48 protein-coding genes are annotated in these 54,520 nt (G+C 64.8%); 36 read left to right on the top strand and 12 right to left on the bottom strand.

Annotation, left to right across the window (positions count from 1 at the left end):
- Positions 1-235: 235 nt before the first annotated feature.
- Positions 236-1,663, bottom strand: coding sequence for a serine hydrolase domain-containing protein (locus UNPF46_RS00515; protein WP_142248670.1), 1,428 nt, complete (start codon positions 1,661-1,663; stop codon positions 236-238).
- Positions 1,664-1,808: 145 nt separating this feature from the next.
- Positions 1,809-2,870, bottom strand: coding sequence for an AraC family transcriptional regulator (locus UNPF46_RS00510; protein WP_142248669.1), 1,062 nt, complete (start codon positions 2,868-2,870; stop codon positions 1,809-1,811).
- Between the two features lie 187 nt (positions 2,871-3,057).
- Here UNPF46_RS00510 and UNPF46_RS00505 point away from each other — a divergent pair, with 187 nt between their 5' ends.
- From UNPF46_RS00505 to UNPF46_RS00495, 3 genes are all read left to right on the top strand, one after another.
- Entirely contained in the window at positions 3,058-3,975 is a 918-nt protein-coding gene (locus UNPF46_RS00505; protein WP_100178571.1) for a pirin family protein, read from the top strand.
- 72 nt (positions 3,976-4,047) lie between these two features.
- Positions 4,048-4,962, top strand: a complete 915-nt coding sequence (locus tag UNPF46_RS00500; RefSeq protein ID WP_100178572.1) for a phosphoribosylaminoimidazolesuccinocarboxamide synthase — start codon at positions 4,048-4,050, stop codon at positions 4,960-4,962.
- A gap of 252 nt (positions 4,963-5,214) precedes the next feature.
- Entirely contained in the window at positions 5,215-7,431 is a 2,217-nt protein-coding gene (locus tag UNPF46_RS00495) for an SLC26A/SulP transporter family protein (RefSeq protein WP_142248668.1), read from the top strand.
- 60 nt (positions 7,432-7,491) lie between these two features.
- Here the strand turns inward: UNPF46_RS00495 and UNPF46_RS00490 are convergent, their stop codons facing one another.
- From UNPF46_RS00490 to UNPF46_RS00480, 3 genes are all read right to left on the bottom strand, one after another.
- Positions 7,492-8,577, bottom strand: coding sequence for an SbmA/BacA-like family transporter (locus UNPF46_RS00490; protein WP_100178574.1), 1,086 nt, complete (start codon positions 8,575-8,577; stop codon positions 7,492-7,494).
- A 105-nt stretch (positions 8,578-8,682) separates the two neighbouring features.
- Positions 8,683-10,176, bottom strand: a complete 1,494-nt coding sequence (locus UNPF46_RS00485; RefSeq protein WP_142248667.1) for an NAD-dependent succinate-semialdehyde dehydrogenase — start codon at positions 10,174-10,176, stop codon at positions 8,683-8,685.
- Between the two features lie 108 nt (positions 10,177-10,284).
- Positions 10,285-10,605, bottom strand: a complete 321-nt coding sequence (locus tag UNPF46_RS00480) for a hypothetical protein (protein ID WP_100178576.1) — start codon at positions 10,603-10,605, stop codon at positions 10,285-10,287.
- A 344-nt stretch (positions 10,606-10,949) separates the two neighbouring features.
- Here UNPF46_RS00480 and UNPF46_RS00475 point away from each other — a divergent pair, with 344 nt between their 5' ends.
- Both UNPF46_RS00475 and UNPF46_RS00470 read left to right on the top strand, forming a co-directional pair.
- Positions 10,950-12,143 (top strand): serine hydrolase domain-containing protein, encoded by a 1,194-nt coding sequence (locus UNPF46_RS00475; protein WP_142248666.1) that lies wholly within the window; start codon positions 10,950-10,952, stop codon positions 12,141-12,143.
- A gap of 150 nt (positions 12,144-12,293) precedes the next feature.
- Positions 12,294-13,988 (top strand): AMP-binding protein, encoded by a 1,695-nt coding sequence (locus tag UNPF46_RS00470; protein ID WP_142248665.1) that lies wholly within the window; start codon positions 12,294-12,296, stop codon positions 13,986-13,988.
- A gap of 112 nt (positions 13,989-14,100) precedes the next feature.
- Here the strand turns inward: UNPF46_RS00470 and UNPF46_RS00465 are convergent, their stop codons facing one another.
- A complete protein-coding gene (locus UNPF46_RS00465) occupies positions 14,101-15,102 on the bottom strand; it encodes an adenosine kinase (protein WP_142248664.1) in 1,002 nt (333 codons plus the stop codon).
- Positions 15,103-15,228: 126 nt separating this feature from the next.
- Between UNPF46_RS00465 and murJ the strand changes: the two genes are divergently transcribed.
- The 18 genes from murJ (at position 15,229) to trmB (ending at position 31,172) form a co-directional block, all read left to right on the top strand.
- On the top strand, positions 15,229-16,761 hold the full coding sequence (gene murJ, locus UNPF46_RS00460; protein ID WP_142248663.1) for a murein biosynthesis integral membrane protein MurJ: 1,533 nt from the start codon (positions 15,229-15,231) through the stop codon (positions 16,759-16,761).
- 68 nt (positions 16,762-16,829) lie between these two features.
- Entirely contained in the window at positions 16,830-17,882 is a 1,053-nt protein-coding gene (gene trpS / locus UNPF46_RS00455) for a tryptophan--tRNA ligase (RefSeq protein ID WP_100181311.1), read from the top strand.
- A 17-nt stretch (positions 17,883-17,899) separates the two neighbouring features.
- Positions 17,900-18,295 (top strand): DUF2314 domain-containing protein, encoded by a 396-nt coding sequence (locus tag UNPF46_RS00450; protein WP_142248662.1) that lies wholly within the window; start codon positions 17,900-17,902, stop codon positions 18,293-18,295.
- Between the two features lie 77 nt (positions 18,296-18,372).
- Positions 18,373-18,867 (top strand): universal stress protein, encoded by a 495-nt coding sequence (locus tag UNPF46_RS00445; protein ID WP_142248661.1) that lies wholly within the window; start codon positions 18,373-18,375, stop codon positions 18,865-18,867.
- A gap of 300 nt (positions 18,868-19,167) precedes the next feature.
- Entirely contained in the window at positions 19,168-19,737 is a 570-nt protein-coding gene (locus UNPF46_RS00440; protein ID WP_142248660.1) for a NifU family protein, read from the top strand.
- 157 nt (positions 19,738-19,894) lie between these two features.
- Positions 19,895-20,590, top strand: a complete 696-nt coding sequence (tsaB, locus tag UNPF46_RS00435; protein WP_100178583.1) for a tRNA (adenosine(37)-N6)-threonylcarbamoyltransferase complex dimerization subunit type 1 TsaB — start codon at positions 19,895-19,897, stop codon at positions 20,588-20,590.
- Positions 20,587-21,072: a ribosomal protein S18-alanine N-acetyltransferase gene (gene rimI / locus UNPF46_RS00430; RefSeq protein ID WP_142248659.1), complete on the top strand. Its 486-nt coding sequence runs from the start codon at positions 20,587-20,589 to the stop codon at positions 21,070-21,072. Before tsaB ends, rimI begins: the two co-directional genes overlap by 4 nt.
- Positions 21,073-21,110: 38 nt before the next feature.
- Positions 21,111-21,566 (top strand): Fur family transcriptional regulator, encoded by a 456-nt coding sequence (locus UNPF46_RS00425; RefSeq protein ID WP_100178585.1) that lies wholly within the window; start codon positions 21,111-21,113, stop codon positions 21,564-21,566.
- A complete protein-coding gene (locus tag UNPF46_RS00420; protein WP_142248658.1) occupies positions 21,567-22,250 on the top strand; it encodes an HAD family hydrolase in 684 nt (227 codons plus the stop codon).
- 16 nt (positions 22,251-22,266) lie between these two features.
- Complete coding sequence (locus UNPF46_RS00415) at positions 22,267-22,671, top strand: hypothetical protein (RefSeq protein ID WP_142248657.1); 405 nt, start codon at positions 22,267-22,269, stop codon at positions 22,669-22,671.
- Between the two features lie 165 nt (positions 22,672-22,836).
- Positions 22,837-24,222, top strand: coding sequence for a tRNA (N6-isopentenyl adenosine(37)-C2)-methylthiotransferase MiaB (gene miaB / locus UNPF46_RS00410; protein ID WP_142248656.1), 1,386 nt, complete (start codon positions 22,837-22,839; stop codon positions 24,220-24,222).
- A 64-nt stretch (positions 24,223-24,286) separates the two neighbouring features.
- On the top strand, positions 24,287-25,282 hold the full coding sequence (locus UNPF46_RS00405) for a PhoH family protein (RefSeq protein WP_100178589.1): 996 nt from the start codon (positions 24,287-24,289) through the stop codon (positions 25,280-25,282).
- 81 nt (positions 25,283-25,363) lie between these two features.
- Entirely contained in the window at positions 25,364-25,852 is a 489-nt protein-coding gene (gene ybeY / locus UNPF46_RS00400; RefSeq protein ID WP_246668570.1) for an rRNA maturation RNase YbeY, read from the top strand.
- 1 nt (position 25,853) lies between these two features.
- Complete coding sequence (locus UNPF46_RS00395; RefSeq protein ID WP_245448404.1) at positions 25,854-26,972, top strand: hemolysin family protein; 1,119 nt, start codon at positions 25,854-25,856, stop codon at positions 26,970-26,972.
- The gene (gene lnt, locus UNPF46_RS00390; protein WP_100178592.1) at positions 26,969-28,582 is read left to right on the top strand and encodes an apolipoprotein N-acyltransferase; all 1,614 of its coding nucleotides are present in this window, start codon (positions 26,969-26,971) and stop codon (positions 28,580-28,582) included. Before UNPF46_RS00395 ends, lnt begins: the two co-directional genes overlap by 4 nt.
- A gap of 222 nt (positions 28,583-28,804) precedes the next feature.
- Positions 28,805-29,218, top strand: a complete 414-nt coding sequence (locus tag UNPF46_RS00385) for a helix-turn-helix domain-containing protein (protein ID WP_018319423.1) — start codon at positions 28,805-28,807, stop codon at positions 29,216-29,218.
- 86 nt (positions 29,219-29,304) lie between these two features.
- Complete coding sequence (locus UNPF46_RS00380; protein ID WP_142248654.1) at positions 29,305-30,462, top strand: M20 family metallopeptidase; 1,158 nt, start codon at positions 29,305-29,307, stop codon at positions 30,460-30,462.
- On the top strand, positions 30,459-31,172 hold the full coding sequence (gene trmB / locus UNPF46_RS00375) for a tRNA (guanosine(46)-N7)-methyltransferase TrmB (protein WP_142248653.1): 714 nt from the start codon (positions 30,459-30,461) through the stop codon (positions 31,170-31,172). The genes UNPF46_RS00380 and trmB overlap by 4 nt, the downstream gene beginning before the upstream one ends.
- Before the next feature lie 158 nt (positions 31,173-31,330).
- On the opposite strand, the gene UNPF46_RS00370 is transcribed toward trmB, so the two are convergent.
- The gene (locus UNPF46_RS00370) at positions 31,331-32,413 is read right to left on the bottom strand and encodes a DUF2336 domain-containing protein (protein ID WP_142248652.1); all 1,083 of its coding nucleotides are present in this window, start codon (positions 32,411-32,413) and stop codon (positions 31,331-31,333) included.
- 373 nt (positions 32,414-32,786) lie between these two features.
- Here UNPF46_RS00370 and rimP point away from each other — a divergent pair, with 373 nt between their 5' ends.
- The 8 genes from rimP to pnp all read left to right on the top strand — a co-directional run bounded on the left by rimP (position 32,787) and on the right by pnp (position 43,178).
- Complete coding sequence (rimP, locus tag UNPF46_RS00365; protein ID WP_100178596.1) at positions 32,787-33,545, top strand: ribosome maturation factor RimP; 759 nt, start codon at positions 32,787-32,789, stop codon at positions 33,543-33,545.
- Between the two features lie 2 nt (positions 33,546-33,547).
- Positions 33,548-35,158, top strand: a complete 1,611-nt coding sequence (nusA, locus tag UNPF46_RS00360; protein ID WP_100178597.1) for a transcription termination factor NusA — start codon at positions 33,548-33,550, stop codon at positions 35,156-35,158.
- Between the two features lie 22 nt (positions 35,159-35,180).
- Positions 35,181-35,864: an RNA-binding protein gene (locus UNPF46_RS00355; RefSeq protein WP_100178598.1), complete on the top strand. Its 684-nt coding sequence runs from the start codon at positions 35,181-35,183 to the stop codon at positions 35,862-35,864.
- Between the two features lie 70 nt (positions 35,865-35,934).
- Positions 35,935-38,640 (top strand): translation initiation factor IF-2, encoded by a 2,706-nt coding sequence (gene infB / locus UNPF46_RS00350; protein WP_100178599.1) that lies wholly within the window; start codon positions 35,935-35,937, stop codon positions 38,638-38,640.
- A gap of 155 nt (positions 38,641-38,795) precedes the next feature.
- Complete coding sequence (gene rbfA, locus UNPF46_RS00345) at positions 38,796-39,254, top strand: 30S ribosome-binding factor RbfA (RefSeq protein ID WP_100178600.1); 459 nt, start codon at positions 38,796-38,798, stop codon at positions 39,252-39,254.
- Positions 39,251-40,372: a tRNA pseudouridine(55) synthase TruB gene (truB, locus tag UNPF46_RS00340; protein WP_181769711.1), complete on the top strand. Its 1,122-nt coding sequence runs from the start codon at positions 39,251-39,253 to the stop codon at positions 40,370-40,372. The genes rbfA and truB overlap by 4 nt, the downstream gene beginning before the upstream one ends.
- Before the next feature lie 2 nt (positions 40,373-40,374).
- On the top strand, positions 40,375-40,644 hold the full coding sequence (gene rpsO / locus UNPF46_RS00335; protein WP_018644188.1) for a 30S ribosomal protein S15: 270 nt from the start codon (positions 40,375-40,377) through the stop codon (positions 40,642-40,644).
- 377 nt (positions 40,645-41,021) lie between these two features.
- Positions 41,022-43,178 (top strand): polyribonucleotide nucleotidyltransferase, encoded by a 2,157-nt coding sequence (pnp, locus tag UNPF46_RS00330; protein ID WP_100178601.1) that lies wholly within the window; start codon positions 41,022-41,024, stop codon positions 43,176-43,178.
- Between the two features lie 121 nt (positions 43,179-43,299).
- Here pnp and katG read toward each other — a convergent pair whose 3' ends face one another.
- Positions 43,300-45,474, bottom strand: coding sequence for a catalase/peroxidase HPI (katG, locus tag UNPF46_RS00325; RefSeq protein WP_100178602.1), 2,175 nt, complete (start codon positions 45,472-45,474; stop codon positions 43,300-43,302).
- 115 nt (positions 45,475-45,589) lie between these two features.
- Between katG and UNPF46_RS00320 the strand changes: the two genes are divergently transcribed.
- The 5 genes from UNPF46_RS00320 (at position 45,590) to UNPF46_RS00300 (ending at position 49,574) form a co-directional block, all read left to right on the top strand.
- Positions 45,590-46,516 (top strand): hydrogen peroxide-inducible genes activator, encoded by a 927-nt coding sequence (locus tag UNPF46_RS00320; RefSeq protein WP_100178603.1) that lies wholly within the window; start codon positions 45,590-45,592, stop codon positions 46,514-46,516.
- 7 nt (positions 46,517-46,523) lie between these two features.
- Positions 46,524-46,985 (top strand): GNAT family N-acetyltransferase, encoded by a 462-nt coding sequence (locus tag UNPF46_RS00315; protein WP_142248651.1) that lies wholly within the window; start codon positions 46,524-46,526, stop codon positions 46,983-46,985.
- Positions 46,986-47,076: 91 nt separating this feature from the next.
- Positions 47,077-47,910 (top strand): hypothetical protein, encoded by an 834-nt coding sequence (locus tag UNPF46_RS00310; protein WP_142248650.1) that lies wholly within the window; start codon positions 47,077-47,079, stop codon positions 47,908-47,910.
- A 36-nt stretch (positions 47,911-47,946) separates the two neighbouring features.
- Positions 47,947-48,861, top strand: coding sequence for a hypothetical protein (locus UNPF46_RS00305; RefSeq protein ID WP_246668569.1), 915 nt, complete (start codon positions 47,947-47,949; stop codon positions 48,859-48,861).
- Between the two features lie 116 nt (positions 48,862-48,977).
- Positions 48,978-49,574 (top strand): glutathione S-transferase family protein, encoded by a 597-nt coding sequence (locus tag UNPF46_RS00300; RefSeq protein ID WP_100178606.1) that lies wholly within the window; start codon positions 48,978-48,980, stop codon positions 49,572-49,574.
- Positions 49,575-49,585: 11 nt separating this feature from the next.
- Here the strand turns inward: UNPF46_RS00300 and UNPF46_RS00295 are convergent, their stop codons facing one another.
- The 4 genes from UNPF46_RS00295 to fabA all read right to left on the bottom strand — a co-directional run bounded on the left by UNPF46_RS00295 (position 49,586) and on the right by fabA (position 54,452).
- The gene (locus tag UNPF46_RS00295; RefSeq protein ID WP_142248672.1) at positions 49,586-51,565 is read right to left on the bottom strand and encodes an autotransporter outer membrane beta-barrel domain-containing protein; all 1,980 of its coding nucleotides are present in this window, start codon (positions 51,563-51,565) and stop codon (positions 49,586-49,588) included.
- A 133-nt stretch (positions 51,566-51,698) separates the two neighbouring features.
- The gene (fabI, locus tag UNPF46_RS00290) at positions 51,699-52,496 is read right to left on the bottom strand and encodes an enoyl-ACP reductase FabI (RefSeq protein ID WP_100178607.1); all 798 of its coding nucleotides are present in this window, start codon (positions 52,494-52,496) and stop codon (positions 51,699-51,701) included.
- Between the two features lie 156 nt (positions 52,497-52,652).
- Positions 52,653-53,876 (bottom strand): beta-ketoacyl-ACP synthase I, encoded by a 1,224-nt coding sequence (gene fabB / locus UNPF46_RS00285; protein ID WP_100178608.1) that lies wholly within the window; start codon positions 53,874-53,876, stop codon positions 52,653-52,655.
- Positions 53,877-53,930: 54 nt separating this feature from the next.
- Positions 53,931-54,452: a bifunctional 3-hydroxydecanoyl-ACP dehydratase/trans-2-decenoyl-ACP isomerase gene (fabA, locus tag UNPF46_RS00280; protein WP_092289360.1), complete on the bottom strand. Its 522-nt coding sequence runs from the start codon at positions 54,450-54,452 to the stop codon at positions 53,931-53,933.
- Positions 54,453-54,520: the final 68 nt, after the last annotated feature.

Raw genomic sequence — 54,520 nt, 5'->3', positions numbered from 1 at the left:
AGAAGGTCAAACGAGCAGGCTGGGAAGATGAATTCCTTCTCAGCCTTATCGGTCACATGCGATAGCCCTGCCTGGAGGGGGAGGGTCGGCTCGCGATCGAGCAAAGCGAGATTGCGAGACGGGGTGGGGTGACGGTCTCGCCGCAACGAACAGTGCGCGCGTGGAGAGATCACCCCACCCCGCTCGCGCTACGCGCGATCGACCCTCCCCCTCCAGGGGAGGGTAAGAAAAGACCTCAATTCACTCCCGCCAGCTTCCCCTTCTCGCGCGTCGCGGCCACCACATCCCGCACGAGGTCGAACACGCCATCCGCCTGCGGCGGTGCGTTCGGGGAGCGGCCGAGGCGCACGATCACGAGCTTCTCCGACGGGATCACGATGGTGTACTGCCCGATCGTGCCCTTGGCGAAGAAGGCATCGCGCGGCCAGCCGTGCTCGACGCGAAACTTCGCGCCAAAACTGTCGCCCTGGTTGGTCCAGAAGCCGGCACCGATGCCGACCCACGCATTCGGCGTGGCCGTCGCCGAATAGTTCACCCAGCCTTCCGGCAGGATGCGTTTGCCGCCGACAACGCCGTCATTGAGATAGAGCTGGCCGAAGCGCGCCCAGTCGCGCGCGGATGCGAGCATCTCGCTGGAACCTTCGATCGTACCCGAGCCATCGAGCTGTAGCGTGACATGGCGCATGCCGAGCGGCGCGAACAATTCGCGGCGCGCGAAGCGCAGCGCGCCTTCCGGGGTGCCGCCGGCCGCATCGCGGATCAAATGCGAGAGGATGAGAATGTTGCCGTCGTGATAATTCCACGCGGTGCCGGGCGCGGTCTCGAGCGGAATCGTCTCGGCATAGGCCGCCATGTCGGGCTCGACGAACTTCATCCGGTTGACCGGCTCGAAGGCGGAGCCGAGCGAGGCTTCCAGGGAGCTGCCGAGCGCAAGGCCGGCGGTGTGGCGCAGAAGCTGATCGACGGTGATCGCATGGCGCGGATCGTCGGGATCTCTCCAGGCGGCAACCGGCGCTGGTCCGTCGAGCTTGAGCTTGCCCTGGCGCACGAGGATTCCGGTGAGAGCCGAGATCACCGATTTCGTCATGGAGAAGCCGAGCAGTGGTGTCTCGGGTCCGATGCCGTCGGCGTAGCGCTCGGCGATGATGCGGCCGGCCTTCATCACGACAATCGCGCGGGTACGGCGGTAAGGCGGTTGCGCCGGCTCGGTGAAGGCGCGATCGAGCGCGGCGGCCAGTTCGGGGCTTTGCGGCGGCACGAGTGAGGAGCCGGCGATCTCGGGCAGCGACGCCGGCTGTTTTTCGTCAGGCGGCACCGTCACGTCGGCGATCCCCGCTTCATGCTCGAGCGTGCAGCCAAGGCCCTCACGATAAACGGCATGGCTACGGCCGATGCCGAACAGCGTCACCGTGACATCCTTGCGCGTGCGATCGACCCGGGTGTCCATCGCCCAGGTGATCAGGCCGGTGCCGGGCATGGCGTCGGTGGTCTCGGTGAAGTTGCGCCTTGGATCGAGGCCGGAGACGAACGTCTCCGAGCACAGGATGTCGGCGACGAAGCCGGTGGCGACCTTAGGCATGTCGCGGGCTCTGGCCGCGCCGAGCACGAGGCCTGCAGCGGCGATGGTGGTGGTGAGGAGGACGATCTTGCGGCGGCGGGTCACGGGCTTTCTCCGGCACAGGGGGCGTGTGCCACGAGGAAGCCGGAGCAGGCTGAGGAGCGCTCGCCGGATTTGGAAAATGGCCTGGTGGAAGTCGGAGGACGCTGGTCGATTCTGGAATATTGCAGCGATTACAGCGACTTAAATTCTAGGCTGCGTTCACCTTCAGCCGTCGATATTCCGTCGGCGTCACACCGGTCACTGCCTTGAAGGCGCGGTTGAACGGGCCGAGAGACTGGAAGCCTGCATCCATGGCGATGGTGATGACGGGGACTTCGGCCTGGGCGGGATCGGCGAGCGCGGCCTTGGCTTCCTCGATGCGATGGTTGTTCAGGAACACATTGAAGTTGCGGTAGCCCAGGCGCTGATTGATCAGCCGGCGCAGCCGGTACTCGGGAATTTTCAGGCGCCCGGCGAGCGCGCCGATGGTGATGTTCTCCTGGCGATAGATCCGCTCGTCCGCCATCAGCCGCATCAGCGCGTCGATGAGCTTCTGATCGGCGGCGTCATCGGCCGCGGGCTGACTGAAAAGGTCAGGCGGTGCGGGCTCCGCCACGGCCGGAAACAGATCCGCCCCGTCAACCCGCATCATCGCATAGACGATCGCCGCGACGGTGCAGGCAAGCACGCCGGCATTGATGGTTTCGGCGATATCGCCGACATGGTGGCCGGCGAAGGCGATCTGGAGCACCGCGTTCAGCCCGCCATAGAGCGCGATTGCGCAGACGATGAAGACGCGAACACGGCGGCGGCGCTCGACCAGGTCGGCCGGCCAGGATGCGATCATCTGCCCGACCGCAAGCGCGATGAAGCCGAGCACAATCAGATTGACCATCGTCACCGAGAACCGCACATGGCCGCCGGGTGCAATCCAGACGCACCCTGCGAAGCTGAAGGCCGTCACCAGCGCCCAGACCCATCCGTGCCACCAGCGAAGGCGAAACTCGTCGTCGAACAGGGAGCGTGTGAACAGCCAGAACACCACGATGGTGCCGGTCGACAACGCGATCAGCGGCGCATGCCAGAGCGGAACCCGCGACGTGACGTCCACCGAATAGCTCAGCGCATGCGCGGCCGAGCCCAGCGCGAAAGCCGCGCCGAGGCGAGCCGCGAGCACCTTGCGGAAGTCGGAGAGCAATGACGCCGCCAGCATCAGCAGCAACGCAACGCTGGCGGCGCGAAAGGCGAGGTCGAGGTTGGCAAGGGTCATCGGATGGGCGGACGGTCGCGGTTGGAACCCGCCGAACATCGTTCGTCGCGCCCGTTTTTTCAAGGACCATCGGTATGCAACGGCGAGAGCAACACCCACGGCCCGCGCTATCGGCCCGGTCCTTTGTCGCGACGGCACTGCAAAATCCTGCTACGCTTGCACTCAACAAAGTCAAAAGGAGTCCACCATGAGCTGGCAGCCCTCGAACGATCCCGTGCTCGGCGATCCCATGTCCTGCGATGCGCTCGATCTCGTCATCGTGCCGCGCACGCGCGATCTCGGCGACGGGTTCGCGGTGCGGCGCGCGCTGCCGCACGGCAAGCGGCAGATGGTCGGGCCCTTCATCTTCTTCGACCATTTCGGGCCGGTGCAGTTCGTCTCCGGCAAGGGAATGGACGTGCGGCCGCATCCGCATATCGGGCTTGCCACGGTCACCTATCTGTTCGACGGCGCGATCATGCATCGCGACAGCGAGGGCAATGTCCAGGAGATCGCGCCCGGCGCGATGAACCTGATGACGGCCGGACGCGGCATCGCGCATTCCGAGCGCACGCCGGATGCGCAGCGCAGCTCGGGGCAGAAGATGCTGGGCCTGCAGAGCTGGATCGCGCTGCCGGCGGGATCGGAGGAAATCGCCCCGTCGTTCCAGCATTACGCGGCGGGCGACCTGCCGATGATCTCCGAACGCGACTTCACCGCGCGGGTGATCGCGGGATCCTCGTTCGGCATCGCCTCGCCCGTATCGATGGTGTCACCCTGGTTCTACACCGAGGTGACGGCCACGGCAGGCGCGAGCGTGCCGCTCGACCCTGATCATGAGGAGCGGGCGATCTACATCGTTGACGGCGAGGTCGAGATCGCGAACGAGCGCTACGAGGCGCCGCGGCTGCTGATCTTCCGGCCCGGCGACCGCATCACCGTGAGGGCGCTCCAGGCGACCCGGATGATGTTTCTCGGCGGCGATGCGCTGGAGGGCCCGCGCCATGTCTGGTGGAATTTCGTCTCCTCCAGCAAGGAGCGGATCGAGCAGGCCAAGCAGGACTGGAAAACCGGCCGTTTCGCGGCAGTTCCGCAGGAACATGAGTTCATTCCGCTGCCGGAATAGGCTAATCCGATTGCCGGTCGCGCCATCAGGCGCGGCGGGATCTCCTGCGCGAACGCCCTGAAAGCTCTGACGATGACCACCATGCTATCCAGCGACCTGCCCCTGACCAAGATCGGGCGCGGCAAGGTGCGCGATATCTACGCCGTCGACGATGACCGCCTGCTGCTGCTCACCACCGACCGCATCAGCGCGTTCGACGTCGTGATGGGCGAGACCATCCCCATGAAGGGCGCGGTCCTCACGCAGATCAGCGCATTCTGGTTCAATGAGCTCGAAGGCGTGGTGCCGCATCACATGATCAGCGCCGACACCGACGAGATCATCGCCGCCGTGCCGGCGCTTGAAGCGCACCGCGCCGAGATTCTCGGCCGCGCCATGCTGTGCAAACGCACCACCGTATTCCCGATCGAATGCGTGATCCGGGGCTATCTCTCGGGCTCGGCGTGGAAGGAATACGCGGCCAGCGGCACGCTCGCGGGCGAGAAGCTGAAGGCCGGTCTCGTCGAAAGCGAGAAGCTGGAGCCCGCGATCTTCAGCCCGGCGACCAAGGCCGAGACCGGGCATGACGAGAACATCACGATCGCGAAGATGCGCGAAGTGGTCGGCGACGAGACGGCCTATACGCTCGAGAGCATGACGCGCGCGATCTACACGCTCGGCGAGGAGCTGGCGCGCGAGCAGGGCATCATCATCGCCGACACCAAGTTCGAGTTCGGCCGCGACAAGGACGGCCGCATCATCCTGATCGACGAGGTGATGACGCCGGATTCCTCGCGCTTCTGGGCCGTCGATAGCTACAAGCCCGGCCAGCCGCAGGCGAGCTTCGACAAGCAGCCCTTGCGCGACTATCTCGACGTCGAGCGCCGCGCCGGCCGCTGGAACGGCGACGCCCCGCCGCCGCCGCTGCCGGCCAGCGTGGTGGAGGCGACGAGCAAGCGGTATCTAGAGGCGTATCGGCGGGTGACGGGCAGGGAGCTCAAGATCTAGGCTGGGCTGCTGCGTCGAACTCCGCTGTCGTCCCTGCCTAGTGCGCACTAGGCAGGGACGACAGCGGTGGGTGTTGCACGAGCGTCGACTTCTTCATCAACCACGGTTGATCATTCACACGTCGTGAACGGGGATTCGCACCGAACCGCCACATGAAACTGTCGGATGTTTCATAGCTACAAGAATCCTGTTGCGCTAAGTCCGTAGTCGTCTACGTCTCAGACGAGATGTTTCAGGAGCGAGCGCAACGGCGTGACCGATCCAGCAATTGTTTTCAGTCCGGCCCCTCGTTTCAATCCAGCTCTTAAACGTGCGCTGAATGATATAATGGGCGGCAGCGCCGCCAGCATCCTGACCGTCACGTTCGGGCTGTCCTATTCACTGCTGATCTTTGCCGGCCCGCTGTCGCCCTATCTGTCCTACGGCATCACCGCGACATTCGTCAGCTCCGCGGTGCTTGCCATCGTCGTCGCGCTGTGCAGCTCGCTGCCTTTTGCCGTGGCGGCTCCCGACAGCTCGACGGCGGCGGTGACGGGCATTCTGGTGGCTTCGCTGGTCGAGCGCATCGAGGCCACCAGCCCGTCCGTGCCGCTGCTCTCGCCGGTCCTGATCACGCTCGGCCTGTCGACGGTGCTGACGGGGCTGGTGCTGTGCGGATTGGGGCTGACGCGGCTGGGGCGCGCCATCCGTTACGTGCCCTATCCCGTGGTCGGCGGTTTCCTCGGCGCCACCGGGCTCCTCATCGCGCTCGGTGCCATCAGGGTGATCACCAACCACCCCCTGCAGCTCGCGACGCTGCCTCACTTCGCCAATGCCACCACGCTGCTGGAGCTGGGCGCCGCCTGCGCGATGGCGCTGGTGCTGTATCTCACCTGGCACCGCTCGCGCAGCCCGTTCGGGCTGCCGATCATCCTGGTCGGCGGCGTGCTCACCGCGCATCTGGCGTTCTGGATCACCGGCGTGTCGTTCGACAGCGCGCGCACCCTGGGCTGGACGTTCCAGCCGCCGCCGCAGGCGGTGTTCATGTTGCCCTGGCACACCGAGGATTTCGCCCGCTATCCCTGGTTCGTCGTGCCCGACCTGATCGGCAACGTCGTCGCCGTCATCTTCGTCACGGCATGCTGCACGCTGTTCAACACCACCGGCATCGAGGTCGCCGTGCACCGCGAAGCCAATCTGGAGCGCGAACTGAACGTCACCGGCATCGCCAACATCCTGAGCGGGTTGCTCGGCGGCTACCCCGGCTGCAGCTCGATCAGCCGCTCGATCCTGAACTACAGCAGCGGCGGGCGCGGCCGCCTGTCCGGCCTTACCGTGGCGGCGCTGTCGCTGGTGATGCTCGCGGTCGCACCGGAACTGCTCGGCTTCATCCCGAAATTCGTGATCGGCGGCCTGCTGCTCTATCTCGGCGCCGACCAGCTGCACAGATGGATCATCGAGTCACGCAAGCGGCTGTCGAAGCTCGAATATCTCTCGCTGATCGCCATCATCGCGATCATCGTGACCTGGGGATTCGTGCCGGGCATCCTGATCGGCGTGATCATCGGCTGCGCGACCTTCGCGTTCAGCGCCGCGCGTGTCGAATCGATCAAGTACAGTTTCGACGGCTCGGAGTACCGATCCTCGCTCGATCGCTCGCGGGACGACCAGGAAGTGCTGCTGGCGCATGGCGGCAGTATCCAGGGACTTAACCTGCAAAGCTATCTGTTCTTCGGCTCCGCCAACCGGCTCTACCAGCATGTCAAGCAGCTGCTGCAGGAGCGCCCGGAGTGCCGCTATCTGCTGTTCGACTTCAAGCTCGTCACCGGTGTCGACTCGTCGGCCGCCTACAGTTTCGCCCAGATCAAACGCAGCGCACACGACCTCGGCGTCGAGCTGATCCTGGTGCATCTGTCCGCCGCGGCCGAGAAGGTGTTGCGCTCCAGCGACTTCGTCGGCGAAGGCGTCACCATCATCCCCGAGCTCGATCGTGCGCTGGAATGGTGCGAGAACGAGATCATCTCCCTGCATCAGGGCCTGGTGCAGGAAGAGGCCAGCCTGCATGACTGGTTCGCGCGGATTCTCGACAGTGAGGATGATGCTGACAGGCTGATTCACCGCTGCCAGCGCATCGAGGTCGAGGCCGGCGAGATCATCGTCCAGGCCGGCGACCCCGCCGATTCCATGCACTTCATCCTCGAGGGACGCGTCGGCATCATGGTCCCCGCAGATGAAGACCGCACCACGCGCGTGCGCAGCCTCGGCCGCTACACCACGATCGGCGAGATGGGCCTGGTGTCGAATACCCCGCGCAGCGCGACGATCCAGGCGGAGGTCGAGAGCGTGCTCTACGTGCTCAACACGCACCAGTTTGACGAGATCAGGGAGGAAGATCCCGCGCTCAGCCACAAGCTGCTGACCTATTTCGTGTCGGTGATGGCGGAGCGGCTGACCTTCGCGAACCGGACGATTGCGGTGCTGAGGAGGTAGCTGGCGGGGAGCCCGCGACGCAACCCAATTTTGTGTCGGGACAGTAGAGGTGGATCGACCTCAAGCCTCGATCATCCGCTGCTCGTCCAAGGCAAGCAGGAGCTCGGCAACCCGGTTGGCGGACGCCGTCCATTCCGCGAGCTTGGCGTAATTGTCCGTGAACCAGTTGAAGGCGGTCTGGACAACGACGAATGCCGCCGAGGCCTGGACCACTTCGCCGAGAGTCATGGTGCTGTCGAGGTACTTGGGCAGGCAAAGCAGCAGGCCGACCACCGGCGTCACCAGGAGACCCGTATAGGTGACCAGCGTCATCCGCATCAATTGCCAGCAGTAGATTCGCCAGATGGCGATCACCGCTTTCAGAGCGGCGCCCACGGCGTGGCGATCGTTGATGACGGCGTCCTGCACCACCTTGCCCTCGCGGGTCTCGCGCACATGCGTTCCGATCGCCCGCAGCTCGGCTTCCATGCGCTTGTTTTCCTCGATGACCCGGGTCAGACGGCCGGCTGTCAGCCAGATGCCGATCAACAGCAACGCGGAATAGGCGATCACGGCGAGGACGAGGTACCCGGGAATCGCAAATGCGATGCCGTCGAAATGGACCGTGAGGCTGCCCCCAACCGACCATAGCACCCCGACGAAGGTTGCAATGGTGAGCACCGACTGCAGCAGGCCGTTGACCAGATCGACCGGGAGATCCGTCGCGACCCTGGCATCCTCGGCGATGCGATACTCCGGCGCCTCGTGATGTCCCTCGATGGCGTTGCGCCCCGGACCACGATCATCCACCAGCCAGTCGCTATAGAGGCGATGGCTCAACCACTCGCGCCAGGAGCGCTGCAGGGTCATCCGCGCCCACACCGAGAACACGACCAGGGCGATGCTCGACGCGGCCAGCGGCAGAAACCGGAGCGCCAGGGACAGCAGCTCCGCCTGATCCTTCCGGCCGATGGCGTTGAAGAAGTCCCGATTCCAGAAGTTCAGGCCATATTGCGTCAGGAGCTGCAGCACCACGTCGATGATCAAGGCGATCACCAGCAGCCAGGCCATCCACGCCGACGGTCCGCGCCAGTATCCCGAGGCACTTTGCCAGAAGCGGCCAAGGAGCCGCATCTCACCCGGAATGAAGGACGTCCTCGTCAGCATGAGCGAGCCGCAACCCTGCGCGCGCGCCACCCCTATGATGCCGCGCGCGTCAGGTTAGGCGGTCTTGCCCGAGGCCTCTTGACCTGCGTCAAGCAATGCTCGGGGCTACACCCCCGCCATCATCACGTATTTGATCTCGACATATTCTTCCATGCCGTGACGGGAGCCTTCACGGCCGAGGCCGCTTTCCTTGACGCCGCCGAAGGGCGCGACTTCGGTGGTGATGAGGCCGGTGTTGACGCCGACCATGCCCGACTCCAGCGCCTCGGCGACGCGCCAGACGCGGCCGAGATCGCGGGAATAGAAGTAGGAAGCAAGACCGAACGGCGAGGCGTTGCACATGGCGATGACATCCGCTTCGTCCTTGAAGCGGATCACCGGCGCGAGCGGGCCAAAAGTTTCCTCCTGCGACACCAGCGAGTCCGGCTTGACGTCGGCGAGCACGGTCGGCTCGAAGAACGAACGTCCGAGCTCGCTGCGCTTGCCGCCGGTCACGACCTTGGCACCGCGCTTGACGGCGTCTGCAATGTGGCGCTCGACCTTGTCGATCGCCTTCATGTTGATCAAAGGCCCCTGCGTGACACCGCTCTCGGTGCCGTCGCCGATCTTCATCGCCGCGACCTTGGCCGACAGCTTCTTCACGAACTCGTCGTAGATCTTGTCCTGGGCGTAGAGGCGGTTGGCGCAGACGCAGGTCTGGCCCATGTTGCGATATTTCGAGACGATGGCGCCTTCGACCGCGGCATCGATGTCGGCGTCATCAAACACCACGAAGGGTGCGTTGCCGCCGAGTTCGAGGCCGAGCCGCTTCACGCCGACGGAAGCCTGCTGGTAGAGGATCTTGCCGACCGCCGTCGAGCCGGTGAAGCCGACGAAACGCACCGCCGGATGCTCGCACAACACCTTGCCGATCGGCGGCGCGTCACCCGTGATGATGTTGAGCACGCCCTTGGGGATGCCGGCCTTCTCGGCGAGCACGGCCAGTGCCAGCGCCGACAGCGGCGTCTCGTTGGCGGGCTTCAGCACCACCGTGCAGCCGGCCGCGAGCGCCGGCGAGACTTTTCGCGTGATCATCGAGTTCGGGAAGTTCCACGGCGTGATCGCGCCACAGACGCCGATCGGCTGCTTGATCGCGAGCAGGCGAGCATCGGGCCGCTGGGTGGGAATGGTTTCGCCATAGACGCGCCGCGCTTCCTCGGCGAAGAACTCGATATAGGCGGCGCCGATATCGACCTCGCCGAGCGCCTCGGTGAGTGGCTTGCCCTGCTCGGAGGTGAGGATCAGCGCGAGGTCCTCGCGGTTGGCGACGATCAACTCGAACCATTTGCGCAGGATGTTGGAGCGCTGCTTGGCGGTGTGTTTGGCCCAGCCCGGGAAGGCGCGCTCGGCGGCTTCGACGGCCTTGGTCGTCTCGGCGGCACCGAGCTGCGGAACCTTGGCGAGCTCAACGCCGGTGGCGGGATTGTTGACGGCGAAAACCGGCGTGCCGACCCATGCGCCGTCGATGTAGCAGGCCTCCTTCAGGAGCGAAGGGTCCTTCAGCCGGTCGCGCAGGGTTGCGGTGGCTTGCGGGGCGCGTGCGGCGGCGGTCGGTGTCATGGCGTTACTCCCTGGGGGCGATCGGATCGGCCCGCAATATAGGGGCAGGCGGTGCCCAATGCACCGCCCCGCAACGCACATCTGATGGGAGCTTAGGAGAGAGCGGCCTTAGGCCGCGCCGCTCATATAGGTTTCGCGCCGGCCGATCATGCGCTCGGCCGCCGCCTTGGCGTCGGCCTTCGAGGAGGTCGCGCACGTCCGGTATTCGAGATCGGGCACGTCGGAGGCGTTGCGACGTCCGAACCACGACTTCGAACCAACCGGCAACAGCGCCAGGGATTGCGCCAGATTGTCGACTGCCCCGAAGGAATAGAGCGCGCCGGTGCCGGCGATACGCACCTCGTAGATGCCGGGCGAAATCGGCGCCTCCAGGTTCTCGCCCCGTCCGGGACGGGGATAGCGCTTCCATTCGCTCCAGGTCGAAATCATCTGAGTCCCCTCGCGGCCACTCAGGGCCGCCAAATTTGTATCAAGTCTTAACGTCGGCCGCCGATTGGGCCGAGTGCTGAACGCCGCAACGCACAAAATGTTTCAAGTGCTTCAAACACGTGAAACATACCGCCAGAGCCCATCCACGGTCACGGCGAGATGCGGCCATCCACCGCAGATTGCGATGGAGTGTTGCCGTTCGGCCCACTTGTCGTCCTGCGTGGGGCACGGACCGTCAAGTCACGACATCGCGACCGTTGCGGGCATCTGGACGCGCTTGCCGCGCGGGGCGTGCGGTAGGACAATCGATTACTGCCAACAATAATCAAACCCGAGGAAACGCCATGCAAAGCAAAGCCCAGATCGATGAGATTCTGCGTCAGAAGAGCGAGGCCAAGGAGATTCCGGGCGTCGTCGCCATCGCCGCGAGCGGTAATGACGTGCTGTATCAGGGCGCGTTCGGCAAGCGCGACCTGTCCAAGCCCGATGCGATGACGGCTGACAGCGTGTTCTGGATCGCCTCGATGACGAAGGCGGTGACATCGGCGGGCGCGATGCAGCTGGTCGAGCAGGGCAAGCTGTCGCTGGATGCGCCGATCGGCGAGGTGTTGCCCGATCTCGCCAATCCGCAGGTGCTCGAAGGCTTCGACGCCAAGGGCGAAGCCAAGCTGCGGCCGGCCAAGCGGCCGATCACGCTGCGCCAGCTCATGACCCACACCGCCGGCTTCTGCTACAATATGTGGAACGGCGATCTCGCGGTTTATCTCGACAAGAACGGCATTCCCGCCATCACCACCTGCCAGAACGCGGCGCTGAAGACGCCCGTCATGACCGATCCCGGCACCCGCTGGGAATACGGCACCAATATCGATTTCGTCGGCAAGGCGGTGGAAGCCGTCAGCGGCAAACGGCTGGACGCCTATCTGCGCGACAATCTGTTCAACCCGCTCGGCATGAGCGACACCGCGTTCAAGATCACCGACAGCATGCGCAAGCGCCTCGTCGGCATGCATGCGCGCGGCGAGGACGGCCAGCTCGCAGCGATCCCGTTCGAGCTCGAGCAGGAGCCGGAGTTCCACATGGGCGGCGGCGGCCTCTATTCGACGGCGGCCGACTACATCAAGTTCACCCAGATGATCCTCAACAAGGGCCGCGGCAACGGCAACCAGGTGCTGAAGGCCGACACGATCGCCATGATGAGCCAGAACCAGATGGGCGATCTCAACATGACCAAGATGACGACGGCGGCGCCGATGTACACCAACGACGTCGATCTCTATCCGGAGCAGGTGAAGAAATGGGGCCTCAGCTTCATGATCAACACCGCCAAGACCGCGGAAGGACGCAGCGCCGGCAGCCTCGCCTGGGCTGGCCTCGCCAACACCTATTACTGGATCGACCCGGCGCGCGACGTCACCGGCGTGATCCTGATGCAGCTGTTGCCGTTCGCGGACGCGAAATGCCTGGAAGCCTTCGCGGGATTCGAGCGCGGGGTCTATGCCGGGCTCGATGCAGGGAGTGGGCAGAAGGCGGCGTGAGACGCGCTGCTCTCTCCACACGTCATGGCCGGGCTTGTCCCGGCCATCCACGCCTTACCTTGCGGCACGAAGACGTGGATGCCCGGGACAAGCCCGGGCATGACGAGGGGGTAAGACCGCGGCGACCATCCATGACAAGAGGATTTCGATTTGGCTGACAAAGCGGACAGCTACGTTTGCGGCATCTCGGACACGCCGCTGCTCGGCGACACCATCGGTCGCAGCCTCGACCAGGCGGTGCGGCGCTGGGGTAACCGCGAGGCGCTGGTCTCGCCTAGCCACGGCGTCAGATGGACCTGGAAAGAATTCGCCGAGCGGGTCGACGCGCTTGCCACAGGCTTTCTCGCGCTCGGGCTCGAACGCGGGGAGCGGATCGGCATCTGGTCGCTGAACCGGCCGGAATGGACGCTGACCCAGTTCGCCGCCGCCAAGGCCGGCCTGATCCTGGTGACGATCAACCCCGCCTACCGGCTCAGCGAGCTCGAATTCGCGCTGAAGAAGGTCGGCTGCGCGGCGATCGTCACCGCAACTGCGTTCAAGACCAGCAATTACATGGAGATGCTCAACACGCTGCTGCCGGAGCTGGCCGGCGCCAGGCCCGGACAGTTACAGGCGGCGCGGTTGCCGGCTTTGCGGATGGTGATCCAGATCGGCGGCCCGGCGGCCTCAGGCACCATCCCTTTCGAGGACGTCGCACGCATGGGCGGAGCGGAGCATCGCGAGCAGCTTGCCGCGCTCGGCGCCGCGCTTCAGTTCGACGACCCCGTCAACATCCAGTTCACCAGCGGCACCACGGGATCGCCGAAAGGCGTCACCCTGACGCACCACAACATCCTCAACAACGGCTATTTCACCGGGCGCGCGATGCGCCTCTCCGAACAGGACCGCATCTGCATCCCGGTGCCGCTCTATCATTGCTTCGGCATGGTGATGGGCAACCTCGCCTCGGTCACGCTCGGCACCACCATGGTCTATCCCGGCGAGGGCTTTGATCCGCTCGCGACGCTGCGTGCGGTCGAGCAGGAGAAATGCACGGCGCTCTATGGCGTGCCGACCATGTTCATCGCCGAACTCGACCACCCCGAGTTCAAGAATTTCAATTTGAAATCGCTGCGCACCGGCATCATGGCGGGCGCGCCCTGCCCGATCGAGGTGATGAAGCGCGTCAACACCGAGATGAACATGCGCGAGGTCACCATCGCCTACGGCATGACCGAGACCAGCCCGGTCAGCTTCCAGAGCGCGACCGACGATCCGCTCGAGCGGCGCGTCTCCACCGTCGGCCGTATTCACCCGCATGTCGAGGTCAAGGTCGTCGATCTCGAGGGGCGGATCGTCAAGCGCGGCGAACGCGGTGAGCTCTGCACCCGCGGTTACAGCGTCATGCTGGGCTATTGGGAGGAGAACGAAAAGACGGCCGACGTGCTCGACGCCAATGGCTGGATGCACACCGGCGACCTCGCCACCATCGATGACGCAGGCTATTGCAACATCGTCGGCCGCATCAAGGACCTGGTGATCCGCGGCGGCGAGAACCTCTACCCGCGCGAGATCGAGGAGTTTCTGTACCGTCACCCCAAGATCCAGGACGTGCAGATTTTTGGCGTCGCGGATACCCGCTACGGTGAGGAGCTCTGCGCCTGGATCCGCGTCAGGCCGGGCGAGACGCTGACGGCCGAGGAGGTGCGCGCCTTCTGCGACGGCCAGATCGCCCACAACAAGATCCCGCGCTACGTCGAGTTCGTCGACGAGTTTCCGATGACCGTGACCGGAAAGATCCAGAAATTCGTGATGCGGGATGCGGTGGAGCAGCGCCTCGGGCTGAAGGCGGCGAAGACGGCGTGAGTCTTGCCGTCATTGCGAGTAGCGCTTGCGACGAAGCAATCCAGGCTCTCTCTGCGGAAACAGAACTGGAATGCTTCGCTTCGCTCGCAATGACGGGGGAGAGAGACGAGCCCTAAGCCGTCAGCCCGCGCTGGCCGGCCAGCTCCTTCAGCGACACCAGCGGGCGGGCGCCGATGTGCTGGATGATCTCGGCGGCCGCAAGCGCGCCGAGCTCGCCGCACTGCTTGTAGGCAAGATTGCGCGACAGGCCATACAGGAAGCCTGCGGCGAAGAGGTCGCCGGCGCCGGTGGTGTCGACCACCTTGTCGACCGGGAAGGCCGGCGCAGCGACGGCGTCTTCGGACGAGACCACCATGCAGCCCTTCTCGCTGCGGGTGACCACGCCGAGATTGACGTCGTTGCGCAGCTGCTTCAGCGCGGTGTCGAAATCCGAGGTCATGTAGAGCGAATGCAGCTCGGACTCGTTGGCGAAGACGATGTCGACGGTGCCGTTGCGCATGAGCCCCAGGAATTCGTCGCGATAGCGATCGACGCAGAACGAATCCGACAGCGTCAGCGCCACCCTGCGCTTGGCGTCATGGGCGATATTGGCCGCCTTGACGAAGGCGTCCTTGGCGTTCTTGGGGTCCCAGAGATAGCCTTCGAGATAGACGATGCCGGCAGAGGCGATCTCGGCCGGGTCGATATCGGCGGGCGACAGGTCCTGCGCCGCGCCGAGATAGGTGTTCATGGTGCGCTCGCCGTCATCGGTGACCAGGATGTAGGAGCATCCGGTGGCGGGACCGTCCTTGGCGGCAGGTGTGTTGAAGGCGACGCCGGCCGCGCGAATATCGTGGACGTAGAGCTTGCCGATCTGGTCGTCCTTGACCTTGCCGACATAGGCGGCGCGTGCCCCCAGGCTGCCGATGCCGACGATGGTGTTGGCGGCAGAGCCGCCCGAGACTTCCGTGGCCGGCCCCATGTCCTTGTAAATGGCCGCCGCCCGCGCCTCGTCGATCAGGGACATGCTGCCCTTGGTCATGCCGTGGCTGGCCAAAAAGGCCTCGTCGGTTCTGACCAGCACGTCGAACAGCGCGTTGCCGATGCCAAGAACGTCATATTTCACGTCAGCCATTCACCTTGATCCTGTTTGGCGGATTGCGGACCTTACGGAAATCCGCTTCCTGTCGGCCCGAAATCTAAGCTCGCGGCCTATCACGACCGGGCCTGCACGGGCAAGCAACGGTATTATAAAGAGCCGATGATCCGCTCCTTCCTGACCGTCTCGACGGGAACGCTGGCCTCGCGGCTGCTGGGCTTTGCCCGCGATTCCCTGATCGCAGCGCTGCTCGGCACCGGCGCCGTGGCGGATGCGTTTCTGGCGGCGTTTCAGCTCGTCAATGTGGTCCGGCGCCTGCTCAGCGAAGGGGCACTGAATGCGGCCCTGATCCCGGCCTGGCTGCGCGTCAGGGACCGTGCCGGCGATGCGGCCGCGGCGGCGTTCTCGGGGCGCGTGCTCGGCACGGTCAGTGTGGTCCTGATCGCGATCTCAATCCTGATCGCATTGTCGATGCCGCTGATCATCACGATCATCGCACCCGGATTCCTCGGCAGCCCCACGCTCGATCTCGCGGTGCAGAATGCGCGGCTGATGCTGCCTTATCTCGCCTTCGCCGGCCCCGTCACGGTGCTGATGGGACTTCTGAACGCGCAAGGGCGCTTTGCGCTCACGGCGTTCTCGCCGCTGCTGTTCAACATCGCGCTGATCGCTGCGATCGCGGCGCTCATCCTCGCGCATGCCGATGCGGCTTTCGCGGGGTGGATGCTGGCGGCCACCGTCGGCATCGCCGGGCTGCTGCAGCTCCTGATGTTGCTGTCGCAGCGGGGTGCGCGCCTCGCGACACCGCTGCGCGCCAGTTTCGATACGGAGATGCGCAGCTTCTTCGCCAAGGCGATTCCCGGCATGATCGCAAGCTCGGGGCCGCAATGGCTGATGGTGGCCGGCGCGATCATTGCATCCGCGACCCCGTCCGCCGTGTCCTGGCTCTATTTCGCCAACCGGCTGATCGAGCTGCCGCTCGGCATTGTCGGCGTCGCCATGGGCACGGTGCTGGTTCCGGAACTGACGCGCGCCGTCGCCAACTCCGACCGCGCAGCTGTGGCGCATGCGGAATCGCGCGCGCTGGAGCTTGCCGCCGGGCTGGCGCTGCCGGCCGCGCTCGGCCTGATCGTGCTGGCCGAGCCGATCGTGCGGCTGCTGTTCGAGCACGGCGCCTTTGGCGCCGTCGACAGCGTGGCGACTGCACAGGCGCTGACGTGGCTGGCGCTGGCCCTGCCGGCGCATGTGCTGATCAAGGCGCTGTCGCCGGCCTTCTATGCCCGCAGCGACACGATGACGCCGCTCCAGGCCACCGCCAAGGGTTTTGTCGTCGCGGTCGCTCTCGCTGTCCTGCTCGGCCATTTCTTTGGCGCCAGCGGGATCGCCGCGAGCATTGCGGCCGGTGCCTGGAGCAGCGCGCTCTCGCTGCTGCGGAAAGGCGCCAGCGAGTTCGGCTTCTCGGTCGACGCCGCTGCCCGCAGGCGGCTGCCGCGGATCATGCTCGCCGCAGCCGCCATGGGGGCCCTGCTCTGGCTGAGCGCGGATCTCATGCCCTCGGAGGTGCACGGCCTCATCCGCTTCATCGTGCTGGGCCTGCAGATCGGGACCGGAATCGCCGTCTATGGCCTGCTGCTGCAAATCCTCGGCGCGGCCTCGTGGCGCGAGGCGGCTGCCGCCTTGAAGCGGCCCGCTTGACGAATTGCCCTTGACGGAGCAGCGCCGCTGTTGGAAACGACGGCCGAATACCTATGGGAAGGCTGACCATGCCATTCGTTGAACGGGTCTTTTCGGGCGTCCAGCCGACGGGCAATCTGCACCTCGGCAACTATCTCGGCGCGATCGTCAACTTCGTGAAGATGCAGGAAACCCACAGCTGCATCTATTGCGTCGTCGACATGCACGCGATCACGCAAGGCGTCGACGTCTGGGGCGGACCGGCCGAGCTCACGCGCAACACCCGCGAAGTCACCGCGGCGTTCATCGCGGCCGGCATCGATCCCAAGAAGCACATCGTGTTCAACCAGAGTCAGGTCTCGGGCCATGCCGAGCTCGCCTGGATCTTCAACTGCGTCGCGCGCATGGGCTGGCTCGGCCGCATGACCCAGTTCAAGGAGAAGGCCGGCAAGGACCGCGAGAACGCCTCCGTCGGCCTGTTCGACTATCCCGTGCTGATGGCCGCCGACATCCTTTTGTACCGCGCCACGCACGTGCCGGTCGGCGAGGACCAGAAGCAGCATCTCGAGCTCTCGCGCGACATCGCGCAGAAGTTCAACAACGACTTCGGCGAATCCATCCGCGCCCAGGGCGCCAATGACGGCCTGTTCTTCCCGCTGCCGGAACCCCTCATCACGGGCCCGGCAACGCGCGTGATGAGCCTGCGCGACGGCACCAAGAAGATGTCGAAGTCCGAAGCGTCGGACAATTCGCGCATCAATCTGACCGACGACGCCGACACCATCGCGCAGAAGATCCGCAAGGCGAAGACCGATCCGGAGCCGCTGCCGACGGAAGAGAAGGGCCTGGAAGCGCGCCCCGAAGCCGACAATCTCGTCGGCATCTTCGCCGCGCTCTCCGGCCGTTCCAAGGCCGACGTGCTCAGGGAATTCGGCAACGGCCAGTTCTCCAGCTTCAAGAACGCGCTGGCGGAGCTGTGCGTCACCAAGCTGGCGCCGATCGCCGGCGAGATGAAGCGCCTCGTCGCCGATCCCGGCCATATCGACGCGATCCTGAACGACGGCTCCGACCGCGCCCGCGCCATCGCCGACGAGACGATGAAGCTCTCCAAGGACATCGTCGGCTTCATCCGCCGGCGCTAGTTCGAGGGAACGGATCGATGAGAGCGCCAGACCTTCACAGAGACGGCTGGCGCCTCGACGACGGCGAGCAGCGGCATCGCGAAGCTCCCGCGACCTTTCCCATTCCGGATCTGGCCGTCCGCAAGCTGCTTCGCGTAGGCGACTACGCCAAGCTGATCTTCGAAATGACCGTTAAAGGCGATGAGTACCCGGTCGTCGAACGGATGTGGGTCATCATCCGCGAACGCACGCCAGATGGCTATGTCGGCATGCTGGACAATGAACCGAATTCCATTGCCGAAAACGATCAGTTTTGGCTCGGAACCGAGCTGCCATTCGAGTATCGCCACATCATTTCGGTCAGGCCCGGCAGCGAAGAAAGTGTTGCAGCCGCAAAGGCTCCGGTGCCGATCCCCTGGGATCGTTCCGCCTAGGCCGAGATCGCCGACGCCGCTTGTCGAATGCGGCTACGGCGTGGCAGCATGCACCCGGTGCACATTCCGGGACATGCATGACCAGCAAGCGACTTTGCTACGAGCCGGGTCACAAGCCCAAATGCCTCGTCATCGTCGATGACACCGCCGAATGGGATCGCGCGGTCTACTATGCCAGCCGCTGGGCGATCCGCGCCGGCGGCGGCGTGGTGATGCTGCGCATCATCGAACCCGAACAGCAGAGCCAGGAATGGCTGGGGGTTGCCGACATCATGCGCGCCGAAGCCCAGGAAGCCGCGGAAGCCGCGCTCGACCGCGCTGCGGGCCGGGCCAACGGCATCGCCGCGATCACCCCGGAGCGGGCGATCCGCGAGGGCGCGCCGATGGAACAACTGCTCGCGGTGATCGACGAGGACCCCGACATCGCCATGCTGGTGCTCGCCGCCAGCCCCGGCGCGGAAGGGCCGGGCCCACTGGTCTCGCTGCTGGCGCATGCGGTCGGGACCTTCCCGATTCCCGTGACGATCATTTCCGGCGCGCTCAGCGACGAGAGCGTGGATTCGCTGTCGTAGGCAGCGGTACCTCTTACCCTCCCCTGGAGGGGGAGGGTCGGCTCACATCTGAGCGCAGCGAAGATGAGAGACGGGGTGGGGTGACGCTCTCTCCCCATCCAACAGTGCCCGCGTGGAGAGATCACCCCACCCCGCTCGCGCTTTGCGCGATCGACCCTCCCCCTCCAGGGGAGGGTAAGCCCAACCCTCTGATTTTTATGGGCTAATATCCCCCCATCCCTTGATCGTGCGTTCGCCGTCGCCATCTGCTAGGAAATAGGGCACGCGCCGGCCTTGAACCGGCGACGTCTGGAGAAAGCCATGTTCATTCAAACCGAAGCCACCCCCAATCCCGCCACGCTGAAGTTCATTCCCGGCCGCGTCGTGGTCGACGGCAGCCCGATGGATTTTGCGAGCCGCGAAGCCGCGACGCGCTCGCCGCTGGCGGAAAAACTGTTCGAAGTGCCCGGCGTCACCGGCGTGTTCTACGGATCAGACTTCATCACCGTGACCAAATCGGGCGGTGAATGGCAGCAGCTCAAGCCCGCGATCCTCGGTGCCATCATGGAGCACTACATGTCCGGCGCGCCGCTGCTCGCCGACGGTGCGGCTCAGGATGACGCCGACCTCGACGACGAGGACGAGTTCTTCGACGAGGCCGATGCCGAGACGGTCGACATGATCAAGGATCTGATCGAGACCCGCGTACGGCCGGCGGTGGCCAATGACGGCGGCGACATCACCTTCCGCGGCTTCAAGGACGGCGTCGTCTATCTCCACATGAAGGGCGCCTGCTCCGGCTGCCCGTCGTCGACCGCGACGCTTCAGCACGGCATCCAGAATTTGCTGAAGCACTTCGTCCCCGACGTGGTCGAAGTTCGGCCGATGTGAATTGCACGGCCTGCGCCCTGATTTCACTCCGTCATGCCCGGGCTTGTCCCGGGCATCCACGTTTTTAGAGCCGCAAAGTCGTGGATGGCCGGGTCAAGCCCGGCCGTGACGGCTAGAACCTTAGGCATCATCCGATTGCCAATGCTATGATCACACCATGCTGATCCTTGCCATCGATACCGCGCTCGACGCCTGCTCCGTCGCCGTGCTCGACACCGAAACGGCCGAGTTGCGAGCGCAGGAACAGCTTCTCATGAAGCGCGGCCACGCCGAGGCCCTGATGCCGATGATCGCGCGGGTCATGCAAACCGCGAACCTCGCCTTCACCGCCCTCGACCGCATCGCGGTCACCGTCGGCCCCGGAAGCTTCACCGGCCTGCGCGTCGGCATTTCGGCGGCGCGCGGCCTCGCGCTCGCGGCCGGGCGGCCTGCCGTCGGCCTCACCACCCTGTCGGCCTATGCCGCCACCGTCGTCGGCCAGAGCAAATCGGCGCCGGTGATCTCCGCAATCGACGCGCGGCACGACCACGTCTATTTCCAGATCGTCGCCGGCGACGGCAGCCAGCTGGTGCGGCCGCGCGTCGCCTCCATCGACGAGGCGATCGCGGCCTCGCAGTTCGGCGCGCCGCATCTGGTCGGCAACGCCGCAAACATCCTCGCCGGGCGTTGGACGAAAGACAGCGAACAACCGGTCGCGGTCGATGCGCAGCCCGCGCCCGACATCGGCTGGGTCGCATGGCTCGGCGCCGCGGCCGATCCGTCGACGAATCCGGCGCGGCCGTTCTATCTGAAGGCGCCCGACGCAAAGCCGCCGGCACAACCGCCATTTGCAGCACAAGCCGCAAGCTCATGATGAGATGGCTGTCGGAATGGTGGCGCGGCGGGACGGCCGCCGTCGAGCCGGCTTCCGTGCGCGACGCCGCACGGCTGGCGCAGCTTCACGCCGCCTCCTTCGCGCACGGCTGGGGCGAGGGCGAATTCGAGAGCATGCTCAGCGAGCGCAACACGCTGGTGCATCGGCTGCGCCTCGGCCGCAGGACCATCGGATTCGCGGTGTCGCGGATCGGCGCGGACGAGGCGGAAATCCTCTCGGTCGCGGTGGACGAGGCCTATCGCGGCCGCGGCCTCTCTCGCACGCTGCTGATGACTCATCTCGGCCACCTCGCAGGGCGCGGCGTGCGCACGATATTTCTCGAAGTCGAGGAAAACAACCAGCCGGCGCGGCGGCTCTACGACAGGTACGGATTCGTGGTGGTCGGACGCCGCGAACGCTACTATAAGCAGCCGAACGGGGAACAATTGAACGCCCTTCTGATGCGGCGTGACTTGTCGTAATATTGATGGCAGAAAGCGCCCCGTCAGGCAGACAACACATGACTGGACTTAAACCTTCATCCGCATCCAAGGCGTCCGGGATCGAGGCGCGCTGTGCCGCCACCGGCATGCGCATGACCGAGCAGCGCCGTGTCATCGCCCGCGTGCTCGCGGCGGCGGTCGATCATCCCGATGTCGAGGAACTGTACCGGCGCTGCGTCGCCGTCGACGACAAGATCTCGATCTCGACCGTGTATCGCACCGTCAAGCTGTTCGAGGATGCCGGCATCATCGAACGCCACGACTTTCGCGAAGGCCGCGCGCGCTACGAGACGATGCGCGACAGCCATCACGACCACCTCATCAATCTCAGGGACGGCAAGGTAATCGAATTCACCTCCGAAGAGATCGAGAAGCTGCAGGCGGAGATCGCCCGCAAGCTCGGCTACAAGCTGGTCGACCACCGCCTCGAGCTCTATTGCGTCCCGCTCGACGACGACAAGCCGACCAACTAAGTGCCCGTCGACCTCATCATCTTCGATTGCGACGGCGTGCTCGTGGACAGCGAGGTGATCTCCTGTCGCGCCCATGCCGACGTACTGACGCGGCATGGTTATCCGATCACGTCGGAGCAGGTGTCCGAGCGTTTCCTCGGTCGCTCGACAAAACAGGCCAATCTCGAGATCGAGACCGAACTCGGACGCAAGCTGCCCGAGGCCTATCATGGCGACCTGCAGGACGAGCTGTTTCGCGCATTCGAAGCCGATCTCGAGGCGATCCGCGGCATCCACGACGTGCTCGACGTCGTGACGCAACGTGTCTGCGTTGCCTCGAGTGGTTCGCATCCACGCATGCGGGTGAGTCTCGGAAGCACGGGGCTCTATGAACGCCTCGCGCCGAACATATTTTCGTCCTCGCAGGTGAAGAATGGAAAGCCGGCTCCGGATCTGTTCCTGTTCGCGGCCAAGGAAATGGGCGTCCCGCCCGAGCGCTGCGTCGTGATCGAGGACAGTCTGGCCGGCATCGCCGGCGCGCGGGCGGCCGGTATGAAAGTGTTCGGCTTTTATGGTGGCAGTCATTGCGGAGGCGGCCATGCCGAGACCCTGCGTCAAGCCGGCGCCGACTTGACCTTTGCCGACATGCATCAGTTGCCGGAGCTGGTTCGGCGGAACGTGGCAGTGGCCGAGCTTCGGTCGTGAACAGCGGGCCGGCACCATGGACGAGCCACACGAAATAGCTCTGATCGGCGCCGGTGAAGACCAAAGGGCGGTGTTCACAGAGTACGAAATCGGTCCCGTCTGCAAGCTGAGCTGCGCCTACCGCGGAAAGACGATCAAGGCCGAGGCCGGCGATTTCTTTGAGGCGCTGTGCCTGATCCGCCGTCAGCTCGAGCCCGAGGGCCTCATCCCGTTCTGCTATGGCGCCAGCCTCAATGTGTATCCGTCCGGAATGGCGAGGGACATGGGCGCGGGGCTCAAGGCATATCGGATGACGAAAGGCGTCCATGCGCGCATGGCCGACCTCGTCGAAATCTTCTCCTCAGGGCCCGATGTAATCCCGGCCTCGGTCGACGCGCAGGAAGCATTTTGGCGGGAATGGCTCGCCACCCTTCGCGCGTAGCGCCGAATCCACGCGAAGCGGGGCCCATTCCGGTCGATTTTGAAGCCAGTTGCGGCTTTGCCCCCTTGGCGGCGACCCAAATCCCCTCCATGGGCGCCCAATCGCTGGATTTTCCCCCCTCCAACCTATATCTGAGGGCCGTCCTCCACCTCCATCTCGGGTTCCATGACGCCGCCGCGCAAGCTGCACATCAAATCTTATGGCTGCCAGATGAACGTCTACGATGCCCAGCGCATGGTGGACACGCTGGCTCCCGAGGGATTCGTGGAGACGGCGAGTGCCGAGGAGGCCGACCTCGTCATCCTCAACACCTGCCACATCCGCGAGAAGGCCTCCGAAAAGGTCTATTCCGAGCTCGGCCGATTGCGCGTCGCCAAGGACGAGGCCGCCCGCGGGGGCCGCGCGATGCAGATCGCGGTCGCCGGCTGCGTGGCGCAGGCCGAGGGTGAGGAGATCGTGCGCCGCGCGCCGGTCGTCGATGTCGTGGTGGGACCGCAGAGCTATCATCATCTGCCGGAGCTGTTGAAGCGCGCCGGCAACGAAGGCCGCGCGATCGAGACCGAGTTTCCCGCGGCCGACAAGTTCGGCTTCCTGGCCCAGCCAAAGCCCGATGCGATCCGCGCGCGCGGCATTTCCGCTTTCGTCACGGTGCAGGAAGGCTGCGACAAGTTCTGCACCTTCTGCGTCGTGCCCTACACGCGAGGTTCGGAAGTCTCCCGCCCCGTGGCCAAGATCGTCGACGACGTCAAGCGGCTCGCCGACAACGGCGTGCGCGAGCTCACGCTGATTGGACAGAACGTCAACGCCTATCATGGCGAGGGACCGGACGGGAAAGCCTGGCCGCTCGGCCGGCTGCTCGAGCATCTGGCGACCATTCCCGGCATCGCGCGGCTGCGTTACTCGACCAGCCATCCGCGTGACGTCGATGACAGCCTGATCGCGGCCCATCGCGATCTTGGTGCCCTGATGCCGTTCGTGCACCTGCCGGTACAGTCGGGCTCGGACCGGATTCTCGCCGCCATGAACCGGAAACATACCGCCGATGATTACCGGCGGCTCGTCGACCGTTTCCGCGCCGCCCGCCAAGACATTGCTTTTTCATCAGATTTTATCGTCGGCTTCCCCGGCGAGAGCGAGCAAGATTTTCTCTCCACTCTCGCGCTTGTCACGCAAATCGGCTACGCTGCGGCCTATTCGTTCAAATACTCCGCCCGGCCGGGAACGCCGGCCGCGGACATGCAGGAGACGGTGTCCCCTTCCGAGATGGACCAGCGATTGGAGCGGCTCCAGGAATTGATCGACAGCCAGCAATCGGCCTTCAACAAGGCTGCGATTGGCTCAACGGTCGATGTGCTGTTCGAGCGTCCGGCGCGCAAGGACGGCCAGATCGTCGGCCGCACCGCCTTCCTCCAGCCCGCCCATGTGATGGCCTCGGCCGACATCATCGGACAAATCCTGCCTGTCAGGATCGACAGCCTCGAGCGCTACAGCTTCCTCGGCGAACTCGCCACCGCGCGCGAGCCCGCTTTATCGCAAGCCATCGGAGCCTGAACCCTTGCCAAAAAGCGCATCGGATTCGTCTTCTTTCGCTCCCAGCCGCAAATTTGACCGCGACATGCAAGTTCCGCCCGAGACTCAGGTCGTCATCGACTTCGACGACAACCGCGCCGCATCCGCGCTGGTCGGCCCGTACGGCCAGCACCTGGCGCAGATCGAGCGGCGGCTCGGCGTCGTCGTCGATTCCAAGGGCAACCACATCACGATCGGCGGCACGCGCGACGGCTGCGACGCCGCACGCCGCGTGCTGGAGATGCTGTACGCGCAAGCCGCGAAGGGACAGGACCTCGACCAGGGTGAGGTCGAAGGCGCGATCCGCGCCGTGATCGCGCAGGGCTCGCTGTTCGAGTTCGACGCCAAATCGGCCAAATCGGCCTTTGACAGCATCAATTTGCGCAAGCGCCCGGTGCGCGCGCGCACCGCCGCGCAGGATTCCTACATCCGCGCGCTGAAGCGCCACGAGCTGGTGTTCGGCATCGGCCCCGCCGGCACCGGCAAGACCTGGCTCGCGGTCGCGCATGCGGCGCAGCTGTTCGAGCGCAAGGAGGTCGACAAGATCATCCTGTCGCGCCCGGCGGTGGAAGCCGGCGAGCGGCTGGGCTTTTTGCCCGGCGATCTCCGCGAGAAGGTCGATCCGTATCTGCGCCCGATCTACGACGCGCTCTACGACCTCATGGATGCGCGCATCGTCGAGCGCGCGCTCCAGACCGGCGAGATCGAGATCGCGCCGCTCGCCTTCATGCGCGGCCGCACGCTGACCAACGCCGCCATCATCCTGGACGAGGCGCAGAACACCACGTCGATGCAGATGAAGATGTTTTTGACCCGTCTCGGCGAGAACAGCCGCATGATCGTGACCGGCGACCCCTCGCAGATCGACCTGCCGAACGGCCAGACCTCGGGCCTGGCCGAAGCAACGCGCCTCCTGAGCGGTGTCGAGGGCATTGCCCAAGTTCATTTCAAAGCCGAGGACGTGATCCGCCATGAGCTCGTGGCGCGGATCGTCGCCGCCTATGAGGGTTCGCCGCAGCGGCCGGCCGCCGATAAATCCTGACGGGACAACAGCCGGACCAAGAGGGCGCGGACACGGCGTTCTTCGTTCCGAACAAAGACAATGTCACACCCCAATCTTCCCATGACCGAGGTCCTCATCGTTGCCGATTGCTGGCAGCGCGAGCCCGATTCCGAAGCCGTGATCCAGCGCGCGGTTGCAGCCGCCGCCGAAAGTGTCGACGAAGACGTTGCCGACGCCGAAGTGGCCGTGATGCTGACCGACGACGCCGGCATCCGCACCCTCAACAGCAACTGGCGCGGCATCGACAAGCCGACCAACGTGCTGTCGTTTCCCGCACTCCAGCCGGAGGGGGAGTGGAAGGAAGGCGATGCCCCGCGCATGCTCGGCGATATCGCGATCGCCTATGAGACCATGCGGCGCGAGGCCGACGAGGAGCACAAGCCGTTCGACCACCATTTGAGCCATCTGGCCGTGCACGGCTTCCTGCACCTGATCGGCTACGACCACGAGAACGATGGCGACGCCGAGGAGATGGAAGCGCTGGAGACGCAGATCCTGGCTCACCTTGGAATCCCCGATCCCTATGCAGACCGCGCGGGGGCGCATTGAAATGCCGGAGTCCGACCCGATCCAGGACAATCCGCGCAACACGGCCAACCTGCCGGCCGTTGTGACACAGGGCGAGGTGATGCGCCCGACCGCCGATGGCTGGCTCTTGCGCGCCATCCGCACGCTGTTCGGCTGGAAGGCGGGATCGGTGCGCGACGACCTTCAGGTCGTGCTCGACGCGACGACGCCTGACGACACCGGTTTCTCGGCAGTCGAGCGCACCATGCTCCGCAACATCCTCGGTCTGCACGAGCGCCGCATCGCCGACGTCATGGTGCATCGCGCCGACGTCGTCGCGGTGAAGCGGGACATCCCGCTCGGCGAATTGATGGACCGCTTCGAGAGCGCCGGCCATTCCCGCCTCGTGGTCTACAACGAGACGCTCGACGATCCCGTCGGCATCGTCCACATCCGCGACCTGCTCGCCTTCATGACGGCGCGCGCGCGTGTATCCGAAGCGACCAAGACCAAGCGCAAGAAGCCGCTGCCGGCCGGGCTCGATCTGAAGGCCGTCGACCTCGCGCTGCCGCTCGAGGACGCGCGCATCATCCGCAAGCTGCTCTACGTGCCGCCCTCGATGCGGGCGATCGACCTGCTCGCGCAGATGCAGGCCACGCGCATTCACCTCGCGCTGGTGGTCGACGAATATGGCGGCAGCGACGGGCTGGTTTCGCTCGAAGACATCGTCGAGCAGATCGTCGGCGAGATCGACGACGAGCACGACAGCGACGAGCCGCCCTCGATCGTGCGCCTGCCCGACAACGCCTTCATCGCCGACGCCCGCGCCAGCCTCGACGACGTTCGCACCGTGATCGGGGAAGACTTCGTCACCGGCGAAGCCGGCGAGGAAGTCGAGACGCTTGGCGGCTATCTCGTCAGCTTCGTCGGGCGCCTGCCGGTGCGCGGCGAGGTGATCTCCGGCCCCGGCGCTTACGAGGTCGAGGTGCTCGATGCCGATCCGCGCCGCGTCAAGCGGCTGCGCATCTCGACGCGCAAGGAACGGCCCGCGCCGCGGACCCAGCGCGAGAGAAGCCGCCGCGAGGCCGCGCCCGACGGCGGCCAGCCGCCCGCCAGCGACACGCAGAGCCCGCCGCCAAGCGACGGGACCGGTCAACAGTGAGCCCGCTGCAGCGAGTTCGGCAGATCGCGCTTGCCATCATCCTCACTTGGGGATGGAAGCGCGCCGTCATCGCGATGGGGTGCGGCGCGCTGTCGGTGCTGGCGCTGGCGCCATTCAATGTCTTTCCAGTGCTGTTCATCACCTTTCCAGTGCTGGTCTGGTTGATCGACGGCACCGGCGCCGGACGATATGGCGGCGTCCCCGCTGCCGCGCTGACCGGCTACTGGTTCGGGCTCGGCTATTTCGTCCCCGGCCTGTACTGGATCGGCTACGCCTTCTTCGTCGATGCCGACGTGTTCGCCTGGCTGACGCCGTTCGCCGTACTCGGCCTGCCGGCTTACCTGTCCATCTTCACGGCCATCGGCTTTGCGCTGGCGCGCCTGCTCTGGACCAAGAACGCCACCCGCGTGCTCGCACTCGCGGCAAGCCTCACGTTGAGCGAATGGCTGCGCGGCCACGCGCTGACCGGCTTTCCCTGGAATGCGTTCGGCTATGCGCTGTCCGAGCCGCTGCCGCTGGCGCAGACGGCCTCGCTGATCGGCCTGTGGGGCATGACCTTCCTGACGGTTGCGATCTTCGCCAGCCCCGCGACGTTGATCGACCGCACGCCCGATCGCCGCCTGCAATGGCGCGTGCCGGCGGCGGCAATTGCGCTGTTGATTGTCATGAGCATCTTCGGCGCGATCCGCCTGTCGCTACATCCGACCACGATGGTATCGGGCGCCAAGCTGCGCCTGATGCAGCCAAACCTCCAGCAGGACGCGAAATTCAACTACGCCGCCAAGGCGGAAGTGATGAAGAAGTACCTCGCCCTGTCGGACCGTGCCTCCGGCCCGCAATCCACCGGCGTGCGCGATGCCACCATCCTGATCTGGCCCGAATCCGCCTTTCCGTTCTTCCTGACTCGCGAAGCCGACGCGATGGCAGAGATCGCCGATCTCCTGCCGAAAGGCACCGTGCTGATCACGGGCTCGGTCCGCGCGCCCGATCTGCCGCGGGGCACGCCGATCACGCGTGCCTATAATTCGATCTATGTGATTGATCATGACGGCAGCGTGCTTGCGGTCTACGACAAGCTGCATCTGGTGCCGTTCGGCGAATTTCTTCCCTATCAGGCTTTGATGGAGAAACTCGGCTTCGAGCAACTGACGCGTGTGCGCGGGGGCTTCATTCCCGGCACGGTGCGGCATGCGCTGCCGGTCCCCAGCGCACCGCCCGCGCTGCCGCTGATCTGTTACGAAGCAATCTTTCCCGGCGAAGTTGCGGGACGCAACGAACGTCCGGGCTGGATCGTGAACCTCACCAATGACGGCTGGTTCGGCATCTCGACCGGCCCTTATCAGCATCTGGAGCAGTCGCGGATGCGCGCGATCGAGCTCGGATTGCCGCTGGTCCGCTCTGCCAATACAGGCGTCTCCGCGGTGATTGATCCGGTGGGCCGCACCGTTGCCAGCCTCGGACTCGGAATCGAAGGCATTTTGGATGCAAGCCTGCCCGCCGCGATCCCGCCAACCGTCTATGCGCGCGTGGGCGACGTGCCCGCCGCCATGCTCGTCGCGGTGGCCGTGTTTCTGGCCGTCCGCCGGCGTGTCGCCCGGCCGCAGCGCTGATCGCGACCTTCCCAGCAGCGCGGCCGGAAGCTTTTGACAACCGTAGTCCCACGGTTGACAGACTGCACGCAGGCTCCCCATTCTGCACCCGCTGCAAAAGACAGTGGTGCGTTGCTAAATTTCTCCGCAATGTTTCCCAATAACAGGGTTTGATTTGACGTTGCTTGCACCTGAGGCACTCCAATTGATTGCGCTTAAGGTGGTGTTTGGAGGGCTGAGGAAATGTCGAAAGCGCCCAACCCTGTTGACAAATATGTCGGCAGTCGCGTGCGCATGCGCCGCATCATGTTGGGCATGAGCCAGGAAAAGCTCGGTGAAGCTTTAGGCCTGACTTTCCAGCAGATTCAGAAATACGAGAAGGGCACCAACCGGGTCGGCGCGAGCCGTATCCAGCAGATCGCCGAGATTCTGCAGGTGCCGGTGTCATTCCTGTTCGAGGGCGGCCCGAGCGGCGTGCCCGGGCCGGATGGCTTCAGCGAAGGCGCCTCGCCGTCTTACGTCTCGGATTTCCTCGCTACTTCCGAGGGCTTGGCCTTGACCAAGGCGTTCACGCGAATCACCGATTCGAAGATGCGCCGCTCGATCGTCGATCTCGTCGAGCAGATTGCAGCCCGCGAAGGTCCCGACAAGCGCTGAGGCGCCATCTCGATGGCGATTTGAGACGGCGTGAAATCTGGCCTATGTCGTCATTTGTGGCCGCGGCTTGACGCGCGTCCGCCCCGATGATGCGATTCAAAGGCACAGATGCGCCCATGACCAGGTACAATTGGTTCGATTCCCAAACCATTCTCGATGGCATCCGCCGCTGGGTGGAGATCGAGACGCCGACGGAAGCGCCTGAACAGGTCAACGAGCTGGTCTCGGTGGTCGCCGAGCAATACCGCGATCTGCCGGTCACGCTCGAGCGCATCGCAGGCGTCGATGGCTGCGGCGATCATCTCATGGCGCGCTCGAATTGGGGCCAGGACCAGCCGGGCATCCTTGTGCTGAGCCACCTCGATACTGTCCATCCCATGGGATTCATCGAGCGCCTGCCGTTCAAGGTCGAAGGCGACGTCGCGTTCGGTCCCGGTATCTACGACATGAAAGGCGGCGCCTACATCGCCCATCACGCGTTTCGTGCCCTCTGCGCCGACGGCGATCGTTCGCCGCTCGGCATCACCCACCTGTTCACCTCCGACGAGGAGATCGGCAGCCCGACCTCGCGCGCGCTGATCGAGCAGGAAGGGCGCAGGGCCAAATATGTGCTGGTGACGGAGCCGGCGCGAGACGGCGGCAAGATCGTCACCGGACGCAAGGGCGTCGGACGCTTCCGGGTGTTCGTCAAAGGCGTGCCGGCGCATGCCGGCTCGCGGCCCGAAGACGGCCGCAGCGCGGTGCGCGAGCTCGCCAATGTCATCCTGGCACTGGAAGGGATGAACGACCTGAAGCGCGGCGTCACCGTCAATGTCGGCGTTGTGCGCGGCGGCACGCGCCCCAACGTCACGCCGGAGGAGGCCTATGCCGAGGTCGATCTGCGCGTCGTGAGCCTCAAGGACGCAGACGAGTTCGTCGGCAGGATCCTCGCTTTGACCTCGAAGACCGACGGCGTCACCGTGACCGTCGCGGGCGAGCTCAACCGTCCGCCCTACGAGAAGAGCAATGCAGGCGCCTCGCTGTTCGAGCACGCGAAGACGCTCGCCGGCGAGATCGGCTTCGAGCTGATCGACACCCACACCGGCGGCGGCTCGGACGGCAATTTCACCGCGCCGCATACCGCAACGCTCGACGGGCTCGGCGTCGACGGCAAGGGCGCTCACACCCATTATGAGCAGCTCTACATCTCCTCGCTCGCGCCGCGTGCGCGGCTGCTCCATCGCCTGTATCAGACCCTGCGATGAGCGAGCGCAAATCAGATCCCGATCGCGACGACAGCGAGCGCGCCTTCTTCGGGCGCCGCAAGGGCCACAAGCTCAGGCAGCACCAGGCCGAGCTGATCGATCATCTGCTGCCGCATCTCGCGCTCGACATCCACGGTGAGACGCCGGCGGACGCGCGCGAGATCTTTGGCCCCGCAATCGAAGATGTGCGGCTCGAGATCGGCTTCGGCGGCGGCGAGCATCTCGCGGCCGAGGCACAGACCTTCGCCACGACCGGCTTCATCGGCTGCGAGCCTTACGTCAACGGCATGGCAAAGATCCTCGCGCAGATCGAGGCCGCCAATATCGGCAACATCCGCCTGTTCGCCGGCGACGCCGCCGAGCTGCTGGCCTGGCTGCCTGAGGCATCACTGTCACGGATCGACCTGATCCATCCCGATCCCTGGCCGAAGCGGCGGCACTGGAAACGGCGCTTCGTCCAGGACAGGACGATCGCCGCGATGGCGCGCGTGCTGAAGCCGAACGGTGAATTCCGCTTCGTCTGCGATATCGACGATTACTGCGCCTGGACGCTGTCGCATCTTGCGCGTTCGCAGGACTTCGTCTGGCTTGCCGAGCGCGCCGACGATTTCAGGCAGCCATGGGCCGGCTATACCATGACCCGCTACGGCCGGAAGGCCGCGCGCGAAGGGCGCAAGGCGGCTTACTTGCGGTTCAGGCGAGTTGGTTAGAGCGTTTTCGAGCGAAGTGGACGCCGGTTCGCGTGAAGAAAACGCGTCAAAACAAGAATCTAGAGCTTCGGTTCAGATTCAATCAGAACCGAAGCTCTAGCCGTCATTGCGAGGCGCCCGCGACAATTGCGCTGCGCTCGCAATGACTGAGCGCGGAGCTAGATGGTCTGCCGGTTGCGCCAGAAATTCACGACCCGCTCGGCGGTCGTCGGCATCAGGCGCGTGAAGTTCACGCGCGCGGTCTCGATATCGGCGTCGGCCGGCGTGCGATGCGGACCGTACCAGAGCAGGATGAGCGCGCGCACCGTGGGCCAGCCCAGATTCAGCACGCGGCCGACGATGAGAAGCGGATCGCAGCGGTCGCCTGAAACCAGGCGGTCGAGAACCGAGAGGCGGACGCCGGACATCGCCGAGAGCGAGGCGATCGATTCCTCGTATTTGTTCGCCTTGGCGAAGCCGAGCAGCGCGCTCTCGCCGAGATGGCCCTCGCGCTGCAAGGTCAGCACCGTACGCTGGGCTCCCGAGAAATCGCGCCGCGGTCCCGGCGGCAGCGCAGCTTCCTCGATCGCCGCCATCGCGCGCTTGATCTCGATCTGGCGCGCGGGATTGACGACGCTGGAGAGGCGGCGGCGGATGACGTCGAGCGTGCCGTCGAGAAGCTGCTTCAGGTTCTCACCCGAAAGATCGGTACGCTGGCCGATCTTGAGCGTCAGCACGCCGTCCTGCGCGGCACGCTTGATGAGCTCGGAATAGCTGCCGGGCGAGAACGCCGCGCCGGCATTGCCCGCGGCACGGCGCACCACGTCGCGATCGCCGCGCTCGACCAGCACGTCGGTGATCTCGGTCGACAATGCGGGGCGCTCGGTCATCGCCAGCAGATGGCCCTGCCCCTTCAGTCGCGCGATCTCGACCAGCGCGGCATCGCCGAGCACGGGCGAGCGGCGCAGCACCGGGCCGGCCACCATGATCTCGTTTTCGTGCGCGAGCTGATTGACCAGATGCGGCGGCGCGTTGTTCAGGTGCGAGAAGCGCTCGGCCAGGTCCACGCGCGAGGCAAGCTCCGCATGCGGCACGAGATCGATCAGGAGATTGTCGAAGAGATCGATGAGCTCGGGACGAAGATTGGCGGAATCCTGGAAGAACAGTTCGGAGATGGCGCGCGCGATCTCGCCGCGTCGCCGCGGATCGCCGCGTTTGACGATATCGTCCAGTCCGGGAATGAGCGACGTGGCAACGGTCATGTAAACGTAACTCGAACAGGGCACGCCGCGGGTGCGCCCTTGGTCCAAGCCGCCCCACAATCGGGGAATTTAGCCCCCCGAGGTGAAGGAAGCGTTAGGCCCGGGACGCCGCGAATCGAGCGCAAAAAGCCTCGTTTGGCCCGCGATGGGCCTTGTCCAAGGGGAGAGAAAGCGCTATATCAGCGTCAATTCATCTTCTCATACGATCCGCGTAGGAGAGTGGGCCCGAAAGGACCCGCTCTTTTTTGTTACCTGAACGCGGCTTGGCGGAAGATGCGGCCCGACGCGTGTCGGGAAGAGTTCCAAAGCGGCTTTGACATCTTAACCAAGCCTTAACCCCAAGCCCTATCCAACGAGCGCCTTGACCCCTGTTATGACCGAACCGAACACTGGTTCCACCGATGCCGAGTTGCTGGCCGAGCCGAGGCTCGTGGTCGAGCCGGGCGTGGCGGCACGTGTGTCTGCGGTCGCAGGTCCGGTGCTCGAGGGCATGGGCTACCGGCTGGTGCGAATCCGCATCTCCGGTGAGGCCGGCTGCACCGTGCAGATCATGGCCGAGCGGCCGGACGGCTCGATGCAGCTCGAGGATTGCGAGGCGATCTCGCGGGCGTTGTCGCCCGTGCTCGACGTCGCCGACCCCATCGACCGGGCCTACCGGCTGGAAATCTCCTCGCCGGGGATCGACCGGCCGCTGGTGCGCCGCTCTGATTTCGAGCGTTATTCCGGCCATCTGGTGAAGATCGACATGGCCGTCGCCCACGAGGGACGCAAGCGGTTCCGTGGCACGCTCGGTGCCGTCGAGGGCGACCGGGTGCACCTGCGTCGCGACGACGTCAAGACGAGCGACAATCCCGACGTTCTCCTGAGGATGGAAGACATCAGCGAGGCACGGCTGGTGCTGACCGACGAGCTGATCGCGGAATCCATGCGCCGCGGCAAGGCGCAGGAGCGTCAGATGCGCCGCGATCTCGGACTGGAGCCGCCGGCTGCACCGCACGCTGAGATCAGCGCGAAGATCACCAAGAACACCAAGCCGGCGAAGAAGAAGCCGGCCCCGACCAACACCAAGAAACATCGCCTTGCCGCCGAACGCGCGCGGCGCGGCGAGATCGATCCTGACCAAGGAGACTAGCCATGGCAGTCAGCGCCAATCGACTTGAATTGCTCCAGATCGCCGACGCCGTTGCGCGCGAGAAATCGATCGACCGCGGCATCGTCATCGCGGCGATGGAGGACGCCATCGCCAAGGCGGCGCGGGCCCGTTACGGCAGCGAGACTGACGTTCACGCCGAGATCGACCCGAAGAAGGGCGAATTGCGGCTGTCGCGCCACATGCTGGTGGTCGACAAGGTCGAGAACCATTCCAACCAGATCTCGCTGGTCGACGCGCAGCGCGCCAATCCCGGCGCCCAGGTCGGCGACACCATCGCCGACACCCTGCCGCCGCTGGAATACGGCCGTATCGCCGCGCAGTCGGCCAAGCAGGTGATCGTGCAGAAGGTGCGCGAGGCCGAGCGCGACCGGCAGTACCAGGAATTCAAGGACCGCATCGGCGACATCGTCAACGGCGTCGTCAAGCGCGTCGAATATGGCAGCGTGATCGTCGACCTCGGCCGCGGCGAAGCCATCATCCGCCGCGACGAGATGCTGCCGCGCGAAGTGTTCCGCAACGGCGACCGCGTCCGCGCCTACATCTTCGACGTCCGCCGCGAGACGCGCGGTCCGCAGATCTTCCTCTCCCGCACTCATCCGCAGTTCATGGCGAAGCTGTTCGCGCAGGAAGTGCCGGAAATCTATGACGGCATCGTCGAGATCAAGGCGGTTGCCCGCGATCCGGGCTCGCGCGCGAAAATCGGCGTGATTTCCCGCGATTCCTCGGTGGATCCGGTCGGCGCCTGCGTCGGTATGCGCGGCTCGCGCGTGCAGGCCGTGGTGAACGAATTGCAGGGCGAGAAGATCGACATCATCCCGTGGTCGCCCGACATCGCGACCTTCGTGGTCAACGCGCTGGCGCCGGCCGAAGTCTCCAAGGTCGTCATCGACGAGGACCGCGAGCGCATCGAGGTCGTGGTGCCCGACACCAACAACCAGCTCTCGCTGGCGATCGGCCGCCGCGGCCAGAACGTGCGTCTGGCCTCGCAGCTCACCGGCTGGGACATCGACATCCTGACCGAGCAGGAGGAATCGGAGCGCCGCCAGGCCGACTTCGAGAACTCCACTCGCGTCTTCATGGAATCGCTCAACGTCGACGAAGTGGTCGGCCAGCTGCTGGCGTCCGAGGGCTTCACCTCGGTCGAGGAACTCGCCATGGTGGACCTCAAGGAACTCGCCGGCATCGAGGGTTTCGACGAGGAGACCGCGCAGGAGCTGCAGAGCCGTGCCCGCGAATATCTCGAGCAGCAGGAAGCGGAGATCGAGGCGAGGCGCAAGGAGCTCGGTGTCGAGGACGCCGTCAAGGACGTGCCCGGCGTCACATCCAAGATGCTGGTGAAGTTCGGCGAGAACGACATCAAGACCGTCGAGGACCTCGCGGGCTGCGCCACCGACGATCTGGTCGGCTGGACCGAGCGCAAGGAAGGCGGCGAACAGACCAAATTCCCGGGCGCCCTGGACGGCATCGAGATCTCCCGTGACGATGCCGAAGCGATGATCATGCAGGCCCGCGTCAAGGCCGGCTGGATCACCGAGGCCGATCTCGCCAAGCCCGCCGAAGAGGCTGAAGCGACTGAAGATCAGCCGGCTTAAGGGCAAGGAGAATGTCGTCCGGATGCTCGCAGACACTGACCACGAACTCGACAATGGCCCGCGGACCGAAAGGTCCGCGACCATGCGGATGTGCGCGGTCAGTCGGCAGGTCCGGCCGATCGACGAACTGATTCGCTTCGTCGTATCGCCCCAAGGCGAAATAGTTCCCGATCTCAAACGCAAGCTGCCCGGACGCGGCATGTGGGTGACCGCCTCACGCGAGGTGGTTGCGGAAGCCGTGCGGCGTCACCAATTTAGCAAGGCCTTCAAGCGCGAGCTGCGCATCCCTCAGACGCTTCCCGCCGACATCGAGGCGCTCCTGGTTCGGAGTGTCACCGAAGCCCTTGGGATCGCCGCCAAGGCGGGCCAGGTCGTGGCCGGCTTCGGCAAGGTCGAAAGCGCCCTTGGGGAGGGCACGGCCGAGGTCCTGATCCACGCCAGCGACGGGGCTGCGGACGGAATCCGCAAATTGGACATGCTGGCGCGTCAAAATGCCGGAAATCGCGGCGCCAAGCCGCAGATTCCCGTCGTGACCGCCCTGAAATCGGTAGAATTGGATTTGGCACTAACCCGGTCAAATGTGATACATGCTGCCCTGCTCGCGGGCCCGGCGAGCAAGTCATTCCTGTCACGTAGCCAGATGCTGGTCCGATACCGGATGGCGGACGATGACAAGACTGCTGAAAAGCACGGCCAGGATTTCTGAGAGACAACGACGACCCGATTGGACGGTGCGGCAACGCACAACACTGATAAATCAGGATTAGGACTGCTGAATGGTTGATACCAAGACCCCTGGCGACAAGAAGCTGAGCGTTCCGAGCAAGACGCTATCGCTCAAGCCGCGCGTCGAAACGGGCACTGTGCGCCAGAGCTTCGCCCATGGCCGCAGCAAGCAGGTGCTGGTCGAGAAGCGCGGCAAGCGCCGCGTCGACGGCACTCCTGAGCCGCAGGCCGCCGAGGTGGCGAAGCCCGCGCCGGCTGCGCCTGCGCCCGCTCCGTCGCGTCCCGCGCCGCCGCGCAATGCCGGCTCCGGCGTGGTGCTGCGTACGCTGACCGAGGACGAGCGCTCCGCCCGCGCCAGCGCGCTGGCCGATGCGAAAGTTCGCGAAGTCGAAGAGCGTCGCCAGGCCGAGGAGGAGGCTCAGCGCCGCGCTGTTCGCGAAGCCGCTGAACGCGCCGAGCGCGAAGCCGCCGAATCCCGCCGCAAGGCCGAGGAAGAGCGCCACCGTCACGAGGACGAGGCCAAGCGCAAGGCCGAGACCGAGGCCAAGAAGCGTTTTGGCGAAGGCGAGCAGCCGCAATCCGCCTCGCGCCCCGCTGCCGCGGCAGCAGCCCCGGCCGCTCCTGCAGCGCGCCCCGGCGCGCCCGCGCCGCGGCCTGGCGCCACGACGGCTCGCCCGGGAGCGACGACGGCCCGCCCAGGAACCACCACGCAGCGTCCGGCCGGCGGACCGCTCGGTCGCGCGCCCGCGGTTGCCGCTGGACCAGACGAGGACGATGGTCCGCGTCAGATCCGTCGCGGTCCCGGCGGCGCTGCACGTCCTGCGGCAGCCCCCAAGACCACCCACAAGCCCGGCCCGCAGAAAGAGCGCGGCCGCCTCACGGTGGTCACCGCGCTCAATGCCGACGAGGTGCGCGAGCGTTCGATCGCCTCGTTCCGCCGCCGCACCCAGCGTCTGAAGGGCCACGCCTCGAACGAGCCCAAGGAAAAGCTGATCCGCGAGGTGGTGATTCCTGAAGCGATCACCATCCAGGAACTCGCCAACCGCATGGCCGAACGTGCGGTCGACGTCATCCGCATGCTGATGAAGCAGGGCGCGATGCACAAGATCACCGACGTGATCGACGCCGACACCGCGCAGCTGATCGCCGAAGAGCTGGGCCACACCGTCAAGCGCGTCGCCGCCTCGGACGTCGAAGAGGGTCTGTTCGACCAGGTCGACGATTCCACCGACACCGAGACGCGTTCGCCTGTCGTGACCGTGATGGGTCACGTCGACCACGGCAAGACCTCGCTGCTCGACGCGCTCCGTCATGCCAACGTGGTCTCCGGCGAGGCCGGCGGCATCACCCAGCATATCGGCGCCTATCAGGTCGTCTCGCCCGAAAGCGGCAAGAAGATCACCTTCATCGACACGCCCGGCCACGCCGCGTTCACCGCGATGCGCGCCCGCGGCGCCAAGGTCACCGACATCGTCGTGCTGGTGGTCGCGGCCGATGACGGCGTGATGCCGCAGACGGTCGAAGCCATCAACCACGCCAAGGCGGCGCGGGTGCCGATCATCGTTGCCATCAACAAGATCGACAAGCCCGACGCCAAGCCCGAGCGCGTGCGCACCGAGCTGCTCCAGCACGAGGTGCAGGTCGAATCGTTCGGCGGCGACGTCGTCGACGTCGAAGTGTCCGCCAAGAACAAGACCAATCTCGACAAGCTGCTGGAGATGATCGCGCTCCAGGCCGACATCCTCGACCTCAAGACCAATTCGGAACGGCCGGCCGAGGGCACCGTGATCGAGGCCAAGCTCGACCGCGGCCGCGGTCCGGTCGCGACCGTGCTGGTCCAGCGCGGTACGCTCCGGGTCGGCGACATCATCGTCGCGGGCGCCGAGATGGGCCGCGTCCGCGCGCTGATCTCGGATCAGGGCGAAACCGTGCAGGAAGCCGGCCCCTCGGTGCCGGTCGAAGTGCTCGGCTTCAACGGTCCGCCGGAAGCCGGCGACCGTCTCGCCGTGGTCGAGAACGAAGCCCGCGCCCGCCAGGTCACCAGCTACCGCGCGCACCAGAAGCGCGAGAATGCGGCTGCCTCGATCTCCGGCATGCGCGGCTCGCTCGAGCAGATGATGTCGCAGTTGAAGACCGCGGGCCGCAAGGAATTCCCGCTGATCATCAAGGCCGACGTGCAGGGCTCGCTGGAAGCGATCCTCGGCTCGCTGGAGAAGCTCGGCACCGACGAAGTCGCAGCCCGCATCCTGCATGCCGGCGTCGGCGGCATCTCGGAATCCGACGTGACGCTGGCCGAGGGCTTCAACGCCGCGATCATCGGTTTCTCGGTTCGCGCCAACAAGGAGGCCGCTGCGGCCGCCAAGCGCAACGGCATCGAGATCCGCTACTACAACATCATCTACGATCTCGTGGACGACGTGAAGAAGGCGATGAGCGGCCTGCTCGCGCCGACCCTGCGCGAAACCATGCTCGGCAACGCCTCGATCCTGGAGATCTTCAACATCTCCAAGGTCGGCAAGGTCGCCGGCTGCCGCGTCACCGACGGCACCGTGGAACGCGGCGCCAATGTGCGCCTGATCCGCGACAACGTCGTCGTGCACGAAGGCAAGCTGTCGACGCTGAAGCGCTTCAAGGACGAAGTGAAGGAAGTCCAGTCCGGTCAGGAATGCGGCATGGCCTTCGAGAACTACCACGACATGCGTGCCGGTGACGTGATCGAGTGTTACCGCGTGGAGACGATCCAGCGCTCCCTGTAAGTCCAAATCTTACCGAAGCGACCGGATCTTTTTGAACTGAAATTGCGGGAGTGCGATGGCCGGATTGTTTCCGGCCATCCACCCCTCTTCGTTTCAACAGGACAAATGACAATGCCCGTGTCCCAAGCACGGGCATGACGAGGTGATTTTCGAGAATGCCACGCCATCATCAGAAGAAGAGTTCCGTCCCCGGCGGAGGCTCGCAACGTCAGTTGCGCGTCGGCGAGCAGGTTCGCCACGCGATGGCCGATATTCTGGCGCAAGGCAATGTGCATGATGCTGACCTCGAAGGTCACATCATCACCGTGCCGGAGGTGCGGATGTCGCCCGACCTGAAGCTCGCGACAGTCTATGTGATGCCGCTCGGTGGCCGCGACACCGACATCGTCATCGCTGCGCTCGAACGCAACAAGAAGTTCCTGCGCGGCGAGGTCGCGCGGCGCGTTAACCTGAAATTTGCACCTGACATTCGCTTCCGCGTCGACGAACGATTCGACGAAGCGGAACGGATCGAGAAGCTTTTGCGAACACCTGCGGTGCAGAAGGACCTCGAACAAGACTCCAAACAGGACTTGGAACAGGATCCGGAGACGGATCGGGAAGAAGAACGATGACGATGGACCCGGCTCACGACACGATCAGCGGCGAACAGGCCGATCAGCGCGACGTGCAGAAAAATAATTTTGCGGACATGGGCGGCAATACTCAGCCGCATCACGAGCCGCGCCGCGTCAACAACGATCCGCGTGCCAACAACAAGCAGAAGGGCAACCAGGTTCGCCGCGATCGGCGCGACGTCCATGGCTGGGTCGTGCTCGACAAGCCGATCGGCATGACCTCGACGCAGGCGGTTGCCGTGCTCAAGCGCCTGTTCAACGCCAAGCGCGCCGGACATGCCGGCACGCTCGATCCGCTCGCCTCGGGCGGGCTGCCGATCGCGCTCGGTGAAGCCACCAAGACCGTTCCCTTCGTCATGGACGGCCGCAAGCGCTACCAGTTCACGGTGTGCTGGGGCGAGGAGCGCGACACCGACGACATCGAAGGCCGGGTCACCGCGACCTCCGACCAGCGTCCGACCCGGGAGGCCATCCTGGCCCTCCTGCCGCGCTTTACCGGGGTCATCGAGCAGATCCCGCCGCGCTATTCGGCGATCAAGGTCCAGGGCGAGCGGGCCTATGACCTCGCCCGCGACGGCGAGGTCGTGGAATTGGCGCCCCGTCCGGTCGAGATTCACCATTTAACCCTTGTGGATCAACCGGATAGCGACCGGGCCGTGTTCGAGGCCGAGTGCGGCAAGGGCACCTATGTCCGCGCGCTGGCCCGCGATATGGGCCGGATTCTCGGCACTTACGGCCATATCTGCGCGCTCCGGCGGACCCTGGTCGGCCCATTTGGCGAAAACGACATGATTCCGCTGGATCAGCTGGAGGCTTTGTGCGATAGAGCCGCGTCCGGCGAGGGTAGCCTCGCGGACGCGCTTATGCCCGTTGAGACCGCGCTGGACGACATCCCGGCACTGGCCGTCACTCGGGCTGATGCGGCAAGGCTCCATCGGGGCCAGGCCGTTTTGTTGCGCGGACGGGATGCGCCCACTTGTAGCGGCACAGTCTATGTCACGGTGGCAGGCCGTCTTTTGGCGCTTGCTGAAGTTGGCAATGGCGAAATCATCCCCAAGCGTGTGTTCAACCTGACCGGCCTGACTGCCAGCCCCGGTCGCAACGAGAGAAATTGACGATGTCGATTGCCGCAGAACGCAAAGCGGAAGTCATCAAGACGAATGCCACCAAGGCCGGCGACACCGGTTCGCCGGAGGTTCAGGTCGCGATCCTGTCGGAGCGCATCAACAACCTGACCAACCACTTCAAGACCCACGTGAAGGACAACCATTCGCGTCGTGGCCTCTTGAAGCTGGTCTCGACCCGCCGCTCGCTGCTCGACTACCTGAAGAAGCGGGACGAGGCGCGTTACAAGGCTCTGCTCGAGAAGCACAACATTCGTCGCTAAGTGTTCCCACGCGCGCCACTGGCGCGCGTTTTCGTGCGTGGTTTCGAGCGAGAGCGTTTATTTAAGGCCTTTTGATCGAAGCTGCGCGCACGCCGGATGCGGATCGTTGACGATTCGGATCCGGGGCATGATGAGCGAAGACCTAAGGTTCGGTGTTCGCGCTCGTGCCGACTGACAGTCCAGCAGCAATCCGGCGGCTGGGCACAACGGGCAAGGCGCCCGTATGACCCGAAAGGATGGACGCCATCCGAAATCCAAAAACCATGGCAGGATCGCAGGACGCTGATCACCCGCTTCGATCAGCGCCCCGCAATCTTGCGCATGGTTTTTGTTTTTCGAGCCGTCCTTCTTTCGAGAACCCATGAAAGAAGACATCTATGTTCAATAAGCATTCGGTCGAGATCGACTGGGGTGGACGCACTCTCAAGCTGGAAACCGGCAAGATCGCCCGTCAGGCCGATGGCGCCGTCGTCGCCACCTATGGCGAGACCGTCGTGCTCGCCACCGTCGTCGCGGCGAAGGCGCCGCGCGAAGGCGTCGACTTCCTGCCGCTGACCGTCGACTACCAGGAGAAGACCTACGCTGCGGGCCGCATCCCCGGCGGCTATTTCAAGCGTGAGGGACGTCCGACCGAGAAGGAGACGCTGGTCTCCCGCCTGATCGACCGTCCGATCCGTCCGCTGTTCGTCGACGGCTGGCGCAACGAGACCCAGGTGATCGTCACCGTGCTCTCGCACGACATGGAGAACGACCCTGATATCGTCGCGCTGGTGGCTTCGTCCGCCGCGCTGACCCTGTCCGGCGCGCCCTTCAAGGGCCCGATCGGCGCCGCCCGCGTCGGCTTCGCCAATGACGAGTTCATCCTCAACCCGACGCTCGACGAGATGGTCGACACCCAGCTCGACCTGGTCGTCGCCGGCACCGCCGACGCCGTGCTGATGGTGGAATCGGAAGCCAAGGAGTTGAACGAGGACATCATGCTCGGCGCGGTGATGTTCGGTCACCGTCACTTCCAGCCGGTGATCAACGCCATCATCGAGCTCGCTGAGAAGGCCGCCAAGGAGCCGCGCGAAGTCACCGTCATCGACAATTCCGCGCTCGAGAAGGAGATGCTCGGCCTCGTCGAGCAGGAGCTGCGCGCCGCCTACGCCATCCCGGTCAAGCAGGACCGCTACGCCGCGGTCGGCAAGGTCAAGGAGAAGGTGATCGCCCATTACTTCCCCGAAGGGCAGGAGCCGAAATACGACAAGCTGCGCATCTCCGCGGTGTTCAAGGAGCTCGAGGCCAAGATCGTTCGCTGGAACATCCTCGACACCGGCAAGCGCATCGACGGCCGCGACAGCAAGACCGTGCGCAACATCGTCGCCGAAGTCGGCGTGCTGCCCCGCGCCCACGGCTCTGCGCTGTTCACCCGCGGCGAGACCCAGGCGCTGGTCGTGACCACGCTGGGCACCGGCGAGGACGAGCAGTACATCGACGCGCTGTCGGGAACGTACAAAGAGACGTTCCTGCTGCACTACAACTTCCCTCCCTACTCGGTCGGTGAGACCGGTCGCCTCGGCGGCACCAAGCGCCGCGAGATCGGCCACGGCAAGCTCGCCTGGCGCGCGATCCACCCGGTGCTGCCGCCGCACCACGAGTTCCCCTACACCACGCGCGTGGTGTCGGAGATCACTGAATCGAACGGCTCGTCCTCGATGGCTTCGGTCTGCGGCGCCTCGCTCGCGCTGATGGATGCCGGCGTGCCGTTGAAGCGGCCGACCGCGGGCATCGCGATGGGCCTGATCCTCGAAGACAAGCGCTTTGCGGTGCTCTCGGACATCCTCGGCGACGAAGACCATCTCGGCGACATGGACTTCAAGGTGGCCGGCACGGAAGCGGGCATCACCTCGCTCCAGATGGACATCAAGATCGAGGGCATCACCGAAGAGATCATGAAGGTGGCGCTGGCCCAGGCCAAGGATGGCCGTATCCACATCCTCGGCGAGATGGCCAAGGCGCTGACCAACGCCCGCGCCGAGCTCGGCGAATACGCGCCGCGCATCGAGACCTTCAAGATCGCCACCGACAAGATCCGCGAAGTGATCGGCACCGGCGGCAAGGTGATCCGCGAGATCGTCGAGAAGACCGGCGCCAAGGTCAACATCGAGGACGACGGCACCGTGAAGGTCGCCTCCTCCGACGGCGAGGCGATGAAGGCCGCGATCAAGTGGATCAAGTCGATCGCGTCCGATCCGGAAGTCGGCCAGATCTATGACGGCACCGTCGTCAAGGTGATGGAGTTCGGCGCGTTCGTGAACTTCTTCGGCTCCAAGGACGGCCTCGTCCACATCAGCCAGCTCGCCGCCAACCGCGTGCAGAAGACCTCCGACGTCGTCAAGGAAGGCGACAAGGTCAAGGTCAAGCTGCTCGGCTTCGACGACCGCGGCAAGACCCGCCTGTCGATGAAGGTGGTCGACCAGGTCACCGGCGAAGACCTCGAAGGCAAGGGCGGCGAGGGCGAGAAGGCCCCGCGCGAAGCCGCCGGCGAGTAAGCTTCGCTGGACTGCCAGAAACACGAAGGGCGGCCGAAAGGCCGCCCTTTTGTTTGTGCCGCTCCGGGCAATTTGCGCCCCCTCTCCCGCAAGCACGCGGGAGAGGTGGAGCACCGCCGCGTCAGGACGCCACGATGTCGTAGCGGTCGAGGTTCATCACCTTGGTCCAGGCCTTGGCGAAGTCCTGCACGAACTTCTCCTTGGAGTCCGAGGTCGCATAGACTTCGGCGAAGGCGCGGAGCTGCGAGTGCGCGCCGAAGATCAGATCGACGCGCGTGCCGGTCCACTTCACCGCATTGGTCTTGCGATCGCGGGCCTCGTAGCTGCCGTCGGCGACCGGCGTCCACTGCGCGCTCATGTCGAGCAGGTTGACGAAGAAGTCGTTGGAGAGCGTTCCCACCGTCTTGGTGAAGACACCGTGCTTCGACCCGTTCGCATTGGCGCCGAGCACGCGCAGACCGCCGACCAGGACGGTCATTTCCGGGCCGGTGAGCCTGAGCAGCTGGGCGCGATCGACGAGCGCTTCTTCCTGCTGCATGAACTGGTGCTTCTTGCCGACATAGTTGCGGAAGCCATCGGCCCGCGGCTCCAGCGGAGCGAAGGAGGCTGCGTCCGTCTGCTCCTGCGAGGCATCCATGCGACCCGGGGTGAACGCAACCTTGACGTCGACCCCGGCATCCTTCGCGGCCTTCTCGACCGCGGCGGTGCCGCCGAGGACGATGAGGTCCGCGAGCGAGACCTTCTTGGCGCCCGAGGACGCGTTGAAGTCCTTCTGGATCGCTTCCAGCTTGCCGAGCACCTTGGCGAGCTGGGCCGGCTGGTTCACCTCCCAGTCCTTCTGCGGGGCAAGACGGATGCGCGCGCCGTTGGCGCCGCCGCGCTTGTCCGAGCCGCGGAATGTCGAGGCCGACGCCCACGCCGTCGAGACCAGCTCGGAGACCGAAAGGCCGGAAGCCAGGATCTTGCTCTTCAGCGCAGCGATGTCCTGCTCGCTGGCCAGTTCGTGATCCACGGCCGGAATCGGATCCTGCCAGATCAGCGTCTCCTTCGGCACCAGAGGGCCGAGATAGCGCTGGATCGGGCCCATGTCGCGATGGGTGAGCTTGAACCAGGCGCGGGCGAAGGCGTCCGCGAACTGATCGGGATTTTCCAGGAAACGACGCGAGATCTTCTCATAGGCCGGATCGAAGCGCAGCGAGAGGTCGGTCGTCAGCATTCCCGGAGCGTGGCGCTTCGACGGATCGTGCGCGTCCGGCACCGTATTGGCGCCGGCGCCACCTTTTGGCGTCCACTGATGTGCACCACCCGGGCTCTTGGTCAGCTCCCACTCGTAGCCGAACAAATTCCAGAAGAAATTATTGCTCCACTTCGTGGGCGACGAGGTCCAGGTCACCTCAAGACCGCTGGTGATGGAATCGCCACCACGTCCCGAAGCATGCTTGCTCTTCCAGCCGAGGCCCTGATCTTCCAGCGCGCCCGCTTCCGGCTCCGGACCGACCAGCGACGGATCGCCCGCGCCGTGGGTCTTGCCGAAGGTGTGGCCGCCGGCGATCAGCGCGACGGTCTCTTCGTCGTTCATCGCCATGCGGGCGAAGGTCTCGCGGATGTCCTTGGCCGCGGCGACCGGATCCGGCTTGCCGTTCGGGCCTTCCGGGTTGACATAGATCAGGCCCATCTGCACCGCGCCGAGCGGCTCGGCGAGCTGGCGTTCGCCGCTATAGCGCTCATCGCCCAGCCAGGTGCCTTCGGGACCCCAATAAAGCTCTTCCGGCTCCCAGACGTCGGCGCGACCGCCCGCAAAGCCAAACGTCTTGAAGCCCATCGATTCCAGCGCGACGTTGCCGGCGAGCACCATCAGGTCGGCCCAGGAGATCTTGCGGCCATATTTCTGCTTGATCGGCCAGAGCAGCCGGCGCGCCTTGTCGAGGTTGGCGTTGTCGGGCCAGCTGTTGAGCGGCGCGAAACGCTGCTGACCGGCGCCGGCGCCGCCGCGGCCGTCGGTGGTGCGATAGGTGCCCGCGCTGTGCCAGGCCATGCGGATCATGAGACCGCCGTAGTGACCGAAGTCGGCCGGCCACCATTCCTGCGAGTCGGTCATCAGCGCGGTCAGGTCCTTGATGACCGCGTTGAGATCGAGCGTCTTGAATTCCTTGGCGTAGTCGAAATCCTTGCCCATGGGGTCGGACAGGGCGGAATTCTTGTGCAGGACCTCAATGTTGAGCTGCGTCGGCCACCAGTCGCGGTTCACGCGCGTGGGCTTTCCGCCCGAAAACGGGCACTTCGAAGAGTCGTCCATGAATACCTCCTCTGGTGGCGTCGAACTCGCGCCTTTTGACCAGGTAGAACCACTCTAGGCGTCGCGTTCGATCAGGGGAAGTTGACTTTAATGATCGCTGCAATAAGATTTGCTGATGCTGAACGTCACGCTGCGCCAGCTCCGGTATTTCGATGCGCTAGCCCGTCATGGTCATTTCGGCCGCGCCGCGGAGGCCTGCTCCATCTCGCAGCCGGCCTTGTCGATGCAGATCAAGGAGTTGGAGGAGGCGCTCGGCGGCCTGCTGCTGGAGCGCAGCGCGCGCCAGGTGGCGCTGACCCGGTTCGGCGAGGAGCTCGCGCAGCGCGTCCGCGACATTTTGCGCTCGGTCGATGAGCTCGGCGATTTCGCCCGCGCCTCGCAGGACCGTTTCGCGGGGCGCCTGCGCATCGGCATGATCCCGACGATTGCGCCCTATCTCCTGCCGAAGATCACCAAGAATCTCACGCGCATGCATCCCGAGCTCGACATCCGCGTGCGCGAGACCATGACGCCGCGCCTGATCCAGGAACTGGTGGAAGGGCGGCTCGACACCGCGATCGTGGCGCTGCCGGTGTCCGAGCCCTCGCTCACCGAGGTCGCGCTGTTCGATGAAAAGTTTCTGCTGGTGCGCCCGGGATCCGATGAAGGCACGCCGGTGCCCTCGCGCGAGATGATGCGCGAGATGCGGCTGCTGCTCCTCGAAGAGGGACACTGCTTCCGCGATCAGGCGCTGTCGTTCTGCAACATGCAGTCGGCGCCGCCGCGCGAGATGCTGGACGCCAATTCGCTGTCGACGCTGGTCCAGATGGTGAGCGCCGGCATCGGCGTGACGTTGATCCCGGAGATGGCGGTGCCGGTGGAGACGCGATCGGCCTCAGTCTCGCTGGCGCGCTTCCGCGACCCGCAGCCATCCCGCACCATCGGCATGGTCTGGCGCAAGACCAGCCCGCTGGCGCGGCAGCTGCTGCAAATCTCGGAAGTGGTGTGCCTGTCGGCCGGCAAGGTGCGCGCACGGCAATCCGTGCGCAGCCAGCGAGCATAAGCTCGCGATGCCGCAGCCCGTCATCCGCCCCGCCCGCCCGGACGAGTACGACGAGGTCGGCCGCGTCTGGATGGAGAGCTGGGTCTCGACCGGACTGGGCGAAGCGAGCGATTTCCTGCTGGCAAACCTTCGCGCGCGCATCAGGCACGAGATCAATGACGGGTGGAGCCTGTTCGTCGCCGACGATCACGGCACGATCGCCGCCATGCTGGCGCTGCATGTGCCGAGGCTCTATCTCGACATGCTTTTCGTTGCGCCGGCCTATCAAGGGAAATCGCTCGGCCGAAAGCTGCTGGCATTCACGCGCGCGAAAATGCCCGAGGAGATGTACCTGCGCTGCGTCCGCGAGAACGAGAAGGCCTGGCGCTGGTACGAGCGCGAGGGCTTTGTGTTCGAGAAGGAAGAGATCGAGCCGTCGAACGGCTTCATGATGAAGTACTATCGGTGGAAGCGGCAGTCGGCCGGATAAGCGGCGATCTCCTGATGCAGCTTGCGGTTGTCACCGTCCTAATCTAGGGTGGCGTGATCGATATTCTCCCGCTGCTGATGCCCTGGAATCCATGATTCGATTTGCTGCTTCCGCGATCGTTTTGCTGTCTTCTCTAGCTCTGGCAGCAGCTCAAACTCCTCCTGCAACCACCGCGCCACCCACGTCTCCCTCAAAGCCGACCGTCAAGAAAGCGGCGACGAAGCCGAAAACTGCGGCAGTCAAACCTGCCGAGCAGATGACCGGCGGTCCGTGCCGTCTCGGCGTAATCTCGGCAATCGGCGAGCATTACTCCGTACAGAAGTTCGGCGTGACAATCTTCGAGGCGGAAGCAAAGGAGGTCCCGATCGATTGGGGCCTCGATGATCTCGTTTTCGCGCGCGTGCGCGCGGCAACGAACAACGATTCCTCGATACGCAGGATCGCTTATCCCAAGGGCGCCTTCGATCCGTTCTATCATGCGAAGGCGATCTTCATCCCGGACCCCAAAGAGACTCTGCCGGTGATCGTGAAGGGGTTCACCGCGAATGCGAATTGCGATCGCTATCTCGTCGCGACCACTTTCAAGACGAAGCTGCCGAACTCGAACATGACGCTGAACGGCATCGGCACCTACAACCAGGGGCTCGGCAGCTTGATTCGGCACTCACACCTTTTCGCCAATGTTGCGATCACGTTGATTGACGGCCGTAGCTACGAACAGATCAAGCGCCCCCTTACGGATATCGGCGCGAACCTCGCCACAAGCATGCGTCTGTTTGAAGACCCGATCACGAAGCTCGACAATTCGCTATTCCCAGATCCGCCCGAAGCAGCTTCGACCAACGCGGCGTTGCGCGAGAGGACGCGTGCGCTCGTCGTAGAACGGCTCGACCGGAACCTCCCCGGCTATCTAAAGGAAGAGTAAGCGCCTTTGCCGACGCGACGCGCCAAAGGATCAAGTTTGGCTGCGCCTGCGAACACAGCCATATTCAGCATCATCGCCCGGCTGCTCGCCATTACGATCATCCTATGGTGTTTTACAACTCAGGCTTCGGCACAAGCCCTACCGGAGACGGCACAACCAACCGTCAAACAAGCCAATGGCAAGCTGACCACGCGGCGTGAAGCGACGGGCAGGCCCGCTCCCATGGCCGGCGGCTCGTGCGACTTCGGTGTCGTCGTCACCACCGGCGATGAGTTCACGGTGCAGACGACCGGCCTGACCATATTTCAGAACAAGAAGACGGTGGTCCCGATCCCAGGCTGGGGACTGAGCGATCTGATCTTCGCGCGGACTCGCGCCGCGATCCCTGCCGGCGCGTCCGTTCTGAGAATTCCCTACAACCCGGCGAAATTTCCTCCCCGCGATGAGTCAAAGGACACGTTGAAAGACAGGTTGGTCCGCGATCCCAACGCGGAGCTGGCCGGATACATGCGCGAGGCCGTGAAAGGAACGAATTGCCGACACTACATCCAGATCCTCAATTCAATCAGTCCGATCGGGTCATCAAGCTATACGGTCCGCGGCTTCGGCATCCTCAACCAGGACGTGGTGCTCGGACGTCGCATCTTTCTCCACGCCCTGGCGTTTATCCGTATCTTTGACGGGCGCGACTTTGCCATCGTCAGACAGAGTTCTGCGCTGATCAACCTGGATCATTCGCTGGCGGTGCAGAGGTTCTTGGGCAAGCTCGTCGGCGGCCCTTATCGCGAGTTGCCCGCAGAATCGTTTCCAACGCGCCCTGAAGATGCCGCCGACAATTCCGCAATGCGCGACGGCGTGCGCGCCATGCTGGCGGAAAGCCTCGACAAGACGTTGCCGCTCTTGCTTGGACGTCGACCAGCAGCACGCCAAAGGGACACTGAACAACGTTGACCCAAATATCGCTCACGCTGGTTGGCTTCCAGCTAGGCGTAGTGCGTTGCGAATGCGCGGCAAACGCGGCATGAATTGCGCGCTGTTGGCCTTCCGCCGATGAAAGGTTCCGCGCCATGATCAAGCTCTATTGGTCGCCCCGCTCGCGCTCGTTCACGACGCTCTGGCTGATGGAGGAGAGCGGCCTGCCCTATGAGCGCGTGCTGACCGACATCTCGACCGGCGCGCAGAAGGCACCGGACTTTCTGAAAATCAACCCGATGGGCAAGGTGCCGGCGCTCACCGACGGCGATGTCGCACTCGGCGAAGCGGCCGCGATCTGCGCCTACATCGCCGACCGCTATCCCGAGACCAAGCTGGCGCCTGATGTGACCGACCCGCGCCGCGGACGGTATCTGCAGTGGCTATTCTTTTCTCCCGGCTGCATCGAGCCCGCCATCATCCAGATCTTCACCAAGATCGAGATCCCGACATCGACCGCGGCCTGGGGCAGCGCGACACAGGTGTTCGACGTGCTGGAAGCCGCGCTCGCCAAGGGACCGTGGATTCTCGGCGAGGAATTTTCCGCGGCCGACGTCACGATCGGCTCGGGCCTGAATTTCGCAGTGCGCCAGTTCAAAATGGTGCCGTCGCGCCCGGCCTTCGATGCCTATCTGGCGCGTTGTCTGGCGCGGCCGGCATTCCAGCGCGCGGAGAAGATCGCGGCGGGCTGAGGACGCCGCGTCTACAGCTTGATCTTGAGGACGGCGAGCCCGGACTGCTGAACCAGTCCGGAGGACGTCGCTGCAACACCGTAGCGAATGCCGAGATCAAACCCCTTGCCATCGGCTGCGACGAGGCCAAGCGCGGTCGAGTAGATCCAGGGCGATAGTGCAAGGCCGTTGGTGACGAAACTATCGCCGCCGCCGGCAAATGCCGACTTGATCTGCAATCCCTGGTTCAACGTGTTGTAGCCGACGCCGACATCACTGGTGAGATAGACCTGCTTCGCGATCTGGTATGCCCCCTTCAGCCCGGCCGTCACTGTCAGCTCGCGATAGGTTTGGGCGTCTACGTTGAGGCTGAATCCGCCCGCGCCGGCCTCCTGATAGGCGGGCGAGCGAACCTGCCCATAGTCCAGCCGCAGCGACGGCGCGATGGTAAGTCCCGGCTCGACCGGGATCATCTTGCGGACGCCGGTTCCGACGTGACCGCTGTAGGAGCGATAGCCGGCGCCGGCCGTGCTGCCAATGAAGCTGAGCGAGCGGCTCTCGCTGTTGTCATTCAGCGCACCGTCGAGTTGGCCATCGATTTGAATGCCATGACCGAGCGCATAGGCGCCATAGAGGCCCGCCTGATAGGAATCGATGGAGAGCCGGCTTGGCACGGTGTCGTCGCTGCCGGTGATGGCCTGATGCGAATAGGCGAACACGCCGCCGAGCATCGCGCGCGGCGAGATCGTCGCGTCTGCGCCAACCGCGATGCCGCCACCGGACGCGTTATAGCCGGGGACACCATCGACGCCAGCCTGCCGGGTGCTGCCGCCGAGCGGCTTCATCCAAAGATTTCGCTCGGGCGTGACGCCCGTGTTGTCCATCCCGAGCACACCGTCGAGCCGCCCCGTCATCGCCTGCTGGAACACGCGTTGCGTGGCGTAGGTCGCCTGCGACGCCGCACCGGTGAGAACGGGCAAGGTCTGGTTGACCGCGTTGACGAGACCGGAGCCGCTGAGATTGTCGAGCACAGTGAAGCCGGCTGCCATGCTCCCCGTCCAGCCGAGCGAGGTCGCCGACAGGCGATAGAGCATGTCGGCTGCACCGAGGCCCGCGCGGCTGTTCTGCGCCTGAAGCGTTTCCGCATAGGGGCGCACCAAAGAGAGATAGGCGATGCCGCCGGTCGGATTGCCGGAGAGATCGTAGGTGCTGACGAGCATTTGCGCGCCCGAGGCATCGCCGCTGGCTGCACCATAGAGGCTGGCGAGCGTACCCTTCGAGAGCGTGTTGAAGAGCACATTGCCCTCCGGCGTTACCGAGCCCAGCAGCGTGAAGTTGGCGGCACTGCTTCCGGCGGGGGCGACGCCCGCACCCCAGAAATACCCATTCTGATAATTCGTGATGACGAAACGGCCGGGGGCCGACGTGCCGAACAACGCGTTGCTGGTGATCCGCCACGGCGTGCCTGAGGTCCACGCCCATTGCGGAACGGAGTTGGCGGGAACGGGCTGCGAAGCCGGCGGCGTGAAGGTCGCGGGATCGTAGGGGAGCATGTAGGCCCAGTGCGTCACGAGCACGCTGTCGCCCGTGATCATCTGCATCTCCATCGAGGTCACGCCACCCACGGTTCGCATATGGCCGAGGCCAACCGTCACCGCGCCGCCGGATGTCGGGGTGAACTGCATGGTGATCTGGCCCGCGGTCGTGACAAAACCCTGGATGGTCGAGGTATCGGTCAGAAGAGCGGGCCCGATCTTGAGTTGCGCCACGCTCGTTCCGGTGAACGAGCCGTTGGTTGCCGTCGCGAGCGACCACAGGGTCTGGTCGCCGATCGGGGTCGGATTGGAGAAGCCGGTCTTCGGCGCGGCATAGGCCAACAGCTGCGCCGTCGGGACATACCAGTTGGTGTTGGAGAGGGTCGCGTCCCAGATCGTCGACTGTGCCTGGGCATGCGAACCGCCGCACAGCAGCATCGCGCCCGCAACGGCCGCCAGCGCGCTCGCGCGACACATCGCATGCAGCCTTGGCACGATCACTCCTCCCGAGCCGCTGGAGAAACGATCCTACGGCGTCACGGGGGAGCAGCAAGCATGATTTGACGGGCGAGTCAGCCCCATGATCGTGGGGCAGGAGGAAGGGCGCGGTCTATTCAGTCTTCAAATCGTCCGGCCGCGGCATCAGGACGATGTTGTAGCCGGAATCGACATAGTGGATCTCGCCGGTCACGCCGCCGGACAGATCCGACAACAGATACAGCGCCGAGCCGCCGAGCTCGTCGAGCGTGACGCCGCGACGCAGCGGCGAATGCTTTTGCATGAAGGCGAACATCGCGCGCGCCTCGCCGATGCCGGAGCCTGCGAGCGTGCGGATGGGACCGGCGGAGATCGCGTTGACGCGGATGCCGCGCGGTCCGAAATCGGAAGCGAGATAGCGCACCGAGGCTTCCAGCGCCGCCTTGGCCACGCCCATCACGTTGTAGTTCGGCATCGCGCGTTCCGAGGCGCCGAAGGTCAACGTGATCATGCTGCCGCCGTCCGTCATCAATTCGGCGGCGCGCTTGGCGATTTCCGTGAACGAGAAGCAGGAGATCACCATGGTGCGCGAAAAATTCTCGCGGCTGGTGTCGGCGTAGCGGCCCTTCAGCTCGTTCTTGTCGGCAAAGCCGATCGCGTGGATGACGAAGTCGAGCTTGCCCCATTTTTCGCGAAGCGCCGCGAACGTGGCATCGACGCTGGCGATGTCCTCGACGTCGCAGGGCAGCACCAGATCGACACCGAGCGATTCTGCCAGCGGTTTGACGCGCCTGCCGAGAGCTTCGCCCTGGAAGGTGAAGGCAAGCTCGGCGCCGTGAGCGTGCAGCGTCTTGGCCATGCCCCAGGCGATCGAATGATCATTGGCGACGCCCATGATCAGACCGCGCTTGCCCTTCATCAAACCTTCCATGGCCTCGCCACTCCCAACCATTCGTGGTCATCGCCCGCGCAGGCGGGCGATCCAGTATTCCAGAGACGTTCGTGAAAATTTGAAAAGCCGCGGCGTACTGGATGCCCCGCCCCCGTGCGCAATTGCGCACTAGGCGGGGCATGACGAAATCCGTGCTCACACATCCATCCGGCTGAACACCAGCGTGGCATTGGTGCCGCCGAAGCCGAACGAATTCGACAGCACGGTGCCGATCTTGACGTTGTCGATGCGCTTGCGCACGATCGGCATGTCGGCGAACACGGGGTCGAGCTCCTGGATGTGCGCGCTCTCGCAGATGAAGCCGTTGTTCATCATCAACAGCGAGTAGATCGCCTCCTGCACGCCGGTGGCACCCAGCGAATGGCCGGTCAGCGCCTTGGTCGCCGAGATCGGCGGGCACTTCTCACCAGAGCCGAACACGCGGCGGAGCGCATCGATCTCCGGGGGATCGCCGGCCGGCGTCGAGGTCGCGTGCGGATTAATGTAGTCGACCTTGGTCTTCACCGTCGACATCGCCATGCGCATGCAGCGCTCGGCGCCTTCGCCCGACGGCGCAACCATGTCGTAGCCGTCCGAGGTCGCACCGTAACCGACGATCTCGCCGTAGATGCGGGCGCCGCGCGCCTTGGCATGCTCGAGCTCTTCCAGCACCAGCACACCGGCGCCGCCGGCGATGACGAAGCCGTCACGGTTGAGGTCGTAGGGACGCGAGGCCGTGGCCGGCGTGTCGTTGTACTTCGAGGACATCGCGCCCATGGCGTCGAACAGCACCGACAGCGACCAGTCGAGCTCCTCGCAGCCGCCGGCGAAGATGACGTCCTGCTTGCCGATCTGGATCGTCTCATAGGCATTGCCGACGCAATGGTTCGACGTCGCGCAGGCCGAGGAGATCGAGTAGTTCACGCCCTTGATCTTGAACCAGGTCGCAAGCGTCGCGGAGGCCGTGGACGACATCGCCTTCGGCACTGCAAACGGTCCGACGCGCTTCGGTCCCTTGGTGCGGGTGATGTCGGCGGATTCGACGATGGTGCGTGCCGAAGGACCGCCGGAGCCCATGATGATGCCGGTGCGGATGTTGGAGACTTCCTCAGGGCTCAGACCGGAGTCCTGAATCGCCTGCTCCATCGCAATGTGATTCCACGCCGCGCCCTGGCCGAGGAAGCGCATGGCGCGGCGGTCGACCACCGTCGCGGGATCGAGCGTCGGCGCGCCTTGCACCTGCGAACGAAAGCCGAGCTCGGCATATTTCTCAGCCCGAGAAATGCCCGACTTCGCCTCGTGAAGGCTCGCAAGCACTTCCTGGGTGTTGTTTCCGATCGACGAGACGATGCCCATCCCGGTGACCACAACCCGCCTCATGACAGCCTCGCCCTGCTCGTTGTCTTCTTGCTCGTTGTCTACGTGGTGATGCGCTCAGCCCAGGCTCGTGCCCTGCTTGAACAGGCCGACCTTCAGGTCCTTGGCGCGATAAATAATCTGGTCATCGACCGAAAGCCACCCGTCGGCGATACCGAGCACCAGCTTTGAACGCATCACGCGTTTGATATCGACGTTGTACACAACCTTGCGCGCCTCGGGCAGTACCTGGCCACTGAACTTCAGCTCGTTCAGACCGAGCGCGCGACCGCGACCTTCGCCCCCGGTCCAGCCGAGATAGAAGCCGACCATTTGCCACAGCGCGTCGAGGCCGAGGCAGCCGGGCATCACCGGGTCGTTCTTGAAGTGGCAGCCGAAGAACCAGAGGTCGGGCTTCACGTCGAGCTCGGCGCGCACCAGCCCCTTGCCGAACTCGCCGCCATTGTCGTTGATCTCGGTGATGCGGTCGAACATCAGCATCGGCGGCAACGGCAGCTGGGCATTGCCCGGGCCGAACATCTCGCCGCGGGCACACGCCAGCAAGTCCTCGTATTCGTAACCGTTGCGCCTGTTCAGCATGCACGAGCCTCTGTTCAAATTCCGATTGAGCGGCGTTCTTTGGCGAAAATGGGCCCCGTCTCGGTCGG

It is taken from the genome of Bradyrhizobium sp. UNPF46, from assembly GCF_006658625.1.
Classification (GTDB): domain Bacteria; phylum Pseudomonadota; class Alphaproteobacteria; order Rhizobiales; family Xanthobacteraceae; genus Bradyrhizobium; species Bradyrhizobium nitroreducens.
The sequence above is the reverse complement of the archived record's forward strand: the minus strand, read 5'-3'. Positions and strand labels throughout refer to the sequence as shown.

What these genes read in the sequence shown, in the direction of transcription:
- UNPF46_RS00510 (WP_142248669.1), bottom strand. Translation starts at nt 2,870, where the DNA reads ATGACCCTTGCCAACCTCGACCTCGCCTTTCGCGCCGCCAGCGTTGCG.
- UNPF46_RS00505 (WP_100178571.1), top strand. Translation starts at nt 3,058, where the DNA reads ATGAGCTGGCAGCCCTCGAACGATCCCGTGCTCGGCGATCCCATGTCC.
- UNPF46_RS00500 (WP_100178572.1), top strand. Translation starts at nt 4,048, where the DNA reads ATGACCACCATGCTATCCAGCGACCTGCCCCTGACCAAGATCGGGCGC.
- UNPF46_RS00490 (WP_100178574.1), bottom strand. Translation starts at nt 8,577, where the DNA reads ATGCTGACGAGGACGTCCTTCATTCCGGGTGAGATGCGGCTCCTTGGC.
- UNPF46_RS00485 (WP_142248667.1), bottom strand. Translation starts at nt 10,176, where the DNA reads ATGACACCGACCGCCGCCGCACGCGCCCCGCAAGCCACCGCAACCCTG.
- UNPF46_RS00480 (WP_100178576.1), bottom strand. Translation starts at nt 10,605, where the DNA reads ATGATTTCGACCTGGAGCGAATGGAAGCGCTATCCCCGTCCCGGACGG.
- UNPF46_RS00475 (WP_142248666.1), top strand. Translation starts at nt 10,950, where the DNA reads ATGCAAAGCAAAGCCCAGATCGATGAGATTCTGCGTCAGAAGAGCGAG.
- UNPF46_RS00465 (WP_142248664.1), bottom strand. Translation starts at nt 15,102, where the DNA reads ATGGCTGACGTGAAATATGACGTTCTTGGCATCGGCAACGCGCTGTTC.
- murJ (WP_142248663.1), top strand. Translation starts at nt 15,229, where the DNA reads ATGATCCGCTCCTTCCTGACCGTCTCGACGGGAACGCTGGCCTCGCGG.
- trpS (WP_100181311.1), top strand. Translation starts at nt 16,830, where the DNA reads ATGCCATTCGTTGAACGGGTCTTTTCGGGCGTCCAGCCGACGGGCAAT.
- UNPF46_RS00450 (WP_142248662.1), top strand. Translation starts at nt 17,900, where the DNA reads ATGAGAGCGCCAGACCTTCACAGAGACGGCTGGCGCCTCGACGACGGC.
- UNPF46_RS00445 (WP_142248661.1), top strand. Translation starts at nt 18,373, where the DNA reads ATGACCAGCAAGCGACTTTGCTACGAGCCGGGTCACAAGCCCAAATGC.
- UNPF46_RS00440 (WP_142248660.1), top strand. Translation starts at nt 19,168, where the DNA reads ATGTTCATTCAAACCGAAGCCACCCCCAATCCCGCCACGCTGAAGTTC.
- tsaB (WP_100178583.1), top strand. Translation starts at nt 19,895, where the DNA reads ATGCTGATCCTTGCCATCGATACCGCGCTCGACGCCTGCTCCGTCGCC.
- rimI (WP_142248659.1), top strand. Translation starts at nt 20,587, where the DNA reads ATGATGAGATGGCTGTCGGAATGGTGGCGCGGCGGGACGGCCGCCGTC.
- UNPF46_RS00425 (WP_100178585.1), top strand. Translation starts at nt 21,111, where the DNA reads ATGACTGGACTTAAACCTTCATCCGCATCCAAGGCGTCCGGGATCGAG.
- UNPF46_RS00415 (WP_142248657.1), top strand. Translation starts at nt 22,267, where the DNA reads ATGGACGAGCCACACGAAATAGCTCTGATCGGCGCCGGTGAAGACCAA.
- miaB (WP_142248656.1), top strand. Translation starts at nt 22,837, where the DNA reads ATGACGCCGCCGCGCAAGCTGCACATCAAATCTTATGGCTGCCAGATG.
- UNPF46_RS00405 (WP_100178589.1), top strand. Translation starts at nt 24,287, where the DNA reads ATGCAAGTTCCGCCCGAGACTCAGGTCGTCATCGACTTCGACGACAAC.
- ybeY (WP_246668570.1), top strand. Translation starts at nt 25,364, where the DNA reads ATGACCGAGGTCCTCATCGTTGCCGATTGCTGGCAGCGCGAGCCCGAT.
- UNPF46_RS00395 (WP_245448404.1), top strand. Translation starts at nt 25,854, where the DNA reads ATGCCGGAGTCCGACCCGATCCAGGACAATCCGCGCAACACGGCCAAC.
- UNPF46_RS00385 (WP_018319423.1), top strand. Translation starts at nt 28,805, where the DNA reads ATGTCGAAAGCGCCCAACCCTGTTGACAAATATGTCGGCAGTCGCGTG.
- UNPF46_RS00380 (WP_142248654.1), top strand. Translation starts at nt 29,305, where the DNA reads ATGATGCGATTCAAAGGCACAGATGCGCCCATGACCAGGTACAATTGG.
- trmB (WP_142248653.1), top strand. Translation starts at nt 30,459, where the DNA reads ATGAGCGAGCGCAAATCAGATCCCGATCGCGACGACAGCGAGCGCGCC.
- UNPF46_RS00370 (WP_142248652.1), bottom strand. Translation starts at nt 32,413, where the DNA reads ATGACCGTTGCCACGTCGCTCATTCCCGGACTGGACGATATCGTCAAA.
- rimP (WP_100178596.1), top strand. Translation starts at nt 32,787, where the DNA reads ATGACCGAACCGAACACTGGTTCCACCGATGCCGAGTTGCTGGCCGAG.
- nusA (WP_100178597.1), top strand. Translation starts at nt 33,548, where the DNA reads ATGGCAGTCAGCGCCAATCGACTTGAATTGCTCCAGATCGCCGACGCC.
- UNPF46_RS00355 (WP_100178598.1), top strand. Translation starts at nt 35,181, where the DNA reads ATGCTCGCAGACACTGACCACGAACTCGACAATGGCCCGCGGACCGAA.
- infB (WP_100178599.1), top strand. Translation starts at nt 35,935, where the DNA reads ATGGTTGATACCAAGACCCCTGGCGACAAGAAGCTGAGCGTTCCGAGC.
- rbfA (WP_100178600.1), top strand. Translation starts at nt 38,796, where the DNA reads ATGCCACGCCATCATCAGAAGAAGAGTTCCGTCCCCGGCGGAGGCTCG.
- truB (WP_181769711.1), top strand. Translation starts at nt 39,251, where the DNA reads ATGACGATGGACCCGGCTCACGACACGATCAGCGGCGAACAGGCCGAT.
- rpsO (WP_018644188.1), top strand. Translation starts at nt 40,375, where the DNA reads ATGTCGATTGCCGCAGAACGCAAAGCGGAAGTCATCAAGACGAATGCC.
- pnp (WP_100178601.1), top strand. Translation starts at nt 41,022, where the DNA reads ATGTTCAATAAGCATTCGGTCGAGATCGACTGGGGTGGACGCACTCTC.
- katG (WP_100178602.1), bottom strand. Translation starts at nt 45,474, where the DNA reads ATGGACGACTCTTCGAAGTGCCCGTTTTCGGGCGGAAAGCCCACGCGC.
- UNPF46_RS00320 (WP_100178603.1), top strand. Translation starts at nt 45,590, where the DNA reads ATGCTGAACGTCACGCTGCGCCAGCTCCGGTATTTCGATGCGCTAGCC.
- UNPF46_RS00315 (WP_142248651.1), top strand. Translation starts at nt 46,524, where the DNA reads ATGCCGCAGCCCGTCATCCGCCCCGCCCGCCCGGACGAGTACGACGAG.
- UNPF46_RS00310 (WP_142248650.1), top strand. Translation starts at nt 47,077, where the DNA reads ATGATTCGATTTGCTGCTTCCGCGATCGTTTTGCTGTCTTCTCTAGCT.
- UNPF46_RS00300 (WP_100178606.1), top strand. Translation starts at nt 48,978, where the DNA reads ATGATCAAGCTCTATTGGTCGCCCCGCTCGCGCTCGTTCACGACGCTC.
- UNPF46_RS00295 (WP_142248672.1), bottom strand. Translation starts at nt 51,565, where the DNA reads ATGTGTCGCGCGAGCGCGCTGGCGGCCGTTGCGGGCGCGATGCTGCTG.
- fabI (WP_100178607.1), bottom strand. Translation starts at nt 52,496, where the DNA reads ATGGAAGGTTTGATGAAGGGCAAGCGCGGTCTGATCATGGGCGTCGCC.
- fabB (WP_100178608.1), bottom strand. Translation starts at nt 53,876, where the DNA reads ATGAGGCGGGTTGTGGTCACCGGGATGGGCATCGTCTCGTCGATCGGA.
- fabA (WP_092289360.1), bottom strand. Translation starts at nt 54,452, where the DNA reads ATGCTGAACAGGCGCAACGGTTACGAATACGAGGACTTGCTGGCGTGT.